The organism is Mycobacterium sp. 852014-50255_SCH5639931, assembly GCF_001665605.1.
Classification (GTDB): Bacteria; Actinomycetota; Actinomycetes; order Mycobacteriales; family Mycobacteriaceae; genus Mycobacterium; species Mycobacterium paraffinicum.
Window position 1 is genome coordinate 113335 of the sequence record NZ_LZSV01000010.1, and the last position, 55494, is coordinate 168828.

Sequence of the window (55494 nt, forward strand, 5' to 3'; positions counted from 1 at the left end):
GACGGGCCAATCAAACAGGCTCCTCGAGCCGTACGCGGCGAACAGCAATCCGTACACGACCCGAAACGCACTCAGCACGGCCGGGGTGTGCCGACCGAGCCGCCGGTCGAAATCCTTTGTCACGATCCAAAGGTTACGGTCGCGGCCCAGTCGAGCAGGCGCCGCCAAAGCCGATGCCGGCCCGACGCCATGTTGTGGCAGTGCGCGCTGTCGCCCAGCACCAGGGTGGTGATGTCCGGACAGCTGCGATAGAGACCGCCCTCGGCGCGTGGGTCCGGTGAGACGTCGACGACGCCGTACCCGATCAACACGGGGACGTCGATCAGCGCGGCGTGTTCAGCGACGACCCCGGGGATCATGGCGGTGCCGAACACGCGCGGCACCATCGATTTCGCGACGACACAGTCCGCGGCCACGACGTCGGCCGGGACATCGGCAAGGTGAAACCAGCTCTGCAAGTGCTCGCGCGGACCCTCGAAATAGGGCTGCGGCAGCGCGGACAGGATCTCCCGGGCGAGCTCGGCGCGTCCCTGCGCGGTTGCCGACCGGGCGATGAATTCCGGATCGAGGTTCAGCGGCGCCACGTGTTGATTGGTGCACCCGAGCAGGGCCAGTGCGGCGAAGCTGGAGAACAGTGCTTGTTGCGTGATCGCGAGATAGCCGCCGAGGGAATGGGCCATTGCCACCGGGGGTGCTTGGATTCCCGTTACGTCAGGCAACGCGGAGACCGCATGGGCAAGCGCGGCGGCGATGTCGGTGAAGCCGAAATCACGTGCGGGTTGGGAGCTTTCGCCCGTACCCAGGGGGTCGATGGTGACGACGGCGTAGCCGTTCCCGGTGGCGAAATCGGCGAAGCTGTACCCGTGCTGACCGGGGATGCGCAGGTCCCAGTAGTCGCGACTGTAGGTACCTCCAGGCAGACAGACCAATAGTGCCGGCGCCTCCGCACCGGCGCGCGCGGGATAATACGTCGCCGCCAGCGACGCTTCCTCGCCGATCACGTCGCCGACATCGAACTTCAACGGCCGCGCGGGAGAGTTCATCGGGCGCCCATGTCGTTGTCCTCCTCTGGGTGGCAACCGAACGGACCACCACGCAGCGTGTTCGCGGTCGCGTCATTTGTACCGGCCTAGCGTCATAATCGCTTATATCGGGCGGTTAAGGCGTTGGCTCGTGGAATGGATTAGTGATGGCCGAAACTCTCCCCAGTGGACAATCGAGTCCTTCGGGACGAGCCGCGAAGGTCGAGCAGCGGATGAAGGAACTCAGCCAGCGAAGGGCCGAGTTGGCGGCCGGCGAGCGCCCGTCACCGGAGTCCGTGGATTTAGCGCGCCGCCGTGCTGAAGAATCCCTGCACCGTGCGCAAGAAGCTCACCACGCTGCCGCGCAGCGGCACGAAGAGTTGGCGCGGGTGCATGAGCAGACGGCGAACAACTATCAACGCGCCGCAATGCAAGGACTTGGGCCCACCGCTCGATTGCAACAAGCGGCCGATGAGCACTGGCAGGCCGCACACGATGGCCATTTAGAGGCCGTGAAGGACGAAGCGAAGGCCCACAACCCCAAGGAATCCTCCTCGGGTTAGCTTCCACCTGCCGTCCGCCCGTCGCTCACCCAAGGAGACATCGTGACGTATGTCCTACTTCTCTGCGCCATTCTTGCGGAAGTAGCCGCGACCAGCCTGCTCAAGAGCACGGAAGGCTTCACCCGACTGTGGCCGACGGTCATCTGCCTGACCGGTTACGCAATCTCGTTTGCGCTCCTGGCGCTGTCGATCTCGCGCGGCATGCAAACGGACGTCGCCTACGCGCTGTGGTCGGCAATCGGTACGGCCCTGATCGTGCTGATCGCCGTCCTGTTTCTCGGCTCGACGATCTCGGTCGCCAAGATCGTCGGGGTGGGGCTGATCATCGCCGGCGTGGTGACCCTGAATCTGTCCGGCGCACACTGACGCTAAGCGCGGGCCGTCAGCGGTGCACTCAGCAGACTGACGAGCGCGGTGGTCACCTCGTCGGGGCGTTCCTCCATGACGTAGTGGTCGGCGCCGCGCAGCCGAACCAGCTTGGCGTGCGGAATGGACTCGGCCAGTTCGCGCGCGGTGCTGAACGGGATATAAGGATCGCGGTCACCCCAGATGACGGCGACCGGGCACCGGATCGTCCCGAGTCCCTCCGCGAGCCACGGGACGACGGGCACCGAATAGTGAGCGAAGAAGTTCCAGAAGGTGCGCTTTCCCTCCGGCGAATTCATCCAGCCCAGATACCCGGCTTCCAGCGCGGTGTCGAAACAGCCGAGTCTTCGGTAGCGGGCCAGAGCTAAATGGTGCAGCGTGGCCAACGGAAGATGTTGTGCTGCATGTGACGCTGGCGGGTGGGTAGCGATCCAGTGTTGGCCCCGCGAGAAGCGGTAGAACCACGGGCGAAAGATGCCATGTGCGCGGGTGTTGAACAGAGCGAGTCGCAGCACCCGCTCGGGATGGCGGATGGCATAACCGAGTCCGATGAAGCCACCGTAATCGTGGGCGCACAGGTTGAACCTTTGCCACCCCAACTCCGCCACGAATCGTTCGATCCGCTCCACCTCGTTGTCGTAGGTGGGTGCGGTCGCCGGCGGAGCGGACCGGCCGAAGCCGGGCCAATCCGGCGCCACGACATGATGGCTGTCGGACAGCGCCTTGATCTGATGGCGCCAGCAGGACGCGCTCTGGGGATACCCGTGCAACAGCAGCACCGGCTCTCCGGTGCCGGCGGCCTCGCCGAACACGTTGCATCCGTCGACGTTCCACATGGTCGAAACATATTCGGATCCTTGGTCGCGCTACCCCTCGCTTTGAGACACACGGCGCTCCATTCCCGCCACCGTCAGCTCTGCTGCCTCAACGCCATACCGTCGCCGGGAAGTGAGCTGGTGTTTACGTAACAGCCTTCAACTGCGCGCCTGGCGTGCAAACATCGCTGCCAGACTGACGGTCTGCCGCCCCGGTGCGGACAGGTTGATTTGCGGCAACCTCGAGGGAGTAGGACCCACCATGACCGATGTCGAGCAGACACCTTCCGATGGGCTCTCCCCCTCCAGCCCCGCCCGGGCCGATCTGATTGAGCACTCCCGCACCGGGATGAGCGCGACCGCGCTGCAGCGGGCCATCAACGACCACCTGCGCTACTCGATCGGCCGCCCGGCCGCGGCCCGGCGACCCGAGCATTACTACCGGGCGCTCGCACTGGCCGTGCGCGACCGGATGCAGGACCGACGCGTGGTCTCGACGCAGACCTCACTCGATCTCGGCCGCAAGGTCACTTGCTACCTGTCGGCGGAATTCCTGATGGGCCCGCAGCTGGGCAATAACCTGCTGAATCTCGGCATGGAGCGGGCCGCCCGTGAAGCACTGTCGGCGATGGGCCAGAACCTGGACACGGTCCTGGCCTGCGAAGAGGAGCCGGGCCTGGGCAACGGCGGCCTCGGCCGGCTGGCCGCGTGCTACCTGGACTCGCTGGCCACCCTGGAGCGGCCGGCGATCGGCTACGGAATCCGTTACGAATTCGGCATTTTCGATCAGGAGATCCACGACGGCTGGCAGGTTGAGCAGACCGACAACTGGCTGGACCACGGAAACCCTTGGGAGATAGCGAAACCCGACGTCAACTACTTGGTCAAGTGGGGCGGCTACGCCGCTCACTACACGGACGACGCAGGCCACGACCGCGTCCAATGGGTGCCGGGGCGGGTGCTGAAGGGGGTGGCCTATGACACGCCCATCCAGGGTTACGGCGTCAACACCTGCAACGTGCTGACGTTGTGGAGCGCGCGGGCCGTCAAGTCGTTCGCTTTGGAGGCCTTCAACACCGGCGATTACTACGGAGCGGTCGAGGACGAGGTCATGTCGGAGACCGTCACCAAAGTGCTCTACCCGAACGACGAGCCCGAGGCGGGTAAACAGCTGCGCCTGTTGCAGCAGTACTTCTTCGTGTCCTGCTCGCTGCAGCATGTGCTGCACATCATGGACGATCTCGCCGACGTTTCCGTCAAGGAGCTCCCCCAGCGTTTTGCCCTGCAGCTCAACGACACCCACCCATCGATCGGCGTAGCCGAGCTCATGCGGTTGCTGGTCGACGAACGCCAGCTGGACTGGGATGAGGCGTGGGAAATCACGGTGGCGACGTTCGGTTACACCAACCACACCCTGCTGCCCGAGGCACTGGAGACCTGGCCGCTGGACCTGTTCGCCGAGTCGCTGCCGCGCCACCTCGAGATCATCTACGAGATCAACCGCCGATTCCTCGACGACGTGCGTGCCCGGTTTCCGGGCGACGAGGCGCGGGTCAACCGGATGTCGCTCATCGGCGAGAACGGCGGCAAGAACGTCCGGATGGCGCATTTGGCCACCGTCGGCAGCCACGCCATCAACGGTGTAGCCGCGTTGCACTCCGAGTTGCTGAAAAGCAGTGTGCTCAAAGACTTCTACGAGCTGTGGCCGGAGCGGTTCAGCAACAAGACCAACGGCGTGACGCCGCGCCGCTTCCTGGCGCTGGCCAACCCCGGGCTGCGGGAATTGCTGGACCGCACCGTCGGGGACGGCTGGCTGACCGATCTCGGGCGCCTGCGTGGTCTCCAGCCATTCGTCGACGACGCCGCCTTCCGCCGCGAATGGCGCGACATCAAACGCAACAACAAAGCGCGCCTCGCCAAATACATCCGCTCGGTGGCCGGCGTCGAACTCAATCCGGACTGGATGTTCGACGTCCAGGTCAAGCGCATCCACGAGTACAAGCGTCAGCATCTCAACGTGCTGCACGTCGTGGCGCTGTATCACCGGCTCAAGCAGGACCCGGGGTTGTCGATTCCGCAGCGGGCCTTCATCTTCGGCGGCAAGGCCGCGCCCGGATACTTCATGGCCAAGCGGATCATCAAGTTGATCAACGCCGTTGGGGAAACCGTCAACGCCGACCCGGACGTCAACCGGTTCCTGAAGGTGGCGTTCGTGCCGAACTTCAACGTGCAGAACGCCCACATGATCTACCCGGCCGCCGACCTGTCCGAGCAGATCTCCGCCGCCGGCAAAGAAGCGTCCGGCACCGGGAACATGAAGTTTATGATCAACGGCGCCCTGACCGTCGGCACGCTTGACGGCGCGAACGTGGAGATGCGCGACGAGGTGGGCCCGGAGAACTTCTTCCTGTTCGGGCTGACCGAGCAGGAGGTCGAGGCGGTCAAGGCGGGCGGGTACCGCCCGGCCGACTACATAGAAGGCAACGACGAGCTGCGCGCCGTGCTCGACCTGATTGCCGGCGGCACGTTCTCGCGCGGCGACACCGAGGTGTTCCGGCCCCTGGTGGACAACCTGCGCCATGACGACCCCTTCCTGGTGTGCGCCGACTATGCGGCCTACGTGAACTGCCAGGAACAGGTGAGCGCCGCGTGGCAGGACAGGGAGTCGTGGACGAAGATGTCCATCCTGAATACCGCCCGTAGCGGCAAGTTCTCATCGGATCGCGCGATCACCGAGTACTGCGACGACATCTGGAACGTGTGGCCGCTGACCGTCAAGATGTGAGCAAGCGGCTGATAATCGCTGCGCCCGGGCCTAGGATCTCGCCATGCCGATTCTGGGCAATGCAGCCGTCGTCCTCGCGCGCCTGAACAGGTCGACCTCCAACGCGTTGCGCGTCGAGCTCGCGACCCCCGATGGCACGGAACTGGCGCATGCCCAGCAAAAAGGCGGTGCCGCAGTGCTATTCGGCTTTAAAAACGGGGGTAAAAGCGAGTACACGCTGTCCGCGGCCAGCGGTGACGAACTCAAGATCGCGGTGGCCGGAACGACCACGATCACCAACCGCGGCACCCCGGTGGGAAAAATCGTCCCCGCCGACGGCGCCGTCCGCCTGGAAGACGGTGGCGGCACTGCGCTGGCGGTGGTGCGGCCGCACACCGGACACAAGGCGGACAGCGCCTGGCATCATCGCTTGTTGTCGCCGTCCGGCGAGGCGCTCGGCGTCCTCACCCTGATGACCGTTCACACCGGTTGGAGCGACATCGAATCCGAAGCCATTCAGTTGCTGACCAACCACAACGTCGCGACCCTGAAGGCACCATCGGCGGGCGCGATGCTCACCCTCGCCGCGCCGGTCGACCCACACCTGGGCGACATCCTGGCCGCGGCGTGCGTTGACTTCTCGGTGCTCCCCCGCGGGTACATCGACCAAAGCCAGACCTAGTGATAGCCGGGGTTGGCTTCCTTGCGGGGGTCGACAGTGGACGTTTTCAAGGTCCACCGCAAGGATCGACACCGTGACCCCTGGCAGGAGGAAAGTGACCCGACGATTCCGTGGGCTTGTGCTGGCCCCGCTAACCGCGATGCTGGCGGTGCTGCTCGCGCCGTCCGCCTCGGCGGACACCTACACAGATCAGCTGGTGGGCAAGTACAACGCCCAGACCCACGTGGTGGCCGACCCGGGGGCGAATCCGGCGTTGCGGGACCCGGACAGGCTGAACGACCAGATCCTCACCAGCCGCTGGACGTGGAGTTCCACGCCACCGATCTGGGTGGCGGCGGTGGCGCCCAGTCAGACCGGGGTGACCACCCCGGATGCCATCCACAACGTCATCCTCGGACGTAATCCCGCATTCAGCGGGATTATTCTGGTCATCGACTCCAGGGGCTATCACGTGCGCGCCTACAACGTGCCCAAGGCGATCGCAGACAGCGTCGATCCGTTCATGAGCCAGTCGGCCAGGAGCCACCGGAACGACCCGCAGGGCGCGACGAGTGAATTCGTCAGCAAATTGACCAGGTTGGACGTGTCCTCCGGGGGGCCGGCGTCCACCACCTCGCCCGTCGTGCACAAGAACCCCGACCGCTGGGCATGGCTGTGGACCATGCTGGTTTTCATTGCCGTCGCATTGAGCGTGGTCGCCTTGGTCTCGTTCGCTGTCGGCCGAAGTCGCAAGCGCCGCAAGGCTGCACAGGAGCGCGAGCAGATCAAACAAGAGTTGATCGCCGCCGAATCCGGTGTCGGGGACATCGACAACGCGGTGCTCGCCAACAGCGATACGGACGTCAGCGCAGAGTCGACCAAGGCCAACGCCAGCCTCTACGACGCCCGAAAGGCCTACGAGACAGGCGACTACGGCGCGGCGAGGGCGCACCTGCGAGTAGTGGAGTCCACGGTGGCCAGGGCCTACCAGAAGCTCGGACGCCCCGTGCCCAATGTTGGCGCTGTCGACTCGGTACCCGAGGACGAGCGCAAGCAGGCCTCGGTGCGGGCGAAGAATCCCGACACCGGTGAGTACGTGACGATCAACAACAACAACTACAGCACCGCCCCGCAGCCCGGCTATCCGCACTACTACGGGGGTGGCTACTACAACGGAATGTTCTTCTACCCCGGCTATTACCCGTACGCGTTCTGGGGCGCGGGTTGGGGTTGGGCGCTCACCGATGTCCTGCTGATGGATGCGGTGCTGGACGACCATTGGGGCGGCAGCTACGACCGCGGCTTCGAGGCCGGCCGCGACTCGGCGTATGCGGATGCCAACTATGACGGCGGCCAAGGCGCCGGCTACGACAGCCAGCAAGGCGACGTCGGGTTCGGCGGGGGCTATGATTCCGGCGCCGACACCGGCTTCGCGGGCAACGAGGGCTCGTACTCCGGCGGTGACGACGTGGACTTCGGCGGCGGCTGGGACTCCGGCGGCGGATCCGACTTCGGCGGCTCCGATTTCGGCGGCGGTGGGTCGGACTCCAGCGGTGGCGACTTCGGGTTCTGATGCCCAGAAGTAAGGTTTTCATCGATGAGTACCGACAAGATCAACCGCGGCATCCTGCTCGCCATGGCGGCGATCGGGGCAATCGCTTACGCGTTGCTCTACCCGCACGCCTCAATCGTCTTCAAGGTGCTGGTGCCGCTCGGCCTGGCCGTCCTGTTGGGGCTGATCGTCCGTGACCGTCAACGCCCGGAAGCGGTGACTCAGAAGGAGTTTGATGGTGACTGAGGGTTTGTTCGGTCTGCTGACCGTCGTCGCTTTAGGGCTGGCGTTGACGCTGGCCGCCATCGCCACCGTGTTCGTACGGCGGATGGAGAGGCGACCAACCACCCCGATGAGCGAGGAAATCGGGAGCGCCAAAGAGGTGGTGCGCAAACTGCGCAAACGCGAACCGATGTCACCGGAAGAATTGGATTACGCGAAGCAAATCGTCGCCGATCGCAGTTCCTTCATGGCGCTTTGCATCCCCGGCGCGTTGTTCATGCTGGGCTGCTTTTACGTATTCGGCAGCCTTTACCACCTGCACGGAGCGACACCGTCCGAGCGGACATTTCTCGGGGTGATCCCCATGCTGACCTCCACGAACCTGGCCCTTCGCCTGCTCGGTAGCGCACGGTTGAAGAGGCAGCTGCGCAGCGCGCCCACCGCATCGTAAGGGGGGTCCGCATGACGAGGTCCGGCACACCGAGATCGCGCCTGCGGCCCGCTTGCAGTAGTCTCTTTACCGTGACATATCAACCAGATTGATATACCACCTGGTCTTGCCGCATTCGCACGGCGGTCGGGGATGGAACAAACACAAGGTCAGGAGGGGTTCGGGGAGATGAACGAGTGAGTCCTCGTTCAGTCAGCAGGACTGTCTTGGAGCGAGCCTGGATGCCGTTGGTCAGCGTGGTCGCGGTCGGTGTCGGTCTGCTCTGCATGTACAAGGTGCACCAGTTCTCGGAACCCGAGCCGGTCATCACCGTCAATGGCCCGCAGGCTCCCGAGCAGTTCAACCTCAAACGGATCACCTATGAGGTGTTCGGCTCCGCCGCGCAGGGCGGGAAACTCGTCTACATCGACATCGACGGCCATCCGCATCAGGTCGAAATCACAACTCTGCCGTGGTCCCACACGGAGACGACCACGCTCTCGGTAGCGTCCGGCAGCATCTCGGTGCATGTCCACGGCGGTCAGGTGGGTTGCCGAATGCTCGTGGACGGCGTGGTCCGTGACGAACAGTCGGACGACCATCAGGACGCCGACGTTGAGTGCAGGGTCAAGTCGGCATGAGCGAGCACCGTTTCGACGAGCCCCGGGTCAAGCGCCCGTTCGTCCCCAGGATGGTCCGGGCTTTCGCGATACCGATCATCTTGTTTTGGGGCCTGCTCGCGGTCAGTACGAACACCTTTATGCCCCAAGTGGAACGGGTCGCTGAAGAACTCGCCGGACCGATGGTCCCGCACTACGCGCCCTCACAACGGGCGCTGCTGCACATCGGCGAAAAGTTCCACGAATCCAACTCGACCAACTTGACCATGGTGGTGTTCGAGGCGAACCGACCGCTGGGAGACCAGGATCACCGGTACTACGACGATCTGATGAGCCGCCTCCAGCACGACACCCGGCACGTGCAATACGTGATGGACCTGTGGGGCAAGCCGTTCACCGCGGCGGGGGCACAGAGCGTGGACGGCAAGTGCACTTACGTGCTGTTGCGTCTCGCCGGCGATATCGGCCAGATTCAAGCCAACCAATCCGTGGACGCCGTCCGCGACATCATCAAGAAGGACCCGCCGCCGCCCGGCCTCAAGGTCTACGTCAGCGGCGCGGCTCCCCTGGCTTCGGACACGCTGGCCATCGCCAATGCCAGCCTCAACAACGTCACGATCGTCACCATCTGCCTCATCGTGGTGATGTTGCTGCTGGTGTATCGCGCGCCTTCAACCTTGTTGGTGCCTTTGCTCGGCGTGCTCATCGAAATGCTCGTCGCTAAGGGCATCGTGTCCACGCTCGGCCACCTCGGGTACATCGAACTCTCGTCGTTCGCGGTGAACATCGTCATCGCGCTAACCCTGGGAGCGGGAACCGATTACGGCATCTTCTTGATGGGCCGGTATCACGAGGCGCGACAGGCGGGCGAAACCCGGGAGGACAGTTTCTACATCGCGTACAAGGGTGTCGCGCCCATCATCATCGGCTCCGGCCTGACGATCGCCGGCGCATGTTATTGCTTGACGTTCGCGCGCCTTAACTACTTCCACACCATGGGGCCGGCCGTCGCGATCACCATGCTGTTCACCATCGCGGCGGCGATGACGCTGGGCCCGGCGGCGCTGACCGTCGGCAGCCTGTTCGGGATGTTCGACCCGAGGACCAACGCCCAAGGGCGTCTCTATCGGCGCATCGGAGCGAGCGTAGTGCGTTGGCCGGTGCCGGTTCTGGCGGCAAGTTCTGCCGTCGTCATGCTCGGGGCGATCTTCGTGCCGACGTACCGGCAGAACTACGACGATCGGCAATACCAGCCTGCCAGTGCGCCCGCCAATCTCGGCTTCCAAGCGGCGGATCGGCACTTCCCCAAGAGCAAGCTGTTCTCCGAGATGCTGATGGTGGAAACCGATCACGACATGCGCAACTCGGCCGACTTCATCTCGCTGGACCGCGTTGCGCGGGCGCTGATTCGCCTGCACGGTGTGGCGATGGTGCAAGGGATGACGCGACCCTTGGGCCGGGCGCTCGAGCACGCCAGCATTCCGTACCTGTTCACCACGCAGGGCAGCGGCAACGGCCAACAACTCCCGTTCAACAGGGAGCAGAACGCCAACACCGACGCGCAGGCCGAGATCCAGGCGCACTCCGTCGAGGTCTTACGAAAAGAGGTCGGCTTCTTCCAGAAGGTGTCCGACGAACTGCACCAGACGGTACTCACCGTCGAAGACCTCCAAAGGGTCAGCGACGACATCAGGGACGAGGTCTCGAACGTCGACGATTTCTTCCGTCCGATCAAGAGCTACTTCTATTGGGAGAGACACTGTTTCGACATTCCCATCTGCTGGACGTTTCGTTCGCTGTTCGAGACCATCGATCAAATCGACAAGTTGGCCGACGACATCGCGGACGCGAAGGTGTCTCTGCAGGAGGTGGACAAGACCTTCCCGCAGATCATCGCCCAACTGAAAGCCACCGCCGACGACACCGAGGCACTGCAGTCGAAGTTGGTCAACAGTTACGGATCCGCCGATCTGCAAACCGTCCAAACGGAGCAAACTTTCGATGATCTGATCAACGTCGGGAACGACTTCGACAAGTCCCGCAGCGACGACTTCTTCTACATCCCGCACGAGGGCTTCGACAACGACGACGTCAAGACGGGGATGAAGTTGATGATGTCGCCCGACGGCAAGGCGGCCCGGTTCATAGTCACCCACGAGGGCGACGCGATGGGCCCCGAGGGCGTGGAACACGTCGAACAGTTCCCCGACGCGATAAAGACGATCCTGAAAGAGACCTCGTTGGCCGGCGCACGGATTTACATCGGCGGTTCGGGGTCCAACGACAAGGACATCAAGGAATACGCGATGTCCGATCTCATGATCGCGGCAATCGCCGCCTTCGTGCTGATCTTCTTGATCATGATGTTCATCACGCGAAGTCTGGTGGCGGCCTTGGTGATTCCCGGTACCGTGGCCTTCTCCTACGCCGGCGCGTTCGGCCTGTCCATACTTGTCTGGCAGCACCTGATCGGCCTGCACCTGCACTGGCTCGTTCTACCGCTGACGTTCATCATCCTGGTGGCGGTCGGGTCGGACTACAACCTGCTGCTGATCAACAGGGTCAAAGAGGAGCTGCACGGCGGAATCCACACCGGTCTGATCCGCGCGCTCGGCAGCACGGGCGGTGTGGTGACATCGGCGGGCCTGGTCTTCGCCTTCACCATGCTGGCGATGCTCACCAGCGATCTCCGGACGATCGGCCAGGTGGGTTCGACCGTGTGCATCGGCCTGCTGCTCGACACGCTGATCGTGCGTTCGTTCGTGGTGCCGTGCATCCTGCGAATCCTTGGGCCGTGGTTCTGGTGGCCGACCCTGGTCCGCAGCCGTCCGGCGGTCGCGCGCTAGCCGGCGCCTTTGCCGTTGTCGACGCGATAGACGGCGCCGTGCACGGCGGCGGCGGCATCGCTGGCCAGGAAGGCGATCACGTTCGCCACATCGAGGGGCTGCATCATGCCGCGTGGCGAGGCGGTGCGCATGATCAGCTCGTAGTTGGGGTTGTCCGGCGCGCTGAAATGTTCGATCTGCGGCGTGAGCATCCCGCCCGGGCATATTGCGTTGACGCGCAAGCGATCCGCGGTGTACTCCACCGCCAGAGCGCGGGTAAGTCCGATCAGGCCGTGCTTTGCGGCGCAGTAGCCTGCCGAGTACGCCTGGCCCTCGACACCGGCGATGGAGCCGACGTTGACGATGTTCCCGCCCCGCTCCAGCAGGTGCGGCAACGCGGCCCGGCACAGGTAGAACGGCCCGTTCAGATTCACCGCAAGATCGTGCGCCCAGTCCTCATCGGTCATCGACTCCGTCCGACGCATCTGGTGGTGGCCGGCGACGTTGACCAGGACGTCGAGTCCGCCCAGCTCGCGCACGCACTGCTCGACCGCGTCGCGGCAGGCCTGCGCAGAGGAAACGTCGACCGATGCGTAGGAACCATGTTGGACGTCGGCGAATACCTCGGCCAAGCGTGCCGTATCCCGGCCGATGCCGAAAACCGTTGCGCCCTCGCGGGAGAACAGCCGAGCCGTCTCGGCGCCGAGGCCCGACGACGCTCCGGTCACCAGGGCGACCTTGCCCTCTAGCGTTGACATATCAGTCCGTGTCGCTCAATACCGCATCCGCGCAACGCCACCCCGCAGCAGCGCGAGGGGAGCAACGAATCTTGGCCCCCACAAGGTCATCGCACGGCGTGCGGTTAACAACACGAGCAGACTGAGCGCGAGCCGCCCCAGGGCCACCCGGCTCGTTCGCCTTCTCCAGCTTGGCGGTCTCGCCCCCGCGCGTCGGCCGAAGTAATAGCCGACACACATCGCCATCGTCAACGCGGCGACTGCCGCGAGCACCGTCATGATGATGAGCGTTGTGCGTCACCGTCTCGGCGCGATCACGCGCGGGATACACCTTGGCCAAAATAACTGACCCAGGGACGGGTCCGCCGCTAATCGGTCTCGCTGATGACATAAACGGCGACATAGCCGATGGGGATGCCGGTCCAGGTCGCAATGCATTCGCGCGCCGCCAGTTCCACCGCACCCCGGCGGCTGGTCCGCGTGATCCTGCTGATCTCGGGAATCCGGATCATCCACCCGTCAGCGTCACGGGTGATTTCGACATCGAAGCACTGGCCGACCATGGGGCACTTCACACGGGGAACGGCCCGATGTGCACGGGCGCTGCGCAGTGATTGTCGGCGCAGCAGGGTGGGCTGAATGGGCATGGCTGCTTTCGGAGAGTCGCAATCAGAACCGCGGGCAAGAGTAATGCTCATCGCGGCGAAAACCTAATCGGCAACCAGGCCGGCTCGCACCCGCTACGCACTCTCTACCAAGTCGTTGCCGGGACTTAATCTCTCACGGCGAGCGCAATCCCCTGATCCGGGCGGCTCGGCGGAAACGCGGCGCGCTTCTCGATGGCTTCGCGGTAGGCATACACCCGGCCCGGGATCGTCCCGAGCACCGCGATGGTTCGACCGCCCCGGCCGTACGCGGCAACGAACTCCCAGCCGTCCGGATCGCCTTCGACGATCTCGATAACGTCGTAATCGGTTGGCACACCCAGCATTTGCAGCTTGACGTCGTACTGATCGGACCAGAAGTATGGCACCTCGTCATAGGTCTCAGCGCCCGCCGGCCCCGCCAGCAGAGTCCGGGCCGCAGCCGCACCTTGACGGCCCGCGTCGTCCCAGTGCTCGGTCCGCAGGTGCCGTTCGTACAGCGGGTGCCACCACCGCGCGACATCGCCGGCGGCAACAACGGCGTCCCCGCCCTCGGCCGCACCCGTGGCGTCGCAGATCACGCCGTCGTCGACGCGCAATCCGGAGCCGTCCAGCCAGTCGGTGGCGGGAGTCACCCCGAGGCCGACGACGACGAGATCGGCCGGAATTCGCGAGCCATCGGTGAGCCGAACACCCCGAACCCGGCCGTCACCCTCGAATTTTTCGACACCGACTCCGACCCGCAGCTCCACTCCGTGTTGACGATGCAACTCGGCCCAGCGCGGTGCCAGCTCCTTTCCCAGCGCGGACAGCAGCGGGCCGCTGGCCTTTTCGATCAGCACTACGTCCAGGCCTATCGACCGGCAGCTAGCAGCGACCTCGGCGCCGATGAACCCGCCGCCGACGACCACGACCCGCGGGCGCGAACCGAGCCGGTCCCGGATGGCCAGGCAGTCGTCGACCGTGCGCAGCATCAGCACCCCTTCGGGAACCGGGCCGCCCGGCCATTCCCGGGGCACCGCCCCGCTGGCGACCACCAGTCCGTCGAACGGCAGCGAAAGGTCCTGCCCGTCGTCACGCACATGGACGGTGCGCGAGGACATGTCCAACCTGACGGCAGACGCGCCCCGCAACACACGCGCATCCATCTCGGATTGCGGCGCGAGGTCGACACCGGCCCGGTGGACCTTGCCGGTGAGGAACTTCTTCGACAGTGGCGGCCGATGGTAAGGGGCCTGCCGCTCGGCGCCCACGATGGTCAGGGCGCCGTCATAGCCCTCCTGACGCAACGTCTCCGCCGCTCGCGTGCCCGCCACGCCGGCACCGACAACCACGACGTTCTCCGGCATCGCTCAGTCCTTCACCGTGATTGCCTGTGTGGGACAAGACACCTCGGCGCCGATCAACTGCTGGCGCAGCTCCTCCGGCGCCTCCTCCTGCAGCACGTGGAGACCGTCCTCGCGCACGTCGAACACGTCGTGGCAGATGCTCATGCATACGCCGTTGCCATCGCAGGTGTCTAGATCTACCGAAACCTTCATCGCACCTTCGCCTTTCGTGCCCCGTTGCCGGAAGTCTCGATCCCTTGAGATTGATCCGGTGACTTCCCTTTGGATCGCGCCCGCTCCTGGGCGGCCTTCGCCACCGGCGAATACGCCAGGTAGTCGATCGCCATCTGGGTGTCCGCCTCGTCGTTGGGATGATGGCTGGGCCTCATGTACCGGACGGGTGTCGTCACCATCAGCTTCCACGGGCCCGGCAACCGGTACTCGCGGGCGGCCCAGAGCCAGTCCCGCCAGCGCCACTTGCGGTCGATCGTCGGGTCTTGGGCCATCAGGTAACGAGCCCCCGCGACCCACCAACCGATGAACAGCGGCGAGACGAACAACATCGAGAACGCCCTGATCAAGTAATTCCCGGAGACGTGCTGGTAGACGTCGAACACCAGCGAGCGGTGCTCGACCTCCTCGGCACCATGCCAACGCAGTAGGTCAAGCATCATGGGGTCGGCCTTCGCGTAGTCCAGACCTCGGTTCGTCAGCACCCACTGGCCCAACATCGCGGTGTAATGTTCCAGCGCGGCCACATCGGCCAGCCGCCGATACAGCCACCACCGCTTCATGGCCGGCGGAAACCACTTGGGCGGGTCGCCCAGCGTCATCGACAACAGCCTCCCGAGCCGATCGGTGTACGGCTTGGTGTCGATGCCCTGCTCGGCGAGGTGGTCGAGCACCACCTGGTGCGCCCAGGCATGCCAGGACTCCTGCTGGATAAACGGCTTGATCGCCGCCTCCAGCTCCGGATCATCGACCAGCGATGACGCCTCGAGAACGGCCTTGATGAAGTGGCGCTCGCCCTCGGGCAGCAGCAGGTGCAAAACATTGATCATGTGCGTGGAGAACGGGTCGTCTGGCACCCAGTGCAGAGGTGTCTGCGACCAGTCGAACCGGACCATGCGGCGATACATGGGGTGTCCATCGTGATGAAGTTGGACCTCGGGCATCAGAAGCTCCCTCCCGCCGACAGGCCATGCGGGCATCGATTCTCTGCGAACAACCGTTCACTCGGCCGCGTACCCACCCGGGGCGCCGGTTATGCGTACCGGTGGTACGAGGTTCCTGAGAGTTGCTGCCGCTCGTCGCCGGCGCTTCAGCCATGGACTCGACACGATGAACCGCAGAAACCGATTTGATATCGACTTCTACGCGCCACTTATGTTGACAAAAGTCACAAATTTAACATCACGCGATGCAGAAATTGTCGGCGAATGTGCGGCGACCGCGCCCCATTCCCCGGCGCGACTTATTGCGCTACGCCATTGCTATGTCTGCACTGCCGGCGTGGTATGCGGCATCGGCAAGTGTCGCCGTCGCTACGGCGGATGCCGTCCCTACGACGCCTGCCACCACTCCCAAACTGATCGACTTCGCCATGCGCCAAATTCCAGCGGAGCACATCCGAGCGGCCGGCTACGCCGGGGTCATCAACTACGTGTCGCTCTCGCGTCCGGGCTCGTCGATGGGCGCCAAGCCGATCACGCGGCCTTACGCCGAGCAGCTGTCCGCTGCTGGGCTGATAATCGTCAGCAACTACCAATACGGCAAGCCGGGCGGGACGGCACCATCGGACTTCAGGCGCGGGTTCGAGGGCGGCGTCGCCGATGCGCGCACCGCCTGGAAGTTGCATACCGCGGCGGGTGGCGGTCAGAGCGCCCCGATCTTCTTCAGCGTCGACGAAGACATCAACCACGACACCTGGAATAACCTGGCGCTCAAGTGGTTTCGCGGAATCAATTCGGTGCTGGGAGTGCAGCGCACCGGCGTCTACGGCGGTATCGACGTGTGCCAGTGGGCCGCCGCCGACGGCGTCATCGGCAATTCGCGCACCCCCGGCCACCGGTGGGCCTGGCAAACCAAGGCGTGGTCCGGCGGCAAGGTCGACCCTGCCGCCGTTCTCTACCAACGCGTTGTGAGTACCGCGTCGAATCCTGGCCCAGTAGTCGGGGGACTCGAAGTCGACGTCAACGACGTCCTCGCCGGGGATTGCGGCCAGTGGAACCTGCATCGGTGAGCGCGGGTGTCGTGGCACCTCCGAATATCCGGTGGAGCTAAGGGGACTCGAACCCCTGACCCCCACACTGCCAGTGTGGTGCGCTACCAGCTGCGCCATAGCCCCAAGTCGTGCCAGTCGAAGCTACACCACTGGCAACCGTCCTTCAAAGTTGCTGCTCAGGCAGCTTCGACGTCCGCCTCAGTCTCCACCAGGCCGGACGCCCGATCGGGCCCCAACCGAGTCTCCGGCGCCATGACCCAACCGACGGCGGCGACCAGCAAGACAATCCCGCTGATGCCGAAGCCCCAGCCGAAGCTCAGTTTCTCGGCCGCCCAACCGACCGTCACGGAGCCGACGATGGCGCCCAGATCGGACAGCATCTGCACCGCCGCCACCGGCATTCCCGCACGCGCCTCGCTGCCGAGAATGTCCGCCACCGCGGCCTGCATCGGGGACATGAAAATGCCTGTGGTCGCACCCGATACCGCCGCCGCGATCATGAACGCCGGCAACGACGACACGACTCCCAATGCGGCGGTCGCGACGCCCGACGTTGCCAGGCCGATGATCAACAAGGTCCGCCGACCCATCCGGTCGGACAGGTAGCCGCTGGGGATGACGGCCAGGGCGTTGCCGCCTGCGAACGCCGCAAGCGCCACCCCGATGACGCCGACGCTTTCGCCCATGACGTCGGAGAGGAACAGCGGCACCAGCGCGACGCGTAGACCGAACGCCGCCCAGCCGGTCGCGAAATTGGACAGCAGCGCCGACCAATACGCGCGGGAGCGCAGCGCCTGCCGCATCGTCACCGTTGACCGGGTCGGCGGCGGGGGTGCCGCCAGCTCCGAATGCTTCAGCCCGTAGAACAACACCACGGCCACCCCCAGCATCGCGATGCCGTACACGATGAATGGAGCGGTCAGCCCCCAGCCCGCGGTCAGGCCACCGATCGCCGGCCCACCGACCGCACCCACCATGAACGACGTGGTGAACATCCCCGCGATCCGCCCCCGGGCATCGGGCGGGCTGATGTGGATCATCAGCCCCAACGCCGATACGTAGAACATCGTCGAGCCGACACCGCTGATGGCGCGGAACATCAGCAATTGCCAATACGTCTGCGAATACGCACAGGCGATGGTGGACAACGCGACGATCAGCAAACCACCGATGTAAATCCGCCGCTCGCCCAACCGCTGCACCAGCACCCCGCTGACCGGGGCGAAACACAGGCGGCTCAACGAAAAGACGGTGACCAAGAAAGTCACCGCCTTGATGCTGACCCCGAAGGTATGGGCGAATGCGGGCATCGCCGGCGAAATGACCCCGTACCCAAGCGCGACCATGACATTCGCCCAGCTCAGGATCCAGACTTCGCGCGGGAGCCGCGGAGAGCGGGAACCACGTTCTCCCGAACGGGTAAGCCTGAGGGAAAACGTCACCCAATGACTTTATTAACCACCTCGCGCGCGGCTTCCTGCACCTCCGCCAAATGCTCGGGGCCATTGAAGGATTCCGCGTAGATCTTGTACACGTCCTCGGTGCCCGACGGCCGCGCGGCAAACCATGCGTTGGCCGTCGTCACCTTCAATCCGCCCAGCGCCGCGCCGTTGCCGGGCGCGGCGGTGAGTTTCGCGGTGATCGGCTCGCCGGCTACCTCGGTGGCGGTCACCTGTTCGGGCGAGAGCTTGGCCAGCCGGGCTTTCTGGTCGCGATCGGCGGGCGCGTCGACCCGGGCGTAGAACGGCGTGCCGTATTCGGCGGTCAGCTCCTGGTAGCGCTGCGAGGGGGTCAATCCGGTGACGGCCAGGATCTCAGAGGCCAGCAGCGCCAGGATGATGCCGTCCTTGTCGGTGGTCCACACCGAGCCGTCGCGCCGCAGGAACGACGCCCCCGCCGACTCCTCGCCGCCGAAGCCGATGGTGCCGCCGATCAGGCCGTCGACAAACCACTTGAACCCGACCGGTACCTCGACGAGCTTGCGGCCGATGCCGGCGACCACCCGGTCGATGATCGACGAACTGACCGCGGTCTTCCCCACGGCGATGCCCTCGGGCCACGACGGCCGGTGCGTGTAGAGGTAGTCGATGGCCACCGCCAGGTAGTGGTTGGGATTCAGCAACCCTTCGTCGGGCGTGACGATGCCGTGGCGGTCGGAGTCCGCGTCGTTGCCTGTGGCGATCTGGTAGCGGTCGCAGGTGGCGATCAGCGAAATGAGCCCAGCCATCGCATCGGGCGAGCTGCAGTCCATCCGGATCTTGCCGTCGTGATCGAGCGTCATGAACCGCCAGGTCGCGTCGACCAGCGGGTTGACGACGGTCAGGTCCAGACGGTGCCGCTGCGCGATCTCACCCCAGTAGTCGACGCTCGCCCCGCCGAGCGGGTCCGCCCCGATCCGCACGTCGGCCGCGCGGATCGCATCGATGTCGACCACGTTGGGCAGGTCGTCGACATAGTTGCCGAGGTAGTCGTGGCGCTGGACGGCCCGCAGCGCCTGGGCCAGCGCCACCCGCTTCACCCCGGCGCCATCGCGCAGAATTTCGTTGGCGCGCTTGGCGATTGCGTTGGTCGCGTCGGTGTCCGCCGGCCCGCCGTTGGGCGGGTTGTACTTGAATCCGCCGTCCGGCGGCGGGTTGTGCGACGGCGTCACGACGATCCCGTCGGCCAGCGCTCCGGTGCGACCGCGGTTGTAGCTGAGGATGGCGTGGCTCACCGCCGGCGTCGGGGTGTAGCGATCGCGGGAGTCGACGACGGCCTCTACATCATTGGCCGCCAATACTTCCAGCGCCGACACCCACGCCGGCTCGGAAAGACCGTGGGTGTCACGGCCGATGAACAACGGCCCAGTGGCGCCGTGGGCGGCGCGGTATTCGACGATGGCTTGGGTGATGGCCAGGATGTGGGCCTCGTTGAAGGCCCCGTTGAGCGCGGACCCGCGGTGGCCCGACGTGCCGAACACCACCTGCTGGGCGACGTCGTCGACATCGGGCTGGACCGAGTAGTAGGCCGTCACCAGGTGAGGCAAATCGACAAGGTCTTCGGGCTGGGCCGGCTGACCGGCGCGGGGGTGGGCCATGGTTCTCAATTCTGCCCGTGGCGCACCTCCCTGACTTGTCAGGTACTTTTCTGACGTCCCGGATTCACCCACCCGTAAGTCCTGGCAAGGGGAAGGGATCACGCGTGGCACACGACTATCGCGAGTTGGCCGCGGTTTTCGCCGGCGGGGCGCTGGGCTCCCTCGCCCGGGCCGGCCTGGGCACGCTCACCGCCGGTGACCCAGCCAAATGGCCGTGGCCGACGTTCACGGTCAACGTCGTTGGCGCCTTCCTGTTGGGATACTTCACCACCCGACTGCTCGAGCGATTGCCGCTGTCGAGTTACCGGCGCCCCCTGCTCGGCACCGGGTTGTGCGGCGGACTCACCACGTTCTCCACGATGCAGGTCGAGACGCTGAGGATGATCGAGCACGGCCATTGGACCCTGGCCGCGGGCTACACCCTCACCAGCATCGTCTTGGGCTTGCTGGCGGTGCACTTGGCCACCAAATTGGTGCGCCGGGTACGGATCCGCGGATGACGGCGGGCGCGGTCACGACGGCTGCGGTGTGGGCGGGGGTCGCGCTGATCGGCGGCGTCGGGTCGTTGCTGCGCTTCGTGGTCGACCGCGCGGTGGCCCGCCGGGTCGCCCAATCCTTCCCGTTCGGCACGCTGGTCGTGAACATCAGCGGCGCCGCGCTGCTCGGATTTCTCGGCGGCCTGGTGTTGAGCAAGGAGGCGGCCCTGTTGGCCGGCACCGCCTTTGTCGGCGCCTACACCACGTTTTCCACGTGGATGCTGGAGACGCAGCGGCTCGGCGAGGAACGACAGGTGCGCGCTGCGGTCGCCAACATCATCGTCAGCGTCGTGCTGGGTGAGGCGGCGGCGCTCCTCGCGCAGTCGATTGCCGAGCGGCTCTGAGTCACTCCCGGGGAACGTCGTCGGGCGTGCGGGGCAGCACATAGAGCGCCATCCGCCGGTTCGACATGGCGTGCTCGCCGAGGAAGGCGCAGCCGCCCCGTTCGCAGAACGTGCGCGCCACGACGTTGCGGTGGTCGGGATCGAACATGATGCGCCGGCATCGCGGATCAAGGCCCAAGATGCTGCCCACCAAATACGGCAGCAGGTAACTGACGTGCCCCCGCTTGATGTAATCCAGATCGGCCACCGCGACATGCAGACCCAGATCGTGCGCATCGTAGTCGTATCGGGTCGCGATGGAATCCTTTGCCGCTCGGTACAATTCGATGTAAGCGCGGTCTGTTCCATAGAGCGTTGCGATGAATGGGCGGGAGAAGCCACCTCGGAGTTGCGCCCGCAGATAATTACGCCAGCGCGTCACCGGCCACGCGGACTCCCACGCTTCCACCAGGTGCGGCCGGTTCATCCACTCGGCGATCATGTCGGCGTCGGCGTCCGGGTCGGCAAGACGCAAGCCGTACGGCTCGGGCAATGCGGGTATCGGCGGGGGCGGGACGGCGCGCACTTCGTCAGCGATGTCGGTCAACTCCCGCGGCAGTATGGGATCGGCCTCGCTCATGCCGGTGCCGCCATCGTCCACTGCTCAGCCAGCGCCGAGACCCATTCGACAGCCGCATCGGGCCGGTCGGGGGGCGCTGCGACGAGAACCAATTCGTCAACGCCCAACTCGGCGAGGGCGCCGATATCAGCAACGCCCGGATCGCGCAGCGCCACCGACAGCCGCAGCTGCCCACGATCACGCCCCGCCTCGGCACACAGCTGCTCCAGCTTGGCGATGCGTTCTCGGACGGCCCCGACGCCGTCGATGTTGAACCCATACCAGCCGTCTCCCCACGTCGCCACCCGGCGCAGCGGCGAATCGCTATTGCCCCCAACCACGATCGGGATCCGACGATCGCGCACCGGCTTGGGGTTGACCCGAATGGCATCGAAACAGACGAAATCACCGTCGAACGAAGCGACATCGTCACGCCATAACGCGCGCATCGCCGCAACGTATTCGGCGGTCCGCGCGCCGCGACGAGCGAAAGGCACTGAAAGCGCGGCGAATTCCTCCTTCGACCACCCGACACCGACGCCCAATGTCAGCCGTCCACCGCTGAGCCGATCCAGGCTGGCGGCCTGCTTGGCCACCACCACCGGATTATGTTCGGGCAGCAGCAGCACGCCCGTCGCCAGCCCGATCCGAGACGAGGCGGCGGCGGCAAAGCTCAGCGCGATCATCGGATCAAGCCAATCCGCTTGTGCGGGAACAGCGATGACGCCGTCATCCGAATAGGGATAGCGAGAGGCGGGCCGGTCGACCATGACGACGTGTTCGCCGCCCCACAGCGTGGCGAAGCCGCAGTCGTCCGCCGCTGACGCGACGGCATCGATCACCGCGCGATCGGCGCCGGCACCGATTCCCAGGGCGTGCAATCCCAGCCGCATCGCCCGATCGTCTCACGCGTTCAGTGGCTTTTCAGCAGCTCCGCGAGAACGGCCGCCTGGCTGATGTCCGTATCGCGGGTCGCGGTCACCAGGGTGACCGCACCGCGCCTGGTGAGCTTCCGCAACTCCTCCAGCGCCGGGTTACCCCGCAGTTCCGCCTTGTACCGCGAGGCGAATTCGTCGAATCGTTCGGGCCGGTGCTGATACCACTCGCGCAGGTCCTTCGATGGTGCGACCTCCTTGCACCAGGTACCCACCCGCGGGTCCTCCTTGCGCACTCCGCGCGGCCAGACTCGGTCGACCAGCACGCGCTGACCCTCGTCTGGGGTGACGTCTTCGTAGACTCGCGCCACCCGGATCCGACTCTTGGCGCTCATACTCGCCAGCGTAGCGACGAGGGGCTTATCGGTGCCCTCGTTTACTATCGAACTTATGTTCGAATACTTGGCGGAGCTTGACGCCGCGGCCGACGAATCGGCGCTGATAGAGCGCATCGCAGAGCTGGAGACGGTCAAGAGCGCGGCCGCCGCGGGCCAGGCCCGGGCGGCTGCCGCGCTGGACGCGGCTCGTCGCGCCTCCGAGGCGGCCGCCGGAGTGCCGGCCGCGCGGCGCGGACGCGGCGTGGCCGGCGAGGTCGCGTTGGCGCGACGCGACTCCCCCGCGCGGGGCGGCCGGCATCTCGGCTTCGCCACGGCCCTCGTGCACGAGATGCCGCACACGTTGGCGGCGCTGGAACGCGGGGCGCTCTCGGAGTGGCGCGCGACGCTGATCGTGCGAGAGAGCGCCTGCCTGGACATCGAGGACCGCCGCGCGTTGGACGCGGAACTGTGCGCCGACCCGGCGAGCCTGGCCGGCATGGGCGACGCGCGAGTGGCCGCGGCCGCGAAAGCGGTTGCCTACCGGTTGGATCCACACGCCGTTGTCGAGCGGGCGGCCAAGGCCGAGCAGGAACGCACGGTCACCATTCGGCCAGCGCCCGATACCATGACCTATCTCACCGCGTTACTCACTGTGGCTCAAGGTGTTTCGGTGTACGCAGCGCTGCGGCGCGAAGCGGATACGCGCGGCGACGGGCGCTCACGCGGACAGCTGATGGCCGACACCTTGGTCGAGAGGGTCACCGGCCGCAGCGCCACGGTCCCCACTCCGATCGCGGTCAACTTGGTGCTATCGGACGAGACGCTGCTCGGGGGTGACGATGCGCCGGCCGACATCTCCGGCTACGGTCCCATCCCCGCCGCGGTCGCGCGCTCGATGATCAGCAGGGCTGTCACCGACCGACGCTCGAGCGCGACGCTGCGCAGGCTTTATGCGCATCCCCGGGCCGGGGCGCTCGTGGCGATGGAGTCGCGGGCACGCATCTTTCCTCGTGGGCTGGCCGAATTCATCGGGTTACGCGATCAGCGTTGCCGCACTCCGTATTGCGACGCGCCGATCAGGCACCGCGACCACGCACAGCCGTGGGCCGACGGCGGCCCGACCACCGCGGACAACGGTCTGGGTCTGTGCGAAAGCTGCAACTACACCAAGGAAGCCGCGGGTTGGCGGGTCAGCACCGTGATCGACGAAAACCACACCCATAGAGCACTATTCACGACGCCGACCGGCAAGAGCTACCGCTCGATGGCCCCACCGCGCGCCCCCGCGATCACGGTCAGCAAGGTGGAAATCCGCATCGGGGTGTCACTCGCGCGACATGCGGCCTAGGTCCCTTGGTCGGTGAACCGCGAGACGTCGATGACTTCACCGCGATTGATGCTGACCCAATCGCGTCCGTCCAGGTAGGGACGCAGACTTCGACCGATCAGCTCGACATCGGCCGCGGACTTGGGCCGCTGCAGCTCGTACACGTGGGGCAACTCGGCCATGCCGCTGACGACATTCCACAGCGTCAGGGCCTTTGGCCCGGTCGGCGGATCCACCAGCACCGGACCAAACAGGCACTGTCCCAACAGAAACAGCGTCGGCACCCCGTAGCCGCCGGCATCGATCACCCGTTGATGGTCGCGGTGTATCTCGTCGTGAGTTGTCGGATCGCTCAGCGCCGCATCGAAAACCGACGCCTCGACGCCGATGTCGCTCAGCAAGCGTCGGGCAACCGCGGGATCGTGCGGCTTGCCGCCGAGCGTATGCAGTTCATGTCCGATGGCGGCGTACCAGCGATCCAGCAGCGACATATCCGTTCGTCGCAGTAGCGCGCCGATGCGCATCAAAGACCATCCATACGACCACTCCCGCTCCCACGGGTGCTTCTGGCCCTCTGACCGGTTGACCTCCTCGAGGCTGAAGAATCGCCAGTCGACGGTGATGCCCAGTTGCTCGCGAACGTCGCGGATCCACAACGAGGTCTGGTAAGCGAATGGGCACATCGGGTCGAAATGAAAATCCACCACAATGCTCATCTCGGACCCGTTCCGCCGCTCAGTAGTGATAGGTGTCCGACGGCGCGGGGGAATGATCCCGTTCTTCGTCGTCGAAGTCCGACGATTCTATGTCGTAGGCGCGAGCCAGCTCGAGGATCTTGGTGGCCCTGGCAATCCGCGGCAGGTCGGAGCCGTTGCGGATCTCTCCCCCGTCGCGTTCGAATTCGGCGAAAAACTCCTTGGCCCAAGAAATTTCGTCCTGCGACGGCGACAGGCCCTCGTTCACCACGCCGCATTGGTCCGGGGTCAGGCAGATTTTGCCCGTCATCCCGAACTCCACGGAGACGGCGGTGGCTTCGATGAGTTTCAAAGCGTTGGAGCCGATCGTGGGTCCGTCGATCGCGCTGGGCAGGCTGGCCGCCTTGGCGGCGATGGTGAAGCGCGACCGGGCGTACGCCAGCGTGCTTGCGTCTTCCCCGAAGCCGGTATCGCGGCGGAAATCGCCGATGCCGAAGGCGAGCCGGAAGGTGCCCTTCGCCGCGGCTATTTCGGTGATGCGTTCCAGGCCGCGCGCGGTTTCCACCAGCGCCACGATCGGCACGTTCGGCAGCCGTTGCGCGGTCTCGGTGACGTGGTCCACCGATTCGACCATCGCCAGCATCACCCCGCCGACCGGTGTGCCGGCCAGCGCGGCGAGGTCGTCCGCCCACCAAGGGGTGCCGAAGCCATTGATGCGGACCCAGTCGGTGTTGCCGGCGCCCAGCCAACTCACGACGTTGTCGCGGGCGGTGTGCTTGTCTTTCGGCGCGACGGCGTCCTCGATGTCGAGGACGACGATGTCGGCCCGGGAGTGCACCGCGGACTGGAACCGGTCGGCGTGCGCACCGTTCACCAGCAGCCAACTCCGGGCCAGCACGGGATCGATGCGGTAGCCGATGACGTCGTCGGGCTCCGTCGCGCTGCTATTGACCTGGTCGTACATTTTTAGCTGATCAGCCGTCTTTCGTAATCGCCAACATGGGGTTAGTGCCTTAACCGTAGCGATATCCCCAAACGTGCGGTTGGGCATGCCCCGAGAAAGCCAAGACGCTCGGGACGAGCGGCGGGCCGATCGCACCCGGCAGCGCGAGACGCATAACCCTGGCGGGACCAATGGCCAAAGCCGCCCGGGCGGTGAGAATCCCCGCCCGGGCGGCCTTAGCTATGAATTCGCCTGATCGGCTAGTTGATGCCGACGACCTCTTGCGCGATCGCGGCTACACGCGTCTGTGCGGCCGACACCACCCGCTGGCGGTTCTTGTTCGCCTCTTCGTAGGCGATGATCGCGCGCACGTCGCTCGGGTTGGCGAGATCCTTAACCTCGGCGACGGCCTCGCTGACGTTGAGCTCGTCGTAGTTGGCGATGGGCAGCTCGTCGGCGTCGAGCACCCCCACTGCGGCGCGTGCCGCGTGCAGGGCGTCGGCGGTCTGCCGGGCCCCCTCGCTGCGGGTGACCTTCTCGGCCGCCTCGAGAGCGGCGTTCCGCGACGCCGCGAGCGCGCGGGTCGCCACGTCACCGGCGTACGCGCCCCGGCTCACCAGCTCGTTGAAGGTCGGCCGGGCCGAGCGCAGCGCGTCCGCGGCCCTGTCCACACCCCGGACCGACCACTCGACCGGCAGGTTCACCAATTTCACCGCGGTACCGGCCGCCGCCTGCAGCGGTGTCCGGCGCAACGCGGCGGGGCCGCCCAGTGCATCCTCGGCAAGCACGGTCGTCAGCCAATCGACGGTCGCCGAATGCGCCGTGATCAACCGCGTCGCCAGGCTCTCGATTTCGGGAAGCTCGGCCGCGACGGCCAGGGCTTTGAGGTAGCGGGCGCGGTCCAGCAACTGGTCCTCCAGCGCCAGGTCGCCCAGAAGCGCCTCGTCGAACGGCTGGGCCTGTTCGGTCAGGGCCTTGACCGCCGCGGCGGCGCGGCCCAGGAAGGGGCCGAGGATGTCCGGGACACCGCCGAGCTCACGAATCGCCTTCTCTATGGCCTCGGATCGCTCGCGCGCGTTCGACGCGTTCTGCGTCAGCTCGCGCTCGACCGCCTCGGTACGCGCTTGTGCGATGCGGGTTTCGGCGACCTGGATCTCCGTGTTGGTCAGCTGGTGGAGCGCACGCAACTGCGCCAGCACCGTCGTCTTGTCCGATGAAGTCATCGAAAATTCGCCTCCTGCGTTGATTATTTGGATCGGCACGAAAGCGCCTCTGTTGCGGCTACCCATTCGGGCGCCGGCAGATAACATCGCCCTCCGCCATGTGATCCAGATCGCTTTTACGGGGAGGGAATCCCGGCGGAGCAAACAAGTCGATGCCCCTGCGAAAGTTTCACGCCTGCCCCCAGGGGTATCTATGCCTTGCCACGCCGCCGCTTCGGTGGAGCGTCGCTTTCCGCGAGGACTAGAGCACCCTGGTCCTTCAAATGCGTCTCGGCACCCTTGAGGGCTACGACCGAGGCAAACCCGCTAGGAGTACACATGCGTAGGACCATTGCAATCGTTTCGGCCACCGGGGCGCTGTTGTTCGGTGGGGCAGGCGTCGCCAATGCCGCCGGTCCAACCACTGCCGCGCCGACGTCCACCACAACGACGTTGGCGGACAACGACAACAACAACGGCCAACACAACGACAAGACCGGGCTGTGGGGCCTGCTCGGCCTCCTCGGCTTGGGCGGACTCGCCGGACTGAAGCGCCGCAAGGACGCCGTCACCGGCACCGGCGTCGGACCAGCCGCCGCCGGCGACCGTCGCGTCTAGTTCCTTCGCTCGGCTCAGATCCCCGTCAGGCGCCGCGCCTGGCGGGGATCTGGCTCGGCGCCCGAACAGAAAAAAGCTTGCGCTTCAAACGATTCTCTGGGCCACCCGCGCCCGGAGGCCTCGTTTAGGGGCTTGTACAGCGGGTATGCCTCGTCAAGCCGCACACAGCCCATAGTGCGAGTCCCAATTCCCCGACAGAACAGTGAGGTACGGCGATGGCCGACATGATTGTCCAATCGCCCGACGAAGTCGTCGCATTTTTGAAAGCGCAGCACAACCTCATCGAGGACATGTTCGACGAGGTGCTGCACGCGTCAGATCCGCAGGCGCGTGAGAAGCCGTTCTCGACGCTGCGTCAGCTGTTGGCCGTCCACGAGACAGCCGAAGAAATGGTGGTGCACCCGCGCGTGCGCCGCGAGGCTGACGCCGGTGACGCGATCGTCGACGCCCGGCTCAAGGAGGAGCACGACGCCAAGGAGCTGCTGTCGCGCATCGAGAAGCTCGACGTCACCTCGAAGGAATTCATCGACGAGGTCACCAAGCTCCGGGAAGCCGTGCTCGACCACGCCAAGCAGGAGGAGAGCGAAGAGTTCCCCGTGCTGCAACGCGAGGTCGACGACGCCGCCCTCAAGCGGATGGGTGCGGCGGTGCGGGCGGCCGAGGCCATCGCGCCCACCCACCCGCATCCCGGCGTGGAATCGGCCAAGCTGAACTTCGCTCTGGGACCGTTCGCGTCGATGCTCGATCGCGCCCGCGACCTCATCGGGCAGGCCCTGGGCTCGTAGGAGTTCCGTAGGCTCGTCGAGGTGAGTGTCGCCCCGGATATGACCGTTGCCCTACAGGACCGGTTCTTCCGCGAACTGCCGGAGATGGCCGTCCGCTGGAAAGCTGAGGCGCCCGCCGACTTGCGGCTGCTTGCCCTCAACGAGCGGCTTGCCGCCGAACTCGGCCTGGACTCCGGCTGGCTGCGGAGTCCCGATGGGATGCGCTTCCTGGTGGGCGACTTGGTCCCCAGCACCGCCGTCCCTGTAGCCCAGGCCTATTCAGGGCATCAGTTCGGCGGCTTCGTCCCCCGGCTTGGCGACGGACGCGCACTGCTGCTCGGGGAGCTCGTCGGCGACGACGGGCGGCTGCGCGACATTCACCTGAAAGGCTCGGGGCCGACGCCGTTCGCCCGCGGCGGGGACGGCCTGGCGGCCGTCGGGCCCATGCTGCGCGAGTACATCGTCAGCGAGGCGATGCATGCGCTCGGGGTGCCGACGACGCGATCGCTGGCCGTCGTGGGTACCGGCCGCCCGGTGCTGCGTGAGGCGGAGCTGCCCGGGGCCGTGCTGGCCCGCGTGGCCAGCAGCCACCTACGGGTCGGCAGCTTCCAGTTCGCCGCGTCCACCGGCGACGCCGGCCTGCTGCGCCGCCTCGCCGACCATGCGATCGCCCGCCACCACCCCGGCGCCGCCGACGCCGAACGTCCCTACCTCGCGTTGTTCGAAGGGGTGGTCGCCGTGCAGGCGTCGCTCATCGCGCACTGGATGCTGATCGGATTCGTCCACGGGGTGATGAACACCGACAACATGACGATCTCCGGCGAAACGATCGACTACGGACCGTGCGCCTTCATGGAGGCCTACGACCCCGACACCGTCTTCAGCTCGATCGACTTCTGGGGGCGCTACGCGTACGGCAACCAACCCCTCGTCGCCGGCTGGAACCTCGCCCGTTTCGCCGAGACGCTGCTTCCGCTGCTGTCCGACGATCCCGACGAGGGGGTCGCGCTCGCGGAGAATTCGTTCGGGGTCTTCCAGCGCGAGTACGACGCCGTGTGGTCGTCCGGAATGCGCGCCAAATTGGGTTTGCCCGCGGACGTCGACGCCAAAGAGCTGAAGGCACTTTGCGACGAGTTACTCGCCTTGCTCAAGGACAGCCACGTCGACTACACCTCGTTTTTCCGCCACCTCGGCCGCGCGGCGCGAGGCGATGCCGAACCCGCGCGCGGCTTGTTCATCGACCTCGCCGGGTTCGACGCGTGGCTGTCGCGGTGGCAAACCCTGCGGCCCGACGCCGACGCCATGGATCGGGCCAACCCGATCTACATTCCGCGCAACCATCTGGTCGAGGAAGCTCTGGCGGCCGCCACGGCGGGCGATCTCCAACCGCTCGAACAGCTGCTCGCCGCGGTCACCGCGCCCTATGACGAGCGAGCGGGCCTGGAACGTTACGCCAATCCGGCCCCCGAGGACTTCGGTAAGTACCAAACGTTCTGCGGTACTTAGCTTTACGTGAGCTTCGCGAATTCAGCCTGCAGCTCATCGAGACGGCGAAGGGTTTCGCCGCGAGGCTCGGTGGGCAGTTCCACCAGCAGGTGCTGCAACCCGAGAGCGCGGTAGCCCTCAAGCTCTTCTGCCGTCGGCGCGCCACCGTGAAAGCTGATCACCGGCACGTCCTGACCGGCCATGTCGCGCAGTTGCTCCAATTGCGGCGCCAAGGCCTGCGCCGACGGTGTCATCGACAGCCAGCCGGCACGCAGCCTGGCGATGCGTTTGAAGCCGGCCGGTCCGCCGCCGAAGTACAGCGGCGGATAGGGCTTCTGCACCGGCTTGGGCCAACTGTAGATGGGGCCGAAGTTTACGAATTCGCCGTGAAATTCGGCTGTTTCGTGCGTCCAGATCTCGACCATCGCGTCCAGTCGTTCGTCAACCACTCGTCCTCGGACCCCGGGATCGACGCCGTGGTTGGCGATCTCTTCGCGCAGCCAGCCCACACCGACACCGAACCTGAATCGTCCTCGCGACACCAGATCCAGCGACGCCACTTCTTTGGCCGTGTGAATCGGATCGCGCTGGGGCACCAGCGCGATACCGGTGCCCAGGACCAGCCGGTCGGTGACGGCGGCCGCGGCGGTCAACGCCACAAACGGATCCAGGGTGCGGTAGTACTTCGGCGGGATGGGACCGCCGGCCGGGTAGGGGGTTACGTCGCCCGCCGGGATGTGCGTGTGCTCGGCGAGGAACAGCGACTCGAATCCACGCTGCTCGAGCGCCTGCCCCAGCTCCATCGGGCCAATGCCCTCATCGGTTACGAATGTCAGTACGCCTACGCCCATGGTCTCAGTCAACCGCATCGGGCTCGTTCCGGCGACCGCCTGACTGCGATCGGGCCGCGCCCCAGAGCCCCACACCGATGCCGATGACGGCGCCGCCCAAGCCGATGATCCGTTGCGAGGGCTTCAACTCATCATGGACGCTGATGCCGCCGAGCAGGTCGGCTGCGTCGGCACCGCCGGATGCCAGGAACCAGCCGCGGGTGTTCTTGCCGCGCAACGCCGCCGTCGCGAGCATGCCACCGATCAACGCGTCGCGATATCCCATGGACCGCAACAACAGTCGGGCCGTCGGCGCCGGCTCGCCGGGATCTCCCCAGAACCGGTTCGCGGTCAAGGGGTCGACGAGGAACCAGACGCCGGAGGTGAGTCGGATGCTGCCCGCGAGAAGTGCCGCTCGGTCGATTGACATGCTCGGCAGCCTAGGAGCAAACCGCGCTCCCGCGCACGGCTTCGCCCCAAGAGCCCGTCACGGCGCGGGGCACGCGTGGGCGATTGGTATGGAGGCCGGCCACAATGCCGTGGTCAGGCCGAAGGCCACGGCGTCGGCTCCGGTCGGGAACACGGCCTCCACCCGAGTCTGGATCAGTCGAGCCTCTTCGGCGTGAAAAAGGGTCCACACGAACCCCATACACAAGTACGGGATCGCCAGCCACAACGCCAGTTCGATCAGCGCGCCGACCCTGACTTGATAGCGCATCGTGCGCCGAACTACCTCCATCACCGCACGCTCCTAGGTTCCGACCGGGTCAGTCCAGCGCGGGGTCGGTCAGCCCGCACAGCTTGCACAGGGTGGCGAGGCCGTCGGGCGTGCCGGGCCAGTGCTTGGCAAGCGCGCCGGGCCCCGCTGTGCGGCTGATCCAGCGCAGCACCAGACCAACGATGATCACGTCGTCGGCGAATCCGATGACCGGGATGGCGTCGGGGATCAGGTCGATGGGCGACACGACAAAAGCGATCAGTGCCACCAATGCAATCCGGATCCGCCGCGGCAGTTCGGTATCGGCGGCGAGGCGTTTCAGCAGCCGGAGCACGTCGGGCAGGAGGCGCACCAGGTCCTGCATTTTGGCCTCGGGTCGCATCAGCCAGAAGGTGACAGCCAGGATCAGCCAGATCACCGCGAGCGCAACCAGGATGCCGACCGCGATCACCCACCAGTCAGGCCACATCACGTACATCTTGGTCGGTCCGGCTCAGTCATGCCAGCGCCGGCGGGTTTTCTACGCGGCCCCCGGCGGCGGGAACGGAATCCAGGGAATGGTCCAGATACCGGGCGGAGGCTGCGGTGGCTCCGTGGTCGGTTCTCCGATGTGTTGGGGGCAGTAGGCATTCACCGCGCTTGTGGTGAAGTGGGTCGCGTCCGCCACCGTGAAGCCGGCATTCTCCGACGTCACGCTCTGGATGACCGCGGCTTTGGAGTGACCCTGGTCCATCAGCTCGCAGGCCTTCTTGCCGACCTGAATGGCGACGGCGCCGTTCTTGTAGGGAACGCCGGCCTGATCGAGCGCCGTCAAGAAGTTCGCATCGGGGTTGCTGGCCGGGTCAGCCTGCGCGGGCGTGGCCGCGCCGATGGCGGCGGCGAAGCTCGCAAGCACGAGAAGCATCCGCACCGCTTCATCCTTGTAGAGATGGTGCGAATTGTCCTGTCGGCCCGCGCGAACTCCGCTTAGTGTGGTTGGCGGGATGAAGGACGAGTGCCTATGAACATCGACGACGAATCCGTCACGACGCTGGAAGACCTCAGGGGCGATCTGGCGCAGCGGTACAAGCGGACGGCGAGCGGTGGAAGCTCTGTCGACAACGCGATCGTCGACGCCGACATGGCGGCCCTCGACCGCGACGGCTACGTCATTTGGAAGGAGCTGCTCACACCGGAGCAGTGCCAGCAGATCCGCGAGGTCGTGCGGCCATGGCTGGGGCACACCGGGCGCAACTCGTTCGAGGGGCGGCACACCCAGCGCATCTACAGCCTGCTGAGCCGGACGCGGGTATGCGACGGGATCGTCGCCGATCCCCGGGTATTGGCGGTGCTTGATCGGCTGCTGATGCCCAACTACCTGCTTTCGGCGTTGCAGGCCATCAACATTCAGCCCGGGGAGGCCGCCCAGCTGGCTCACCACGACGACGGGTTCTACCCGGTCCCGCGTCCGCGAGAACCCTTGGCGGCGGCGACGATCTGGGCCATCGACGACTTCACCGCGGACAACGGGGCCACGGTCCTCTACCCCGGCAGCCACCGTTGGGGGAAGCGCCGGCCGGGTCCCGACGATCAGGCCATGCCGGTCGTCATGCCCGCCGGCTCGTGCGTCTTCTTCGTGGGCACCCTGTGGCACGGCGGGGGCGCCAACAACACCGGCCACGACCGCCTTGCCGTCACCGCCCAGTACTGCCAACCGTGGCTGCGACCGATGGAAGCCTTCACACTGTCGATATCGCGCGACATCGCCCGCTCGGTCTCCGACGACCTTCGCCGAATGCTCGGCTACAGCATCCACCCGCCGTTCGTCGGCGCGGTCGACGGTCTGCACCCGCTCCGGCTGTTGGAAGCCGCGCGGGATTCGTAGGTCTTAGTTTCGTCTTCCGCTGACACCCGCCAACCGCGCGGCGTCGACGGGCGTGGACTGTTGCGGGCTGCCCACCTCGATCGCCTGGCTGCGGCTCAGCGCGATGGCGGCGGCCACCATGCCCCAGACGGCGACTGCCAGCGCCAGCGCCGTCGAGCGGCCCACCGTCAGGTGTTCACCTAGCACCCCAACGCCGAGCACGACCGCGACAACCGGCTCGCCGACCAACATGATCGGGACCGACGCCTGCAACGCGCCGGCATGAAAGGCCGAGTTCTGCACCACCGTTACCGCGACCGCCAAGGCGACCAAAACGTAGGGAGCGGGGACGGTGAGGAGTGCGTGCCAGCCGCCGACGGCGTAGCGGTGCGTGCAGATCTTCGTCAGGACGGCGATCATGCCGAGCAGGACCGCCACGGCCACGCCCAGCAGCATGGCGCGCACGCGACCCGCGGCGCGGCCGGCTGCCGTCAGGCACACCACCAGCAACGGCACCGTCACCAACAACGCCAGTGTCCACGCCGGGACCGCAGGGCGGACATGGCCTTCGCGCGGCTGGCCGACGAGCACGAAAACCGTCAGCGCGCCCGTCAACAGCGTCGCCCAGCCCCACTGGACCGCACTGATGCGCTGGTGGCAGAGCCGCGCGCTCAAGGGCAACGCGAACAACAGCGACGAGACCAGCAGCGGCTGGATGAGCAGCAGCGATCCGTGCGCCAGCGCCACGGCCTGAAACACGTAGCCGGCGACGGCGGCGACGGTGCCCGCCCACCACAGCGGTCGCGTCGCCAGGGTCGTCACCATCGTTCCCGACATGCCCTCATCGGCCGGAACGTCCTGGGCGGCTCGCTGCCGAACAACAATGCCCACCGCGGCCCAGAACGCCGAAAGCAATGCCGAAAAGATCGCGACCGCGTGCGATTCCCCCCACCCCATGCCCGTGCGGATACCCCGGACGTCCGCGCGGCTAACTGGGCTCGGCGCGAACGCGCGCAGCGGCGCAGCGCGCTAGTTTGTTTGTGACTCACCGCACATTTATGCTGACGGTGTATTCCAGGTCACAACTTGGTAGGAGCTTTAATGGCCGCAGCCCATGGCCCGAGCAAGCACGTTGTCGCCGCTCCGCGTCCCAGCGGAGCGATCCATTCGCACCGGATACTGCTGGCCGTGTTCGTGGTCATGGCCCTCATCGCTGCGATCACAGGCATCGTCGTCGCCGCGTCGACGGGCCACACCACCGCCGCGCTCGTCATCGCCCTGGTTGCCGGCGGGTGGTTTTCCGCCGCCCTCTGCTAGGGGTCCGACATGGAGGCCGCGTTCGACCGCTGGACCAATACCTAGGGGTCAGCTGGCGACTGCGCCGGGGCAGTACTTGATTCGACCCAGGTCCACCCACATGTTGGCCCGCCTGGCGGCTTGATCCGGGTTCAGCCCGGTCATCGCCTGGTTGTTCGCCTGTTGCATCGCGCCAACGATCTGCGCGCGCGACCAGCCCTGCGCCATGGCGTTGCACATGGTCTGTTCGGTCTGCATCTCGTAGTTGGGCCAGTCCGGCATGAAGCCGATCGGGTCAGCGTGGGCCGTGGCAAACGTGCCCGGCATCGAAGCTGGAGCGATCAGCGCGATGACGAATGTCAGGGCGAGAAGCAGCTTTCTCGTGACCGATAGTGAGAGCGACTGTTGCACGGGAACTTCTCCTCGACTCGGCGCCTCGATGATCTGGAGGTCGACAAGCTATGACCCCGGCTACCAATGGTAGGGCCTCGACATCGTCCACCGTTCGAGATGTCAGGTTCTCGCCCTACGGTCACCGCCAATCCAACCCGGCGTTCTATCAGGTACCCGTTCGTGTCCTGACGCCGTCGTCAGCGAGAGCAGGGAACTGTGCGACTCCGGCAAGAAAGCCGATAATCGCCAGTGCGGGTCGGAGCTCTTTCAAGCAGCCGTCTCGCGACGTGTCAAGTCGGTCATGCGATCCGTCGTCTTCGATGTCCGAAACATCTATGATCCAAAGCGCCTTCTGGCGAGGACTCGACTACGACGGTACGGGCCGACATTGAGGAGAATCAAAATTGAGAGCCCTCGTTGCGGGCGCCGCCGGGTTCTTGGGGTCCCACCTCTGCGACCGTCTTCGCCACGACGGCATCGAGGTTATCGGGCTCGACAACCTCTGCACCGGTGGGCGCGAGAACTTAAGGCAACTCGAGGGAGACCCGGGCTTTTCTTTTTTCGAGCACGACATCACCCGGCCGGTAGACGCGGCCGTCGCCCGTCCGCTGGATGTCATCTTCAACTTGGCATGCCCTGGATCGCCGCGCGCCTACCAGCGGGACCCCTTGTTCACCCTGGAGACCAACTACGTCGGTACGAGGAACCTTCTGGAACTGGCACGCGAGGAGCGGGCGACGATTCTCCAAGCTTCCACCAGCGAGATTTACGGGGATCCCATCGTCCACCCCCAAGTCGAGAGCTACCGGGGCAATGTCAATTGCTTCGGCGCGCGGAGCTGTTACGAAGAAGGCAAGCGGATCTCGGAGACTCTGATGCTCGAGTACAGCCGTCGCTACGACGTGCGAATAAAGGTTGTCCGCATATTCAATACCTACGGTCCGAGAATGGACATGGAGGATGGCCGAATCATCCCCTCGTTCATCGTCCAGGCGCTGCGGGGGGAACCCATCACCGTCTTCGGGGACGGCAGCCAGACCCGCTCATTCTGCTATGTCGACGATCTCATCGAGGGTCTTGTGCGGATGGCCGCGAGCGAACCCTCGTTCACGGGACCCGTCAACCTGGGCAGTCCGACCGAACTCACCGTTCTCGAGACGGCGAGCATGATCGGCGAGATAACCGGGTCGGCCTCGGAAACCGTATTTCGGCCCCTGCCGCCGGATGACCCCAAGAGGCGCAAACCGGATATCAGCCTCGCCGAGTCCACGCTCGCCTGGAGGCCACGAGTCCCTTTCGGAGAGGGCGCCGCGCGAACTGTCGAATACTTCAAAGGAATCGTCGGATGAGCTCGCAGGGGCGCCGAGATCATTAATGTCTACGAGCGGGCAAGCGCGGCACTTGATCAACGTTCCTTTCACCAATCTCCTGACAGAGCAAAATGATTCGGGATGCCGGGTCGATGGCGCCGCCAGCGAGCAGTTCGCCCAGCCTGCGTGGCGACTGAGTCGCGGCAGGCACGATTAAGCTGCTTAGCATCAGGGAGCACCCACACTCAACGGACTCGCCCGCCGACCACGATTGACGAATGAGGGTCATGGCTCATCAAACCCTTCAAAGCCGCCGTTGTCCTATTGCCGCCGTTCTCATTCGGCGTTTTTTGGGCTCACGGCCGCGCTGCACACTCAGGTCACCGGACGTTGGGCTCCGGCGATGAGGTTCGTGCTGGCAACCTTGGGGACTCGGGGTGATATCGAGCCGTGCGCCGCCATCGGTCGAGAACTGCAGCGTAGAGGTCACGATGTACGCATGGCGGTTCCCCCGAACTACATCGGCTTCATCGAGTCGGCGGGTCTTGCCGCGGTCGCACACGGCCCGGATCAGGTCCGGCAGAACAGCGATCTCGAACGCAAATACGGAACGATGCCGAGCCCCGTCCTCATGGCGTGGGAAATTTTCCGGGATCTCACTCAACTCTGGCCGGAGCTGGGTAAGGCGCTCACGTCGCTGGCCGACGGGGCCGACCTGCTGTTGACGGACGCAAGCGAGCAAGGGCTGGCCGCCAATGTTGCGGAATACTATGACATTCCGCAGGCTGCGGTGCACATCTACCCGATCCCACCGGGTACGCATTCACGAATAACCAGAGACGCTGAAGACGTCCAGCGCCGGACACTGGGCCTGCCAGAGGAAATGGGACCATCGACGCGACAACCGCTGGAGCTCCAGGCCTACGACGAACTCTTCTTTCCCGGGCTGGCAGCCCAATGGGCGGAACACGGCCTGCGACGACCTTTCGTTGGCGGGCTGACCCTGGAGCTGCCGACGCAGGTCGACGACGAGGTCTCGTCGTGGATTGCAGCGGGAACGCCGCCGATCTACTTCGGCTTCGGCAGCAGTGCACGAGTCGCATCTCCCGGCGACGTGATCACGATGATCAGCGGGGCTTGTGCGCAGCTCGGCGAGCGCGCGTTGATTTGCAGCGGCGTGAGTGACCTTAACAAGCTCCGGGATTCCGCCCACGTAAAGGTTGTGAGCGCGGTGAACCACTCGGCTGTCTTTCCCTCTTGCCGCGCGGTGGTCCACCACGGTGGCCCCGGCACCACGTTCGCCGGCATCCGGGCCGGAGTTCCCACGTTGGCCCTTGCCGTCTCGGTGGATCAACCGATGTGGGCAGCCGCGGTCAATCAACTCGAAGTAGGCATCGGACGGCGCTTCGACGAAACCACCCTGCAGTCGCTGGTTGCGGATTTGCGGTCTATCCTCACTCCGCACTGCATCACGCGAACCCAAGAGGTCGCCGCCCAGATGTCGACGCCCGCGGAAAGCGCTGCCACCGCAGCCGATCTCCTCGAAGACGCTGTCCGTGTCGGCCCACTGGCAAATCGGCAAACGCCGCTGACCGCGGACTAACCGGTGCCCACCACTCAGTCACCGCGACGAAATGGGTGATGACTAGACATTGCGCCCGAGCGCCCTGCGCGAGCGTCGCAGGATGAATTCGTTCGACGGAACGCCTGTCAGTGCTCGGCGACCGAGTGACGAAGTTGCGCGGCCGAGACGCTTCGATACGACGGCAAGTCAAAGTCGGGGAAGGCGCAGATGTCAGCCGAATCCCGGACCCGCTCCAACCAATAACTCTGATCAGCGGCCGACGTGCAGGCGTAGATCTTCATATACGTGGCCGCGAAGGGGAACAAGACGCCATTGCCGACGGCCTGCCAGACGGCTGCGGCCACGCCGGGAGTTTCGACGCCTCGATAGTCGTCGATCGCAATCAAGCCACGCTCAGCGGTGTGGGTCGCGGCGAGGTTGATGTCGTTAGCGACGCACTGGTAGCTGTGACAACCGTCGATGTGGATGAAGCGGAGCACCCGTTCTCCGAGGTCGAGCTCTGACGATTCGCAGACTTCAAGCGTTGGCCGGCGATGGTGGAAACGATCCCAGTTGGCCAGGAACTGCTTCTGGTCCAGACCCGAATACTGCTGGCGTGGGACCAGCGACATGTCTGCGTGATCCATGACGGCGTCGAACAAATCGCAGATCACCAGTTCTTCATCATCGCGAAGGCCGTAGCCCATCAGGATGGCGGACTTGCCTTGATAAGTGCCGATCTCCAGCATGTCGCCCGTTATGCCTTCGGCAGTCTGGCGTGAGAGCAGCTTGCTGAATAGCGAGACATCGGCCTCGAAGAACCAGCCGTCGACGTTTTCCATCTGCTCGGCATAGAGGGTCCAGGCGGCGTCGGTCATGAGGCGCTCCTGCGCATGAACTCCTCCGGGGAGGTCGGTAGTGGCCGTTCGAAATGTGCGCCGTATGGATCCTGACCCACACCCCATCAGAAGCTTAGAGCGTCAGTCGAATCACATCGAGCGCAATTGTGCGCGAGCGGCGATCGTGCATGGCCTCAAGCGCCGACGCGTCCGCCAGCGGGCGTTAGCCGCTTCATCGGTGCCTTTGGTCCTTCGGCTTGCATCGCTTCGGCCCTGACAATCGCGGCCGCTCTGGATGATCCTGCCGATGGGTACGCAGCCGATCAGAAACGAGCTGAAATGTGGGAGCCACCACGTGGCGCGATCTTGGTAGGCGTCGACGGCTCGGCAGCGGCGCTGGGCGCCGTCCGGTGGGCGGCCCGTGATGCCGCGCTGCGGAATGCGCCACTGGCCCTGGTGCATGTCGTCGACGCCCCTTTACCGGGGTGGTTCCAGGTCACCGCCCGGACGGACTTCAGGCCATGGCGCGGGCAGCGGGCACGCGGACTCATCAAGTCGGCGATCAAGGTCGCCGAAGAGAACGCTGGTGAGCGCGGTCCGGTGAAGATCGGGAGCAAGGTGCTTTATTCAACCGCCGTCCCGACGCTGGTCGCCCTCTCCAAAGAGCTGGAGATGGTCGTGGTGGGCGATCGGGGACCTGGCGGTGCCTTGGCCCGCGGCTCGCTTGGCTCCGTGAGTTCGAAATTGGTTTACCAGGCCCACTGCCCAGTCGCCGTGATCCCCGACGAGCAAGCGCAGGTCGGCAAGGCGCAGGCACCAGTGCTGGTAGGCATCGACGGCTCGCCGGCATCTGAAGCAGCGACTGCGATCGCATTCGAGGAAGCGTCACGACGGCGTGTGGGCCTAATGGCTTTACACGCCTGGGCTGATCCCCGGGCGTCCACCTCCAGAACGGTGTTCCAGGACGCCAAATGGGACGCCCAGCTATCCGAGGAGGAAGAGGTGCTGGCCGAACGGCTGGCGGGTTGGCATGACCGCTATCCCGACGTGGGGGTCCATCGCAGGGTCGAGATTGGCGAGCCGGTGCGCTGGCTGCTCGACGCGTCCGAAAAGGCGCAACTGCTTGTGGTCGGCAGCCACGGCCGCGGCGCGCTCGCCGGCAGGGTGCTGGGCTCGGTCGGTGCGTCGGTGGTCAACAGGGCCAAGGTCCCAGTGATCGTGGCGCGATAGACACTGGCGTTCTGACCCATTCTCAGTGGAGCGAGCGGTGAGGACTCATCCCAGTTGACGCCCTTCGAGCGGCGGGGTGCCGCGGTGGCCGGAATGCTCGCAGTGTGTCTTGTGCTGGTGCAGTGCACCTCGGCGCAGCCACCGCCGGCGGCGACACCATCAGGGTCTGCGACACCGCCACCGTCGGCCGCGTCGCCCAGTGTGCCGTCAGTACCTCCCGGAGACAGCGTGGAGCCGGTCACCGCGGCCGAACTCGGCGAGAGCTGGCAACCGGGTTGCCCGGTCGAACCGGAGCAGCTGCGACGGGTCAACGTCGATCACATCGGTTTCGACGGCCAGGTGCACCGCGGTGAGCTGATCGTGCATCAGGACCTGGCGCCGGAGGTCATCGCGATCTTCGAGCGGCTTCACCGGCTCGGTTACCCGGTCGAGAAGATCCGCACGGTCGACCACTACCCGGGCGCCGACGACGAGTTATCCATGGAGGACAACAACACTTCGGCGTTCAACTGCCGACGCATCCCTGGAACCAACGAATGGTCTCCGCACGCCTACGGTCGGGCTATCGATCTCAATCCGCTCATCAACCCGTGTCTCTACGCGAGCGGGTATTTCGAACCGCGGAACGCGGCCGCCTACCTGGACCGCAGCCGCAGCGACCCGGGACTCTTACACAATGGCGACCCAGCTGTGCGCGCCTTCACAGATCGTGGCTGGCGGTGGGGTGGCGAGTGGACGGGTCCCCTCGACTATCAACACTTCGAGCGGCCCTAAAGACGCAGGGCCTGTGCCGTCGCGGTTGCGACCTCACCTCGCAGATTCGACATCGGTGGACTGCCCCGGGTGTGAATCGAGTTCGAGAGCAGAACGACGTAGGTATCTGAGCGTGGGTCCATCCATACCGAGGTTCCGGTGAAGCCGGTGTGGCCGAAGCTACCGATGGGGAAGATCGCGCCCCGCGGCGTGGACTGGCCCGTATCGATGTCCCAGCCAAAGCCGCGCAGGTTCTGTCCGGCGATCGCGGGATAGCGCGGAGCGAGCAGCGGATCTGTTTTGTTCGGCCGCTTTGCGACGGCTTCTTGGGCCGCATCGTTGGCCGCCTTGAGTTGCGCAAGCGCATGTCCTGGCTGCTGCGGACTCGTCATCAGCTCGAGAGTTGTTTGCGTCAAAGGGAATTGACTGGGACGGCCCGCGAGCCGGTCAAGTAATGCCTGCGAAAACATGCTGACATCGTGAGCCGTCGAGAACACGCCGGCATGCCCGGCCACTCCACCCATGCGCCGCGCCGTGGTGTCCTGCACGGTGCCCCGAAGCAGGTGATCGAGATCGGGATTTTTAGTCGGATCAGCTCTGCCCTCTTCGTCACGTGCCGTCGGTGCGATGCGCGGCAAGAGACCGATGCTCCATGTGCCCGCGGGACAGGCGTCCGCCGTCCTGTCTTGCGGCGCGGGAGCCCAGGCGATCGCGGCTCCCGACGTCGCGTGCGAACCACACGCTTGCGCGGGTGGAAGGTAGTGGGTGTCTTCCATGCCAAGCGGCTCGAACACGTGTCGCTGAACGTATGCGTCCAGGGCCTCACCGGTGACCTTTTCGATCAGCGCGCCAAGCAGGATGAAGTTGATATCGGAGTAGCGGAAGCCGCCACCGGGAGCCGACTCCAGCGGCGTGGTGAGCGCACGATGAATCCCCTCCTCTTTGTCGGCATGGTCCAGTCCCCACGGGTCCCCCAGGTTGACGTCCCCAGTTTCGCCGGAGGTGTGCGTAAGGAGCATCCGAACGGTCACTGCCGCGCGGCGCGGATCGTTCGCAGTGTTGAAGCCGGGGAGGTACTGCTGCACGAGATCGTCGAACGCAACCTTGCCCTGCTCGTAGAGCTGCATGACGGCAGTCGCGGTTGCGAGGCTCTTCGTTAACGACGCCAGGTCGAAGATCGTGTCCTCGGTCATCGGCTCCGCAGGGGCAGGCAAGCCGTCCAGTCCGGGTTCGCCTGCAAGCTTGCGCGAACCGTAGGCCTGGTGGAACACGACCTTGCCACCGTGCCCGATGACAACCACCGCGCCCGGCAGCTTGTTCGACGCAATCGCATCGTTGATCAGCTTGGAGACCTTAGCGAAATCAACTGCGGGAACCGGGTCGGGCGGTTTGACGACTGTCGCGACGTCCGGTCTGGGAGCGGGGGTGCTTGCACCCAACACCGGACGTCCTGCGTCGCCCCTCGAACAAGCCGTGGTTATCGCAAGCAAAGCGGACCCGGCGGCGATGGCGGTTCGCATCGCACCGCGGAAGCCCGCGGCGACCGGTCGATTCATGGTGGAGCTCATCTCGTTACTGCGATCTTGTTTTCGGATCTCGACGGCGTCAAGAGAGGACGACGAAACGCATCCCGCGGCCCCGCATCACGCCCGTATCGTGAGGGCGATGTGCGAGCCTGCGCCCGGCCGGCCCCATGAATCGCCGGCCGTTGTCAGCCGCCGCCAGCTTTTAGGGGTGGCCGGCAGCGTGGGGCTGGGGTCCCTGATCGGCGGCAAGCCACCTTCGGCCCCACCTCCTGCCGCGACGTCGACGACCAGCGTCAGCCTGACCGCGACCACTTCGGCGTTGTTGCTATGCCGAGACGCCTGGGGTGCGCGACCGGCCCGCTCCGGAGGGAAGCGCCACACCATCACGCGGATGACCCTCCACCACGAGGCTGTCGTCCTTGGCGACAACCGCAATGCCCCAGCGCACCTCCGACAGGATCAGCGGTACCACCAGGATCAGCACGGGTGGATCGACATCGCCTATCACGTCGGCGTCGACCGCAACGGCAACATCTACGAACTCCGGAGCACCGAGATCGCGGGCGACACCGCGACGGACTACGACACAACGGGTCACTTCCTGGTCCTCTGCGAAGGAGACTTCGATCAAGAGCCTGTATCGGAGGCCCAGATTCAGGGGGCAGCTCGCGCGTTCGCATGGGCCGCCCAGAATTTCCGTATAGCGAGCGCCACGTTGGCGGGCCATCGGGACCTGGCCCAGACGTCTTGCCCAGGTGGAAACCTGTACGCCCACCTTTCCTCGGGCGACCTGAAACGCCGCATCGACGATCTGCTGGCCGCGGGCGGCGTGGACCTCCAGCGCTTCTGCGGATCCGACGCGGCCGCACGAGTCGCCGCAATCGAGGCGGGCAACTGACCAGCGCTCACCGCCGTTGGTCCCGGGTTGTCCGGCGGCAATCGACCGCAGCCGGAATTTTTACAAGTGCGGTTGTGTAAAGGCTGGTCGCAAGTATAGGATTCTGGGGCGTTACTACCTCAATTCGGCTGGCCGTAGGCGTCCGGAATTGGGTGTAAGTCGGACGGGAAGCTGGCGTCCGCGGCACATATGGCCGATGCAAGCCCTTTCAGAGCCAGAAGGCCCCCATGAAACAACTGTGTGACGACCTAACCCAATTCGCTATCCAGGTGCGTCAGATCGGATATTTGGTCAACGGTGGCGTCGGAGAGCGGGAATGCCTGGATCTCAGCGCACGCATGCTCGCCGCGGTTAAGCAGGCTCAGGCCAGGACCGCTCAGCTACAACCGAATTGATCGCGAGCGTGAGGTGTGCAGCCCGGGTGGGCCACCTCATGCAGGACGTCGTCACCGGACGTTATCCGGAGCCGCCGGGCTCGTGGGACTCGTTGGGGTCGTAGAAGCCGTTGGGCTCACGGGGCTCGTTGAGGTCGGAGGACTCGTTGAGCTCGCGGAGCTGGTAGGCCGCACCGGGCTCGTCGGGCTGGTAGGGCTCGTAGGACTTGTCGGGCTCGTAGGAGTCGTGGAACTTGTCGGGCTCGTAGGAGTCGTGGGCGTGGTACTGGCAAGGCCTGGGCCTTCACCGCACCAGTCCGCCACATCTTTCGGGTACTGCTCGAGCGGTGGAGGACAACGCTGCCCCGGCGGGAAATTGGCGCCCGCGTTGAGCAGATCGCAGGGCACGTAGACCTGCTTGCCCTTGGGAGTGTTGGTCAGACACTTCGTCGGCGGCTCGCCATGGGCCTGGACGGGAATGATGGCCGCCGCCGCCACCACCGCGCCGAGCGCCCAAGCAAGACGGCGATAGGTCATGAGAGCTCCTCGTGATGCGGTGTCGGGCGTGCACAACGTGATATCGCCGTCGTATGACGCTACAACCGGCCCGCGGCAAATGTCGCTGCCTGGTTTGTCATTCCCGACTGAATGTACTGACCATGCGGTGCCATGCTCACACCGCGCGTGCAAATCGGATCCCCGGGCATACACATGTCGATCGTTTTCGCGGCGTATAGCGGGCCAATGGTGGGAAGCGCGCCGGCCGCCATCGTCCGCGCGAATGTGCCCGATGCCGACGGATTTCCGAAGACGGCGACGGCGGCGACATGATTGGCGACACCGGGTGGCATCTGCGTGGTGATGACGTCGACCACGGCCGCACCTTGGGAGTACCCACCGAGGACCACCCTGGTGTTGGGACAGTTTGCCGCGATGGACTGGACATGAGCGCTCGCGTCATTGGCACCGGCAGCGATGGAACTACGGAAATTGTTGGTGGCGGGGTAGTTGACCGGATAGACGCTGACAGTCCTCCGTCCTACTCGCGAACGCAGCGAATCAACAAATGACTGTCCGACCCCCCCGACGCCAGGGGGCTCGGTGGTGCCCCGGGCGAACACCACGTCGACGTCGGAGCAGGGAGCCGCGGTGGCGGATGGCGGGGACGAGGCGGCGGTCAGCGACGCCCACGCTGCAACGACAGCCGCGCCGAGCAGACCAGAAATCGGACGTGCGGTCACGGCTTGCATGTCATGTTGTCGCTTCGAAGACGATCTCGGAACGACCCTTTGGGCCGCCTTGACGGCCCGGGCGCGCCGGTCCGACGATGAAAGCTCATGGTGGTTGCCCTTGGTGTAGTCGCCGCCCGGCTGGCAGCTCTCACACATAGGAGCAACGACGCCGGTCCCAGGGGACACTTTTTCCGCCGCCTACGACGGGGCGACGTCAGCGCGCGAAGTTCGGGTGGACGCCGACCGTCCAGGCCGATCCCGCAACAGCACGTAGGTGCTCCCATTCGTGCGCGTGACACGCCGAAACGACGCCACAGGGTGAGCTGAGACGATCGATGTTGATGAAAAAGAAGCTGGCCAGGCCTTGGTGGCGCTGACCAGCTAGTTTTTGTGGAGCTGCCGGGAATCGAAACCGACGCTCTACCAGTCATTTTGGCGCGTGAATTCTCGATTCGGTCCATTTCGGTCCCGTTCAGTCCTGCTCGTTACCTGCCGTTTCGTTTTCGAGTCTTGACGGCGTCAAGACTGGTCAATGCGGTGAGTCGCCGGGCGCGGGTGTGCCGAGACGAACGCCATCACCAAGTCGCGTAGATAAAGACCCCGGCGGCGTGGTCGCAGGTCACGGTCGCCGCTGTCCATCGGTCGGCCAGCGTGCGTTAGGCGCTTCAATCGGTGCCCTTGGTCCTTCGGCTTGCATCTGTTCGACCCTGACAATGAGGGTCGCCCTGAGTGATCCTGCCGGTGAGTACATAGCCGATCAGAAGCGAGCTGAAATGTTGCGACCACCGCGTCGCGGGATCGTGGTAGGCGTTGATGGCTCAACAGCGGGACAGGCTGCCGTCCGGTGGGCGGCCCATCGAGCCGCGCTGCGGATTGCGCCGCTGACTCTGGTTCATGTCATCGACACCCCCGCACCGGGGTGGTCCCAGGTCCCCGCGCTGACCGGCTTCAGGCGATGGTCCGAACAGCGCGCACACGAATTCATCAACTCCGCGATCAAAGTCGCCGAAAAGAGCACCGGCGAGCATGGCCCGGTGCAAATCGATGGCAAGGTGTTTCATTCGAACGCCGTCCCGACGCTCGTCGGCCTTTCCAAAGAGGTGGAGATGGTCGTGGTGGGCTACCGGGGGTATGGCGGCACGGTGGTCCGCAACTTCCTCGGCTCGGTGAGTTCGGGATTGGTCTACCACGCGCATTGCCCAGTCGCCGTGATCCACGACGACGAACCGATGGTTGGTGATGTCACACGGGCGCCGGTCCTGGTGGGCATCGACGGCTCGCCGGCGTCGGAAGCAGCGACTGCGATTGCATTCGACGAAGCGTCCCGACGAGGTGTCCGCCTAATCGCCCTGCACGCCTGGACTGATCTGCGGGTTTCCGACTTCAAAGAAATGTTCCCCACCTTAAATTTGGAGGCTCAGCTATCCGAACAGGAGGAGACGCTTGCTGAACGGCTAGCGGGTTGGCAGGAACGCTATCCCGAGGTGGGGATCCGTCGCAGAATCGAAATCGGTGACCCCGCAAGTCCGTTGATCGAGGCGTCCGAACGGGCGCAACTGATTGTGGTCGGCAGCCACGGTCGCGGCGGGTTCGCTGGCATGTTGTTGGGCTCTGTCGCAGCGGCTGTCGTCAACAGGGCCAAGATCCCGGTGATCGTGGCGCGTCATTCTTGACGGCGGCCTTGTCGGTTGGCTTAACCAACAATCTTGATGAGTTGACGGGAAAAGAGAATGGCCAGGGCTTGTGGCCCTGACCAGTCATTCTCAGTGGAGCTGCCGGGAATCGAACCCGCCCCAAAAAGCGCCTTGAGCTGCGGAAACGCTGAATTTGGCTACGGCCAAACGACGCGAAAGTACGCGAAAAGACCTGCGGATACGGCAACGGTGTTGATGGCATCAACACGCCGCAACGACTGTCAGTCACCTACCTGGCTTCGTCGTCGATAAACGGATGGGCCAAGCGTGAGCCAATCCGCATCCTTCCTCGCGAGGGGTATGGGATCCCAGAGCAAGATTGTGGCTAGCCTGCCAGGTATGGTCACGTCGCCTGCCGTGCTCACCGCCCAGGAGCTCGAACTGCGGAGGCAGGTTCGCGCCTTTCTTGCCGAGACGCTGCCCTGGGGAACATTCGAGCCCGGCCTCGGGATGGGGGCCGAGGTCAATCCGAAGTTCTCCGCCGCGTTGGCCGAGCGCGGCTGGATCGGCATGGCGGTCCCGGCGCGCTACGGCGGTCGCGACGCCACCGCGGTCGACCGCTTTGTCGTCGTCGAAGAGCTGCTGCGCTGGGGTGCCCCGGTCGGGCATCACTGGGTCGCCGACCGACAGATCGCCCCGGTGCTGGTGCGTTATGGCACCGAGGAACAGAAGCGGTGGCTGTTGCCCCGAATCTGCCGCGGAGAGTTGTGTTTTTGCATCGGCATGAGCGAGCCGGACGCCGGCAGCGACCTCGCGTCGGTGCGCACGCGCGGCGTGCGCGACGGCGACGACTGGCGGGTGTCGGGCGTCAAGGTGTGGACGAGCAACGCCATGCGCGCCGACTTTATGATCGCCCTGTGCCGAACCGGGGAGGGCGCCCGGCAGCAAGGACTGAGCCGATTCCTGATCGACATGTGCAGCCCCGGCGTGACGGTCAGGCCAATCCCCTTCCTGAACGGCAGTACCGAGCATTTCGCCGAGGTGGTCCTTGACGGCGTGCTGGTGTCGGACGAGATGGTGATCGGCGAGATCGGGCAGGGCTGGGCGCAGAACGCCAACGAGTTGGCCTATGAGCGCAGCGGCCCGGACCGGTGGATCTCGACATTCCTTCTCGTTCAGGAGTTCATCCGCGAATGGCCGGGCCTGGCCGCCAGTCCCGCCGGGAGTCGGCTGATCGGCGAACTCGCGGCCCAGTACTGGGTGCTGCGCCGGCTTTCGCTGGCCGTGGCCAGGGCGATCGACGCGGGCGAGACGCCCGCGGCCGACGCCGCGCTCATCAAGGAGATGGGCACCCGGTTCGAACAGGAGGTGGTAAGCGCGCTGCGGGAGTTGTTGGACCGCGAGCTCGTCTGCGGGCCGCAACCATCGTTGTTCGAACGGTTGTTACGCCGCGCCGTGCTGGACGCGCCGTCGTTTACCATCCGGGGCGGCACCAATGAGGTGCTGCGCTCGGTCGCCGTCAAAGGTCTCGCATGAGCGACAGCGAACTGTACAGCGCGGCCGCCAAGCTGTTCGCCGCACACAGCCACGATGCGGACGAGGCCGAAGCTACCGGCTGGGCGCTACAACTTTGGGAAGCGCTGCAGCAGAGCGGTTTCAGTGACGTTCCCATCCCCGAGGAGCTGGGTGGCGCGGGTGGCGACGTTGCCGATGCGGTCCAGTTGCTCCGGGCCGCCGGAGCGCACGCGGCGCCGGTCCCCCTGGCCGAGGCCGGCCTGGTCGGCGGTTGGCTTCTGTCGTCCGCAGGTCTCGCGCTGCCGCAGGGTGTTCGCACGGTACTTCCGCCAGCGGCGACGCTGCGTCTCGACGGCGACCGCCTGTTCGGGACGGTGCCCGCCGTGCCGTGGGGTCACCGCGCCGAGCATCTCATCGGACTCGTCGACGGCGTCGTCGTTCTCGCACCCGGACCGGCAACACAATCGGGCGGGCCGGCCGTCAGCCGCGGAGTCAACCTCGCCAATGAGCCCCGTGACACAGTGGTTTTCGAGGGTGTGCCGGTAACGGCACGTGCCGACGCGCCAGATGCCGTCACCGAAGAATCGCTCTGGGAGCGCACCGCGCTCGGACACGCCGCGTTAATGGCCGGCGCGATAAGTGCCGTCGCGGCAATGACTTTGCGGTACAGCGGCGAGCGTGAGCAGTTCGGGCGCCCCATCGGTCGTTTCCAGGCCGTGCAAGCCCATCTGGTCACCATCCACCAGCAGGCCGCCGTGGTCGCATCGGCCCTCGACGGAGCGGTCGAGGCGGTCGGACTCGGCCGGGGTGGCTTCGAAATCGCTTGCGCCAAAATGCTTGCCAACCGGGCGGCACAATTGGTGACGGCGGCCGCCCATCAGACGCATGGCGCCATCGGTATGACGAAGGAGTACCCGTTGCACTATCTCACCCGACGACTCTGGGCCTGGCGGGACGAAGCGGGAGGGCATCAGCGCTGGGCGGACCAGCTCGGTGCGGCTCTGGTCGCCTGCGGTCCCGACGCCCTCTACCCAGCGATCCAGTCAGGATCGGAGGTAATGCGGTGAAGCGACTGCAGCGCCCGGACGGGGTCACGCTGGCCTATCAGGTGCACAACCCTCAGGCGCCCCGTGTGCCGCTCTTGCTCACGCACGGTTTCGGCGCGACCTCGGGCATGTGGGACCGCAATGTCGATGCCTTGAGCGCCGATCGGCCGGTGATCGTCTGGGACATGCGCGGCCACGGCAGCAGCGACGCACCTGACGACCTGGACCGCTACAGCGAGCAGATCGCCGTCGCCGACATGGCGGCCGTTCTCGACGCCGCGGGCGCCGAGCGGGCCGTGCTCGGCGGAATGTCTTTGGGCGGCTACCTATCTCTCGCATTCCACCTCGCCCATCCGGAGCGGGTGGCCGCGCTGGTGCTAGTCGACACGGGTCCGGGCTACCGCAACGACGAAGCCCGCGACAAGTGGAACGCGTGGGTGGAACGACGCGCCCAACAGCTTGAGCGGGGCGAAGCGGCGACCGATTTCTCGGCGGAGGTCGCGCAGGCGGTGCACGAGCATCCGGAGGGGCTGCCTCGCGCCGCCCGCGGTGTGATGGCTCAAAAGGACGCCCGCGTGATCACATCGCTCGACAGCATCACGGTGCCCACGTTGGTGATCGTCGGCGCCAAGGACAGCGACTTTCTGGCTCCGGCCGACTACATGCATCGCAAGATCTCCAATTCCCGCAAGGTCGTCATCGAGGGCGCGGGGCATGCCGCGAACATGGACCGGCCCGAGATGTTCAATGCCGCCGCCCGCGAACTACTGGAGCAGTTGTGAGCATTCCGGATGTCACCGTCGAATTCACCGACCACGTGGCCATGGTGGAGATCCATCGGCCCCCGAACAACTTCTTTGACACCGCGTTGATCAAGGGCATCGCCGACGCTTACGAGCGGCTGGACGACGAGGCGGAATGCCGGGCGATCGTGTTGTGTGCGGAGGGAAAGCACTTCTGCGCCGGCGCCGACTTCTCCCGGCCCGCCGGGGATCGTTCGTCACCCGGCGAGCTTTACGCCCAGGCCATCAGGTTGTTCCGCGCCGGTAAGCCGGTTGTCGCGGCGGTGCACGGCGCCGCGATCGGCGGCGGTCTCGGGCTTGCCCTCAGCGCGGACTTCCGGGTGGGGGCACCCTCGTCGAAATTCGCGGCCAACTTCAGCCGGCTCGGATTTCATCCCGGCTTCGGGATCACCACCACGTTGCCACGTGTCGTCGGCCAGCAAAAAGCACTCGAATGGATGCTCACCGGTGAGCGGTTTGGTGGTGAAATCGGTTATGCAGCAGGGTTGTTCGACGAATTAGCCACCGATGGTGACGTGCGCCCGGCGGCGATTCGGTTCGCCGAGCGTATCGCCGCCGCGGCTCCCCTGGCGCTGACAAGCATCCGTGCCACCATGCGCACCGGACTCGCCGAGGCCGTCGCCGCGGCCATCGCACGCGAAGTAGAAGAGCAGACGCGATTACAGGCGACCGCCGACTTCCGCGAGGGTGTGACCGCAGCGGCCCAGCGCCGCGCTCCGATGTTCACCGGCCGCTGAAGGTCCTTGAGAAGGGTCCAGCGACATTCAGCGACGTAACGTCGGCCTAGAAGTCCGCAAGTCCAAGATCAGCCGGAAGCAGGCCACGGAAATACTCCATCGAAGCAAACGGCCGACCGATGGCCAGCCCTGGAAGCTCTCCCATGACGATGCCGTGTTGGTCGACAACAACGAATTGCAGCTACTCGTCGACCCCAAGAACGCGGGCGCCGAGCGACCTATCCTCGTTGCCACGGACGAGGGCGGACGGCGCCACCTGCGCTGACCTTCCAAGGCCTGCGCGTGCGGGATTTCGGGTACACATGCTGGCCACGCTTGACGGAGCCCGATTGGAGCTGGAACGTCGGCTGCTGGGGTATCTCCGTTTCACCCAGGTACGGATACGCGTGGGTGTAGCCCGACTGTTCTGCCACCGACCGTATCCGGCTGCGGCGGGTTGCGTAATGAAAGTTGTTACCGCGGGTTACCGTGGTGCCGTGCCTGATTGGTGCGGGTGCTCAGCGCCATCACCTGTTTCGCGCCGCAGTGTCCTCAAATACGTTGCGGCCGCGCCCGTTATGCTGGCTTTGGACACGGCCGCCTCGGGGCTGGCCCAATCCCCGAGCGCGAAGGCGGATCCCGTCCTGGTCGCGGCGGTCGAAGCGCCCGGCCAGGCCCCCAATATCATCAGCCGCTCCCAGTGGGGCGCCGACGAGTCGATTCGCAGCCGAGCACCGATGTACGACAACGGAATCAAGGCAGGCGTCGTGCACCATTCCGCGGGGGTCAATGACTACGCGCAGCAGGATTCGGCGGCAATTGTGCGGGCGATCTACACCTACCACACCAGCACCCTGGGCTGGTCGGACATCGCCTACAATGCGTTGGTCGACAAGTACGGCCAGGTATTCGAGGGCCGATTCGGCGGGATGACGAGAGCGGTTCAGGGCACCCACACTGGCGGGTTCAACCGGAACACGTGGGCAGTGTGCATGATTGGCGAGTTCAACGCGGTGGGCCCTACGCTGATTCAGGTACGCACCGTCGGGCGCTTGCTCGGGTGGCGGCTGGCCATGGATGGCATCGACCCACAGGGCAATGTCGCGTTGACATCGGACGGGGGCCCCTACACCCGTCACCCGCAAGGCGCCGTCGTGACCCTGCCCTGCGTTTTCGCCCACCGCGATGTTAGCGACACTGATTGCCCCGGCCACCTCGGATATGCCTTGATGAACCAGATTCGCGACATTGCCGCGCGGTTCAATAGTCGCCCCCGCGCCCAGGATCTGGCGCAGTCGCTACAAGGTACTGCCATCTATGACCGGTGGCAGGCGATGGGCGGCATGAACAGCGCACTGGGCGCACCGACGTCGCCGGAATCGCAAGGGGCCGGAGCAACGCGCTACGTAATCTTCGAGAAGGGGGCGATGTACTGGTCACCGGCCAGCGGGGCCCAACCCGTCACCGGCGCCATCTACGCCGCGTGGGGCGCCCTCGGCTACGAACACAGTGCACTGGGACTGCCGACGAGCGCCGAAATCCAAGAGCCCCAATGGGTCGTCCAGAACTTTCAACACGGCACCCTCAACTTTGATCGTGGGAACGGGGCAGTCGCAAGCGTGATCAACGGTGTCGTTGGTCTGGTGCCGCCGCCGTCAGCGGACGGGCCGACTGTCCAGCTCGAGCGGTTTTCGCCGGCGCGCAGCCGAGTTTGACCGGCCGCCTGGTATGAATGAGCATCCCTCGATCACACCCAATTTGTTATAGAAATCGGCCGCAATCTCAGGACCGCGACGGCGGATACTCAAGGCGTGTCAGAGCGCCCACGAAGTTGGACGAAGGTCGCCAGGCTGGCGGGTTACTGCCTGTTGGCAGGCGTGATGGCGGCGGCATTCATGTTTCCCGCCGTCGGCACTATCGGGTTGTTCTTTCAACCGCGCCTCTGACGTTGTCTCCGGCGCTAGCGGCTCGAGCGACGGTGAACCTATCCAAGAAGTCGCACCACTCCAGCTGATCGTGGGTCTGGATACCAGCCCCGCGGAGTTGTCACGAACCCGTCCTTACTACCATTCAGTGACGTTGCGAAACCGAAACGTCAACGGACTCATGCCCGCATAGCCCGAGACTCCATGTCCCTCACGAGGCTATTGCCGTGTGCAACCATGCCGCGGTTCCTCACTGGGCCAGCTGAAGGGTCTTTCGACATTTAGAGGTGCGTACCTCTGTCACCGCGAGCTGAGACGTGCGCGGGCCGGTAGGGGCGGCGCTGCCGACAGCAGACCGTCGACACCGCCTGGCGGCTGATGAGGTCCTCGGACTTGCGTTGTGGTGATTGCTGCGGTTGCGCAGACAGAGCGGTTGTCACATCGCATCATTAATCCACACGTATCGGAGATGTTCAGAGACGAGGGGCATGACCATGGCCGATCCGACATGCTCAACGCACGGGTGGAGCATCTTAAACTCGGCTCAATCCCATTCGGCGTTCGCAGGTGTTCTCGCGGGCTTCGCTTTCACCGCTGCTGTGATCTATATGGGGAGCGCAGGACGAGGACCTGACGAGAACACCCGCGACGGGCGCGCTATTGCGCGCAATGCCGCCGCTAGAAGTCTGCAAGAGGTGCAAGCTATCGCGTTATTTACCGCTTCTTTCATAGTTCTCGGACTAGACAGCTACCTCTTCAGTGTGGTGGCGGGTAATCGGCCATTCCCGGGTATTGCGCAGCCACCTGAACCTTGCGGTCGCGTCTGGAGTCAAGCATTGATAGCGAACGGCATGCTCGCAGTCGGAGCTGTTGCTATGGTGTGCAACATCACCACGCTGTTTCTATCGCAACAGTTAAATATCAAAGACGAGAACAGTCGCCATTACCTACGCTTCTTCTTGATCAGTCTCACAGGTGCCGGGATGCTGGCCATAATCCTGTTCCTGGGTCTGACGTCGGTTGACTACCTGGACGTCGTGTACGACCACCGCGTTTCCTGGTGGTTCGCCGTTGCGCTATGGGTTGTTACGTTAGGCAACATGGGAGTTGCCATCTATTTTGGTTCTCGCAGCTATGTGAGGAAACCCGCTTTAACCCATGCGGATGGTCAAAATATTAAACCGGCGAACCGCTTGAAGATGCCTACTTACCTCATTGTTGTATATGCTGGGGTTGGTCCCATCTCGGCTGCGGCGGCGCGGTTCCCGAATTGGCCTGAAAAACCGATTACCTGGGTCGTTGTTGCTTATTGTATACTCGGGCTGATATTTCCTGCGGCAATCGTCGTTTGGCTAGCTGACGCGGTATTGCCTGGGAAACCACCAGGCACAGCATCTGAGCATCCCAGACACACCATCTGAGCATCCTCGGCCCGTAAGAGCACCAGGTTGGTCGGCCTTGCCTCAAGAGGATTTCTGCCGTGCTAAAGCGCCTTGCTTCTCACCCGGGCTTACTTTCCCTCTTCAGGTCCGTATCCCGGCTCGGCTGAACGCGTTTCGGTTCACCCGGCATCTTCGGAGTGCCACCGTCCTTTCTCAGTGCAGCTGCCGGGAATCGAACCCGCCTCAAAAATCGCGCTGACCCGCAGGAATGCGGAATTTCGATACACGAAACGACGTGAAAGTACGCGAAATGACCTGCGCGTACGCCCAAAGCGTTGATGGCATCAACACTGGTCACGGTTCGCATAGGTAGGCGGCGCGCCTCGAGGTGGGCAGAGCTGGGATCGGGTGAGGCCCGACCGAAGATATGGGCGCCCGCACCGGCGCCTACGCGGTGCCGAAGGCAAAAACCGTTGTCGAATCGTAGGTCTGGCCCGGGTTGAGCGCGGCGGTCGGGAAGTTCGGATGATTCGGCGAGTCCGGGTAGTGCTGAGTCTCCATCGTGAATCCCGCGCCCTGCCGGTAGATGTGCCCGCTGGTGCCCGTGAACGCCCCCTCGATGAAGTTGGACGTGTAGAACTGCACACCGGGCTCGGTTGTGGAGACAGTCAGAGTGCGCCCCGTCTGCGGGTCCTCGGCGCTGGCCGCTTGCACCAGCCCGGTGTTGTTGCCGCGGTTGATCACCCAGTTGTGGTCGTAACCGTGGGCCAGCAACAGCTGCGGGTCATTGGCGGTGATATGCGCGCCGATCGCGGTCGGGGATGTGAAATCGAAGGGTGTGCCCTTCACCGGGGCGATCTGCCCGGTCGGGATCTGTGTGGGGTCGGTCGGCGTGTAGTTGTCGGCATCGATGGTGACCTTCTGGTCGTAGACGTCGAGCGTATCCTCACCTGCCAGGTTGAAGTAGCTGTGATTGGTCAGGTTGATCACGGTCGGCGCATCGGTGGTCGCGTGGTAGTTGATGCGCAGTTCGTTTTTCTGGTTCAGGGTGTAGGTGACGGTTGTCGTCAGCGTCCCGGGATAGCCCATTTCGCCTGCGGGACTCACATATTGGAGCTTCAGGCCCACGCTCTCGCTATCGTTCTGCTGGCCGGCCTGCCATACCTTGGTATCAAAGCCCGCGGTGCCGCCATGCAGGCTGTTGCCGTTATTGTTAATCGGCAAGTGATACTCGTTGCCGTTCAACGAGAAAGCTCCCTTGGCGATCCGGTTGCCACAGCGGCCGATGATCGCGCCGAAATAGGTCTTGGCGGATCCCGTGTTGTTCAAGTAGCCGTCCAGGGCCGGAAAGCCCAGCACCACATTCCCGACATGTCCGGCGCGGTCGGGAACCTCAATCGACTGAATGATGCCGCCGTAGGTCAGGATTCGCACGCGCATGCCGTGCCCGCTGGTGAGTGTGTAGCGGCTCACCGCGGTCCCACCCACCTGACCGAACGGCTCGCTGGTGATTGATGGCGGTTCTGCCGGTATCGATGCATTGCCGCTGTGCGTGGTGGAGCTGCATGCCGTCAAGCCCGCTACACCGGCGATGGGGATCAGTTGAAGTAATCGTCTGCCGCGCATGGGCGCTCCTCGCACTCGTACCGAACTACCTGCAGCGCAGTATTGCCGCCAGTGATGAAGTAAAGGATCGTCCGTTCGGAGCAACGGGTCGAAGCATTCGATCCAGACAGACGAAAGGACCGCCGAGCGGCGGCCCTTTCCAGTGGAGCTGCCGGGAATCGAACCCGGGTCCTACGGCATTCCCTCAAGACTTCTCCGTGCGCAGTTCGCTATGCCTCTGCTCGGATCTCCTGGTCACGCGAACCAGCCAGGATGACGATCCCAGTCGCTGTTGGTGTCCCGATGAGTCCCGCGACCGAACTCATCGGTTGATCCCTCTAGCTGACGCCAGGGTCCGGGTCGAGGGCTTTCCCGGTCTGACGGACTAGCTGTCGCTTAGGCAGCGAGAGCGTAGTCGCGCTGATGTGAATCGGCGCTTATATGGTTGC

The 55494-nt window shown here is 65.0% G+C and carries 57 protein-coding genes, 1 tRNA gene and 1 other RNA gene (2 of these 59 cut by a window edge); 30 read left to right on the forward strand and 29 right to left on the reverse strand.

Annotation, left to right across the window (positions count from 1 at the left end):
• Nucleotides 1–123: the 5' end (the start) of a DoxX family protein gene (locus A5758_RS05060; protein WP_067737316.1), read on the reverse strand. It extends 330 nt beyond the left edge of the window; only the first 123 of its 453 coding nucleotides appear in the window; the start codon lies at nucleotides 121–123; its stop codon lies off the left edge, out of view.
• Nucleotides 120–1043 (reverse strand): alpha/beta fold hydrolase, encoded by a 924-nt coding sequence (locus A5758_RS05065; RefSeq protein ID WP_067737318.1) that lies wholly within the window; start codon nucleotides 1041–1043, stop codon nucleotides 120–122. The genes A5758_RS05060 and A5758_RS05065 overlap by 4 nt, the downstream gene beginning before the upstream one ends.
• A gap of 146 nt (nucleotides 1044–1189) precedes the next feature.
• On the opposite strand from A5758_RS05065, the gene A5758_RS24975 reads away from it, so the two are divergent.
• Together A5758_RS24975 and A5758_RS05075 are read left to right on the forward strand one after the other, a co-directional pair.
• Nucleotides 1190–1585 (forward strand): hypothetical protein, encoded by a 396-nt coding sequence (locus A5758_RS24975; RefSeq protein WP_082939585.1) that lies wholly within the window; start codon nucleotides 1190–1192, stop codon nucleotides 1583–1585.
• A 42-nt stretch (nucleotides 1586–1627) separates the two neighbouring features.
• Nucleotides 1628–1951, forward strand: coding sequence for a multidrug efflux SMR transporter (locus A5758_RS05075; RefSeq protein ID WP_067204578.1), 324 nt, complete (start codon nucleotides 1628–1630; stop codon nucleotides 1949–1951).
• Nucleotides 1952–1953: 2 nt separating this feature from the next.
• Here the strand turns inward: A5758_RS05075 and A5758_RS05080 are convergent, their stop codons facing one another.
• Complete coding sequence (locus tag A5758_RS05080; RefSeq protein ID WP_067737323.1) at nucleotides 1954–2787, reverse strand: alpha/beta fold hydrolase; 834 nt, start codon at nucleotides 2785–2787, stop codon at nucleotides 1954–1956.
• A gap of 328 nt (nucleotides 2788–3115) precedes the next feature.
• Between A5758_RS05080 and A5758_RS05085 the strand changes: the two genes are divergently transcribed.
• From A5758_RS05085 to A5758_RS05115, 7 genes are all read left to right on the forward strand, one after another.
• A complete protein-coding gene (locus A5758_RS05085; protein WP_067737325.1) occupies nucleotides 3116–5551 on the forward strand; it encodes a glycogen/starch/alpha-glucan phosphorylase in 2436 nt (811 codons plus the stop codon).
• Between the two features lie 43 nt (nucleotides 5552–5594).
• Entirely contained in the window at nucleotides 5595–6212 is a 618-nt protein-coding gene (locus A5758_RS05090; RefSeq protein WP_067737328.1) for a hypothetical protein, read from the forward strand.
• Between the two features lie 94 nt (nucleotides 6213–6306).
• Complete coding sequence (locus tag A5758_RS05095) at nucleotides 6307–7764, forward strand: hypothetical protein (protein ID WP_067737330.1); 1458 nt, start codon at nucleotides 6307–6309, stop codon at nucleotides 7762–7764.
• A gap of 24 nt (nucleotides 7765–7788) precedes the next feature.
• Complete coding sequence (locus A5758_RS05100; protein WP_067737333.1) at nucleotides 7789–7989, forward strand: hypothetical protein; 201 nt, start codon at nucleotides 7789–7791, stop codon at nucleotides 7987–7989.
• Nucleotides 7979–8416 carry a hypothetical protein gene (locus tag A5758_RS05105; protein WP_369816385.1) on the forward strand — a complete coding sequence of 146 codons (438 nt, stop codon included), beginning with the start codon at nucleotides 7979–7981 and terminating at the stop codon, nucleotides 8414–8416. Before A5758_RS05100 ends, A5758_RS05105 begins: the two co-directional genes overlap by 11 nt.
• Before the next feature lie 221 nt (nucleotides 8417–8637).
• Complete coding sequence (locus A5758_RS05110) at nucleotides 8638–9036, forward strand: MmpS family transport accessory protein (RefSeq protein WP_067737339.1); 399 nt, start codon at nucleotides 8638–8640, stop codon at nucleotides 9034–9036.
• A complete protein-coding gene (locus tag A5758_RS05115; protein WP_067737342.1) occupies nucleotides 9033–11861 on the forward strand; it encodes an RND family transporter in 2829 nt (942 codons plus the stop codon). The genes A5758_RS05110 and A5758_RS05115 overlap by 4 nt, the downstream gene beginning before the upstream one ends.
• On the opposite strand, the gene A5758_RS05120 is transcribed toward A5758_RS05115, so the two are convergent.
• From A5758_RS05120 to A5758_RS05140, 5 genes are all read right to left on the reverse strand, one after another.
• Entirely contained in the window at nucleotides 11858–12598 is a 741-nt protein-coding gene (locus A5758_RS05120; RefSeq protein WP_067737345.1) for an SDR family NAD(P)-dependent oxidoreductase, read from the reverse strand. The genes A5758_RS05115 and A5758_RS05120 overlap by 4 nt on opposite strands.
• A gap of 347 nt (nucleotides 12599–12945) precedes the next feature.
• Nucleotides 12946–13140 (reverse strand): long chain fatty acid-CoA synthetase Faa4p, encoded by a 195-nt coding sequence (locus A5758_RS05125; RefSeq protein WP_067737348.1) that lies wholly within the window; start codon nucleotides 13138–13140, stop codon nucleotides 12946–12948.
• A 209-nt stretch (nucleotides 13141–13349) separates the two neighbouring features.
• Nucleotides 13350–14570 carry an NAD(P)/FAD-dependent oxidoreductase gene (locus A5758_RS05130; protein WP_067737351.1) on the reverse strand — a complete coding sequence of 407 codons (1221 nt, stop codon included), beginning with the start codon at nucleotides 14568–14570 and terminating at the stop codon, nucleotides 13350–13352.
• A 3-nt stretch (nucleotides 14571–14573) separates the two neighbouring features.
• Entirely contained in the window at nucleotides 14574–14762 is a 189-nt protein-coding gene (locus tag A5758_RS05135) for a ferredoxin (protein WP_067204616.1), read from the reverse strand.
• A complete protein-coding gene (locus A5758_RS05140) occupies nucleotides 14759–15724 on the reverse strand; it encodes a metal-dependent hydrolase (RefSeq protein WP_067737353.1) in 966 nt (321 codons plus the stop codon). The genes A5758_RS05135 and A5758_RS05140 overlap by 4 nt, the downstream gene beginning before the upstream one ends.
• A gap of 245 nt (nucleotides 15725–15969) precedes the next feature.
• Between A5758_RS05140 and A5758_RS05145 the strand changes: the two genes are divergently transcribed.
• Nucleotides 15970–16791: a DUF1906 domain-containing protein gene (locus tag A5758_RS05145; RefSeq protein ID WP_067199147.1), complete on the forward strand. Its 822-nt coding sequence runs from the start codon at nucleotides 15970–15972 to the stop codon at nucleotides 16789–16791.
• Between the two features lie 32 nt (nucleotides 16792–16823).
• Here the strand turns inward: A5758_RS05145 and A5758_RS05150 are convergent.
• From A5758_RS05150 to pgm, 3 genes are all read right to left on the reverse strand, one after another.
• Nucleotides 16824–16896: transfer RNA gene (locus A5758_RS05150), tRNA-Ala, on the reverse strand.
• A 53-nt stretch (nucleotides 16897–16949) separates the two neighbouring features.
• The gene (locus A5758_RS05155; protein ID WP_067737356.1) at nucleotides 16950–18119 is read right to left on the reverse strand and encodes an MFS transporter; all 1170 of its coding nucleotides are present in this window, start codon (nucleotides 18117–18119) and stop codon (nucleotides 16950–16952) included.
• A gap of 92 nt (nucleotides 18120–18211) precedes the next feature.
• A complete protein-coding gene (gene pgm, locus A5758_RS05160) occupies nucleotides 18212–19849 on the reverse strand; it encodes a phosphoglucomutase (alpha-D-glucose-1,6-bisphosphate-dependent) (protein ID WP_067737359.1) in 1638 nt (545 codons plus the stop codon).
• Nucleotides 19850–19953: 104 nt separating this feature from the next.
• Between pgm and crcB (A5758_RS05165) the strand changes: the two genes are divergently transcribed.
• Nucleotides 19954–20349, forward strand: a complete 396-nt coding sequence (gene crcB, locus A5758_RS05165) for a fluoride efflux transporter CrcB (protein WP_067737362.1) — start codon at nucleotides 19954–19956, stop codon at nucleotides 20347–20349.
• The gene (gene crcB / locus A5758_RS05170) at nucleotides 20346–20729 is read left to right on the forward strand and encodes a fluoride efflux transporter CrcB (RefSeq protein WP_067737365.1); all 384 of its coding nucleotides are present in this window, start codon (nucleotides 20346–20348) and stop codon (nucleotides 20727–20729) included. The genes crcB (A5758_RS05165) and crcB (A5758_RS05170) overlap by 4 nt, the downstream gene beginning before the upstream one ends.
• Before the next feature lies 1 nt (nucleotide 20730).
• On the opposite strand, the gene A5758_RS05175 is transcribed toward crcB (A5758_RS05170), so the two are convergent.
• From A5758_RS05175 to A5758_RS05185, 3 genes are read right to left on the reverse strand one after another with little or no spacing between them, the layout of a single operon-like run.
• The gene (locus A5758_RS05175) at nucleotides 20731–21348 is read right to left on the reverse strand and encodes a GNAT family N-acetyltransferase (RefSeq protein WP_067737538.1); all 618 of its coding nucleotides are present in this window, start codon (nucleotides 21346–21348) and stop codon (nucleotides 20731–20733) included.
• Complete coding sequence (locus A5758_RS05180) at nucleotides 21345–22220, reverse strand: LLM class F420-dependent oxidoreductase (protein ID WP_067737377.1); 876 nt, start codon at nucleotides 22218–22220, stop codon at nucleotides 21345–21347. Before A5758_RS05180 ends, A5758_RS05175 begins: the two co-directional genes overlap by 4 nt.
• 20 nt (nucleotides 22221–22240) lie before the next feature.
• Nucleotides 22241–22597, reverse strand: a complete 357-nt coding sequence (locus tag A5758_RS05185) for a DUF488 domain-containing protein (RefSeq protein ID WP_067737380.1) — start codon at nucleotides 22595–22597, stop codon at nucleotides 22241–22243.
• A gap of 55 nt (nucleotides 22598–22652) precedes the next feature.
• Between A5758_RS05185 and A5758_RS05190 the strand changes: the two genes are divergently transcribed.
• Nucleotides 22653–23927 carry an HNH endonuclease signature motif containing protein gene (locus tag A5758_RS05190; protein WP_067737383.1) on the forward strand — a complete coding sequence of 425 codons (1275 nt, stop codon included), beginning with the start codon at nucleotides 22653–22655 and terminating at the stop codon, nucleotides 23925–23927.
• On the opposite strand, the gene A5758_RS05195 is transcribed toward A5758_RS05190, so the two are convergent.
• From A5758_RS05195 to A5758_RS05205, 3 genes are all read right to left on the reverse strand, one after another.
• Nucleotides 23924–24622, reverse strand: coding sequence for a DsbA family protein (locus A5758_RS05195; protein WP_067737386.1), 699 nt, complete (start codon nucleotides 24620–24622; stop codon nucleotides 23924–23926). The genes A5758_RS05190 and A5758_RS05195 overlap by 4 nt on opposite strands.
• A gap of 19 nt (nucleotides 24623–24641) precedes the next feature.
• Nucleotides 24642–25565: a CoA ester lyase gene (locus A5758_RS05200; protein ID WP_067737388.1), complete on the reverse strand. Its 924-nt coding sequence runs from the start codon at nucleotides 25563–25565 to the stop codon at nucleotides 24642–24644.
• Between the two features lie 239 nt (nucleotides 25566–25804).
• Nucleotides 25805–26767 carry a hypothetical protein gene (locus tag A5758_RS05205; protein WP_067208074.1) on the reverse strand — a complete coding sequence of 321 codons (963 nt, stop codon included), beginning with the start codon at nucleotides 26765–26767 and terminating at the stop codon, nucleotides 25805–25807.
• Nucleotides 26768–27085: 318 nt separating this feature from the next.
• Here A5758_RS05205 and A5758_RS05210 point away from each other — a divergent pair, with 318 nt between their 5' ends.
• The 3 genes from A5758_RS05210 (at nucleotide 27086) to A5758_RS05220 (ending at nucleotide 29634) form a co-directional block, all read left to right on the forward strand.
• Entirely contained in the window at nucleotides 27086–27364 is a 279-nt protein-coding gene (locus tag A5758_RS05210) for a WGxxGxxG family protein (protein WP_067737390.1), read from the forward strand.
• A gap of 215 nt (nucleotides 27365–27579) precedes the next feature.
• Nucleotides 27580–28149, forward strand: a complete 570-nt coding sequence (locus A5758_RS05215) for a hemerythrin domain-containing protein (protein ID WP_067737392.1) — start codon at nucleotides 27580–27582, stop codon at nucleotides 28147–28149.
• 39 nt (nucleotides 28150–28188) lie between these two features.
• Nucleotides 28189–29634, forward strand: a complete 1446-nt coding sequence (locus A5758_RS05220; protein WP_197503775.1) for a YdiU family protein — start codon at nucleotides 28189–28191, stop codon at nucleotides 29632–29634.
• A 2-nt stretch (nucleotides 29635–29636) separates the two neighbouring features.
• On the opposite strand, the gene A5758_RS05225 is transcribed toward A5758_RS05220, so the two are convergent.
• From A5758_RS05225 to A5758_RS05245, 5 genes are read right to left on the reverse strand one after another with little or no spacing between them, the layout of a single operon-like run.
• The gene (locus tag A5758_RS05225) at nucleotides 29637–30464 is read right to left on the reverse strand and encodes an LLM class F420-dependent oxidoreductase (RefSeq protein WP_067737396.1); all 828 of its coding nucleotides are present in this window, start codon (nucleotides 30462–30464) and stop codon (nucleotides 29637–29639) included.
• Nucleotides 30465–30468: 4 nt separating this feature from the next.
• On the reverse strand, nucleotides 30469–30873 hold the full coding sequence (locus A5758_RS05230; RefSeq protein WP_067208091.1) for a DUF4267 domain-containing protein: 405 nt from the start codon (nucleotides 30871–30873) through the stop codon (nucleotides 30469–30471).
• A 57-nt stretch (nucleotides 30874–30930) separates the two neighbouring features.
• Nucleotides 30931–31182, reverse strand: coding sequence for a hypothetical protein (locus A5758_RS05235; RefSeq protein ID WP_067737541.1), 252 nt, complete (start codon nucleotides 31180–31182; stop codon nucleotides 30931–30933).
• A 28-nt stretch (nucleotides 31183–31210) separates the two neighbouring features.
• A complete protein-coding gene (locus tag A5758_RS05240; protein WP_067737545.1) occupies nucleotides 31211–31630 on the reverse strand; it encodes a YkvA family protein in 420 nt (139 codons plus the stop codon).
• 51 nt (nucleotides 31631–31681) lie between these two features.
• Entirely contained in the window at nucleotides 31682–32065 is a 384-nt protein-coding gene (locus tag A5758_RS05245) for a DUF732 domain-containing protein (protein WP_082939588.1), read from the reverse strand.
• Nucleotides 32066–32161: 96 nt separating this feature from the next.
• On the opposite strand from A5758_RS05245, the gene A5758_RS05250 reads away from it, so the two are divergent.
• Nucleotides 32162–33025: a phytanoyl-CoA dioxygenase family protein gene (locus tag A5758_RS05250; protein WP_067737401.1), complete on the forward strand. Its 864-nt coding sequence runs from the start codon at nucleotides 32162–32164 to the stop codon at nucleotides 33023–33025.
• Nucleotides 33026–33028: 3 nt separating this feature from the next.
• Here A5758_RS05250 and A5758_RS05255 read toward each other — a convergent pair whose 3' ends face one another.
• On the reverse strand, nucleotides 33029–33961 hold the full coding sequence (locus tag A5758_RS05255; protein ID WP_067737404.1) for a DMT family transporter: 933 nt from the start codon (nucleotides 33959–33961) through the stop codon (nucleotides 33029–33031).
• 144 nt (nucleotides 33962–34105) lie between these two features.
• Between A5758_RS05255 and A5758_RS05260 the strand changes: the two genes are divergently transcribed.
• Nucleotides 34106–34321: a hypothetical protein gene (locus A5758_RS05260; RefSeq protein ID WP_067737407.1), complete on the forward strand. Its 216-nt coding sequence runs from the start codon at nucleotides 34106–34108 to the stop codon at nucleotides 34319–34321.
• Between the two features lie 48 nt (nucleotides 34322–34369).
• On the opposite strand, the gene A5758_RS05265 is transcribed toward A5758_RS05260, so the two are convergent.
• A complete protein-coding gene (locus A5758_RS05265) occupies nucleotides 34370–34711 on the reverse strand; it encodes a hypothetical protein (protein ID WP_231987229.1) in 342 nt (113 codons plus the stop codon).
• A 386-nt stretch (nucleotides 34712–35097) separates the two neighbouring features.
• On the opposite strand from A5758_RS05265, the gene A5758_RS05270 reads away from it, so the two are divergent.
• Both A5758_RS05270 and A5758_RS05275 read left to right on the forward strand, forming a co-directional pair.
• Nucleotides 35098–36042: a UDP-glucuronic acid decarboxylase family protein gene (locus A5758_RS05270; protein WP_067737410.1), complete on the forward strand. Its 945-nt coding sequence runs from the start codon at nucleotides 35098–35100 to the stop codon at nucleotides 36040–36042.
• Nucleotides 36043–36406: 364 nt separating this feature from the next.
• Complete coding sequence (locus A5758_RS05275) at nucleotides 36407–37606, forward strand: glycosyltransferase (protein WP_067737413.1); 1200 nt, start codon at nucleotides 36407–36409, stop codon at nucleotides 37604–37606.
• Nucleotides 37607–37713: 107 nt separating this feature from the next.
• Here the strand turns inward: A5758_RS05275 and A5758_RS05280 are convergent, their stop codons facing one another.
• Nucleotides 37714–38445 carry a class I SAM-dependent methyltransferase gene (locus tag A5758_RS05280; protein WP_067737416.1) on the reverse strand — a complete coding sequence of 244 codons (732 nt, stop codon included), beginning with the start codon at nucleotides 38443–38445 and terminating at the stop codon, nucleotides 37714–37716.
• 300 nt (nucleotides 38446–38745) lie between these two features.
• On the opposite strand from A5758_RS05280, the gene A5758_RS05285 reads away from it, so the two are divergent.
• A complete protein-coding gene (locus tag A5758_RS05285; RefSeq protein WP_067737419.1) occupies nucleotides 38746–39636 on the forward strand; it encodes a universal stress protein in 891 nt (296 codons plus the stop codon).
• 18 nt (nucleotides 39637–39654) lie between these two features.
• Nucleotides 39655–40410, forward strand: a complete 756-nt coding sequence (locus tag A5758_RS05290; protein WP_369816386.1) for a M15 family metallopeptidase — start codon at nucleotides 39655–39657, stop codon at nucleotides 40408–40410.
• Here the strand turns inward: A5758_RS05290 and A5758_RS05295 are convergent.
• Nucleotides 40407–41909, reverse strand: coding sequence for a serine hydrolase (locus A5758_RS05295; protein ID WP_067737550.1), 1503 nt, complete (start codon nucleotides 41907–41909; stop codon nucleotides 40407–40409). The two genes, A5758_RS05290 and A5758_RS05295, sit on opposite strands and share 4 nt — an antisense overlap.
• 328 nt (nucleotides 41910–42237) lie before the next feature.
• Between A5758_RS05295 and A5758_RS05300 the strand changes: the two genes are divergently transcribed.
• The gene (locus A5758_RS05300; RefSeq protein WP_255377725.1) at nucleotides 42238–42813 is read left to right on the forward strand and encodes a peptidoglycan recognition family protein; all 576 of its coding nucleotides are present in this window, start codon (nucleotides 42238–42240) and stop codon (nucleotides 42811–42813) included.
• Between the two features lie 970 nt (nucleotides 42814–43783).
• Here the strand turns inward: A5758_RS05300 and A5758_RS05305 are convergent.
• The gene (locus A5758_RS05305; protein ID WP_067208374.1) at nucleotides 43784–44428 is read right to left on the reverse strand and encodes a cutinase family protein; all 645 of its coding nucleotides are present in this window, start codon (nucleotides 44426–44428) and stop codon (nucleotides 43784–43786) included.
• A gap of 764 nt (nucleotides 44429–45192) precedes the next feature.
• Between A5758_RS05305 and A5758_RS05310 the strand changes: the two genes are divergently transcribed.
• From A5758_RS05310 to A5758_RS25625, 7 genes are all read left to right on the forward strand, one after another.
• Nucleotides 45193–46092 (forward strand): universal stress protein, encoded by a 900-nt coding sequence (locus tag A5758_RS05310; protein ID WP_067737424.1) that lies wholly within the window; start codon nucleotides 45193–45195, stop codon nucleotides 46090–46092.
• 360 nt (nucleotides 46093–46452) lie between these two features.
• Nucleotides 46453–47589: an acyl-CoA dehydrogenase family protein gene (locus tag A5758_RS05315; protein ID WP_067737427.1), complete on the forward strand. Its 1137-nt coding sequence runs from the start codon at nucleotides 46453–46455 to the stop codon at nucleotides 47587–47589.
• On the forward strand, nucleotides 47586–48635 hold the full coding sequence (locus A5758_RS05320) for an acyl-CoA dehydrogenase family protein (protein ID WP_067737430.1): 1050 nt from the start codon (nucleotides 47586–47588) through the stop codon (nucleotides 48633–48635). The genes A5758_RS05315 and A5758_RS05320 overlap by 4 nt, the downstream gene beginning before the upstream one ends.
• The gene (locus A5758_RS05325) at nucleotides 48632–49396 is read left to right on the forward strand and encodes an alpha/beta fold hydrolase (protein WP_067208144.1); all 765 of its coding nucleotides are present in this window, start codon (nucleotides 48632–48634) and stop codon (nucleotides 49394–49396) included. Before A5758_RS05320 ends, A5758_RS05325 begins: the two co-directional genes overlap by 4 nt.
• On the forward strand, nucleotides 49393–50154 hold the full coding sequence (locus A5758_RS05330; protein WP_082939590.1) for an enoyl-CoA hydratase/isomerase family protein: 762 nt from the start codon (nucleotides 49393–49395) through the stop codon (nucleotides 50152–50154). The genes A5758_RS05325 and A5758_RS05330 overlap by 4 nt, the downstream gene beginning before the upstream one ends.
• A gap of 329 nt (nucleotides 50155–50483) precedes the next feature.
• Complete coding sequence (locus tag A5758_RS05335) at nucleotides 50484–51848, forward strand: N-acetylmuramoyl-L-alanine amidase (RefSeq protein ID WP_231987231.1); 1365 nt, start codon at nucleotides 50484–50486, stop codon at nucleotides 51846–51848.
• A 704-nt stretch (nucleotides 51849–52552) separates the two neighbouring features.
• Nucleotides 52553–53479, forward strand: coding sequence for a hypothetical protein (locus A5758_RS25625; protein WP_156622506.1), 927 nt, complete (start codon nucleotides 52553–52555; stop codon nucleotides 53477–53479).
• 408 nt (nucleotides 53480–53887) lie between these two features.
• On the opposite strand, the gene A5758_RS05340 is transcribed toward A5758_RS25625, so the two are convergent.
• Nucleotides 53888–55066, reverse strand: a complete 1179-nt coding sequence (locus A5758_RS05340; protein WP_067737437.1) for an aldose epimerase family protein — start codon at nucleotides 55064–55066, stop codon at nucleotides 53888–53890.
• Between the two features lie 140 nt (nucleotides 55067–55206).
• Nucleotides 55207–55494: a transfer-messenger RNA gene (gene ssrA / locus A5758_RS05345) on the reverse strand (it continues 80 nt past the right edge of the window).

Coding starts and splice junctions, on each gene's coding strand:
- A5758_RS05320 (WP_067737430.1), top strand. CDS start 47,586: ATGAGCGACAGCGAACTGTACAGCGCGGCCGCCAAGCTGTTCGCCGCA.
- A5758_RS05130 (WP_067737351.1), bottom strand. CDS start 14,570: ATGCCGGAGAACGTCGTGGTTGTCGGTGCCGGCGTGGCGGGCACGCGA.
- A5758_RS05205 (WP_067208074.1), bottom strand. CDS start 26,767: ATGACTTCATCGGACAAGACGACGGTGCTGGCGCAGTTGCGTGCGCTC.
- A5758_RS25625 (WP_156622506.1), top strand. CDS start 52,553: ATGGCCGATCCGACATGCTCAACGCACGGGTGGAGCATCTTAAACTCG.
- A5758_RS05225 (WP_067737396.1), bottom strand. CDS start 30,464: ATGGGCGTAGGCGTACTGACATTCGTAACCGATGAGGGCATTGGCCCG.
- A5758_RS05280 (WP_067737416.1), bottom strand. CDS start 38,445: ATGACCGACGCCGCCTGGACCCTCTATGCCGAGCAGATGGAAAACGTC.
- A5758_RS05135 (WP_067204616.1), bottom strand. CDS start 14,762: ATGAAGGTTTCGGTAGATCTAGACACCTGCGATGGCAACGGCGTATGC.
- A5758_RS05210 (WP_067737390.1), top strand. CDS start 27,086: ATGCGTAGGACCATTGCAATCGTTTCGGCCACCGGGGCGCTGTTGTTC.
- A5758_RS05215 (WP_067737392.1), top strand. CDS start 27,580: ATGGCCGACATGATTGTCCAATCGCCCGACGAAGTCGTCGCATTTTTG.
- A5758_RS05125 (WP_067737348.1), bottom strand. CDS start 13,140: ATGGTCGGCCAGTGCTTCGATGTCGAAATCACCCGTGACGCTGACGGG.
- A5758_RS05140 (WP_067737353.1), bottom strand. CDS start 15,724: ATGCCCGAGGTCCAACTTCATCACGATGGACACCCCATGTATCGCCGC.
- A5758_RS05180 (WP_067737377.1), bottom strand. CDS start 22,220: ATGCGGCTGGGATTGCACGCCCTGGGAATCGGTGCCGGCGCCGATCGC.
- A5758_RS05105 (WP_369816385.1), top strand. CDS start 7,979: ATGGTGACTGAGGGTTTGTTCGGTCTGCTGACCGTCGTCGCTTTAGGG.
- A5758_RS05230 (WP_067208091.1), bottom strand. CDS start 30,873: ATGTCAATCGACCGAGCGGCACTTCTCGCGGGCAGCATCCGACTCACC.
- A5758_RS05120 (WP_067737345.1), bottom strand. CDS start 12,598: ATGTCAACGCTAGAGGGCAAGGTCGCCCTGGTGACCGGAGCGTCGTCG.
- A5758_RS05110 (WP_067737339.1), top strand. CDS start 8,638: ATGCCGTTGGTCAGCGTGGTCGCGGTCGGTGTCGGTCTGCTCTGCATG.
- A5758_RS05250 (WP_067737401.1), top strand. CDS start 32,162: ATGAACATCGACGACGAATCCGTCACGACGCTGGAAGACCTCAGGGGC.
- A5758_RS05295 (WP_067737550.1), bottom strand. CDS start 41,909: ATGCGAACCGCCATCGCCGCCGGGTCCGCTTTGCTTGCGATAACCACG.
- A5758_RS05155 (WP_067737356.1), bottom strand. CDS start 18,119: ATGGTCGCGCTTGGGTACGGGGTCATTTCGCCGGCGATGCCCGCATTC.
- A5758_RS05240 (WP_067737545.1), bottom strand. CDS start 31,630: ATGTGGCCTGACTGGTGGGTGATCGCGGTCGGCATCCTGGTTGCGCTC.
- A5758_RS05245 (WP_082939588.1), bottom strand. CDS start 32,065: ATGCTTCTCGTGCTTGCGAGCTTCGCCGCCGCCATCGGCGCGGCCACG.
- A5758_RS05090 (WP_067737328.1), top strand. CDS start 5,595: ATGCCGATTCTGGGCAATGCAGCCGTCGTCCTCGCGCGCCTGAACAGG.
- A5758_RS05145 (WP_067199147.1), top strand. CDS start 15,970: ATGCAGAAATTGTCGGCGAATGTGCGGCGACCGCGCCCCATTCCCCGG.
- crcB (WP_067737365.1), top strand. CDS start 20,346: ATGACGGCGGGCGCGGTCACGACGGCTGCGGTGTGGGCGGGGGTCGCG.
- A5758_RS05260 (WP_067737407.1), top strand. CDS start 34,106: ATGGCCGCAGCCCATGGCCCGAGCAAGCACGTTGTCGCCGCTCCGCGT.
- A5758_RS24975 (WP_082939585.1), top strand. CDS start 1,190: ATGGCCGAAACTCTCCCCAGTGGACAATCGAGTCCTTCGGGACGAGCC.
- A5758_RS05200 (WP_067737388.1), bottom strand. CDS start 25,565: ATGTACGACCAGGTCAATAGCAGCGCGACGGAGCCCGACGACGTCATC.
- A5758_RS05285 (WP_067737419.1), top strand. CDS start 38,746: ATGTGGGAGCCACCACGTGGCGCGATCTTGGTAGGCGTCGACGGCTCG.
- A5758_RS05220 (WP_197503775.1), top strand. CDS start 28,189: ATGACCGTTGCCCTACAGGACCGGTTCTTCCGCGAACTGCCGGAGATG.
- A5758_RS05065 (WP_067737318.1), bottom strand. CDS start 1,043: ATGAACTCTCCCGCGCGGCCGTTGAAGTTCGATGTCGGCGACGTGATC.
- A5758_RS05175 (WP_067737538.1), bottom strand. CDS start 21,348: ATGAGCGAGGCCGATCCCATACTGCCGCGGGAGTTGACCGACATCGCT.
- A5758_RS05275 (WP_067737413.1), top strand. CDS start 36,407: ATGAGGTTCGTGCTGGCAACCTTGGGGACTCGGGGTGATATCGAGCCG.
- A5758_RS05255 (WP_067737404.1), bottom strand. CDS start 33,961: ATGGGGTGGGGGGAATCGCACGCGGTCGCGATCTTTTCGGCATTGCTT.
- A5758_RS05195 (WP_067737386.1), bottom strand. CDS start 24,622: ATGAGCATTGTGGTGGATTTTCATTTCGACCCGATGTGCCCATTCGCT.
- A5758_RS05340 (WP_067737437.1), bottom strand. CDS start 55,066: ATGCGCGGCAGACGATTACTTCAACTGATCCCCATCGCCGGTGTAGCG.
- A5758_RS05100 (WP_067737333.1), top strand. CDS start 7,789: ATGAGTACCGACAAGATCAACCGCGGCATCCTGCTCGCCATGGCGGCG.
- A5758_RS05085 (WP_067737325.1), top strand. CDS start 3,116: ATGAGCGCGACCGCGCTGCAGCGGGCCATCAACGACCACCTGCGCTAC.
- A5758_RS05190 (WP_067737383.1), top strand. CDS start 22,653: ATGTTCGAATACTTGGCGGAGCTTGACGCCGCGGCCGACGAATCGGCG.
- A5758_RS05080 (WP_067737323.1), bottom strand. CDS start 2,787: ATGTGGAACGTCGACGGATGCAACGTGTTCGGCGAGGCCGCCGGCACC.
- A5758_RS05235 (WP_067737541.1), bottom strand. CDS start 31,182: ATGGAGGTAGTTCGGCGCACGATGCGCTATCAAGTCAGGGTCGGCGCG.
- A5758_RS05310 (WP_067737424.1), top strand. CDS start 45,193: ATGTTGCGACCACCGCGTCGCGGGATCGTGGTAGGCGTTGATGGCTCA.
- A5758_RS05115 (WP_067737342.1), top strand. CDS start 9,033: ATGAGCGAGCACCGTTTCGACGAGCCCCGGGTCAAGCGCCCGTTCGTC.
- A5758_RS05315 (WP_067737427.1), top strand. CDS start 46,453: ATGGTCACGTCGCCTGCCGTGCTCACCGCCCAGGAGCTCGAACTGCGG.
- pgm (WP_067737359.1), bottom strand. CDS start 19,849: ATGGCCCACCCCCGCGCCGGTCAGCCGGCCCAGCCCGAAGACCTTGTC.
- A5758_RS05185 (WP_067737380.1), bottom strand. CDS start 22,597: ATGAGCGCCAAGAGTCGGATCCGGGTGGCGCGAGTCTACGAAGACGTC.